Below are 57671 nucleotides of genomic sequence, written 5' to 3' on the forward strand. Positions count from 1 at the left end.
GTCACTTCGTCATCATTGTCAGGGTGTAGTTCTGACTGGCTGGAGTTCTTGCGTTCCTTTATCCCTGGGACTTTAACTGATGATGAGTCCGCACTGAAACGCGTAACAGTCCTGGGTTGATTCGACATGGATATCGTCGCTGACTGGGAACATCCAAAATTGGCATCACCTGTGCCTTTGATACCAGTCGGCTCTCTTTGGCTCAAATTCATGGGCAATCCTTTATCGATAGATTTACGTGAATCAGGACGGCCCAACGGGTTATGCAGGGTGATAACCTATTACTGTTAATTACGTATAATTATATAACAGATCTACAAGAATTGAATATTTTTTTCCTGAGAACACCAGGTTCTCAAGGGATGCGATTTTTTTATCAATCCAGCCAGATTTAGTGTACAGAGATGGCCCGCCAACTTATATCTGGGCTAAAATGGTTTTTAAATCTATCTGTTTTGACCAGAGCGTCTGTTCAAACAAGAACACGATGTAATTCCTGGACAGTCGTGATTCCCTCCAGAACCTTGGCTTTCCCGGATTCTTCCATGGTAGTCATACCATTTTCAGAGGCCAGTTTCAGAATATCTGATTGCGTCATTCCGCGGAGTATCGCTTCTCTCAACTCTCCCCGGATACCGAGGGTTTCAAATATTCCGGTACGACCAAGGTAACCAGTTTGAAAACAATGCTCACAACCTGTTCCCCTGGCTATTTTTGAATCAGTAAATTGATCCGCATTAATGCCCAGATATTCACAGGCACCTGTATCAGGTTGATAGGAGGTCCGACATTTGTCACAAATACATCTTACCAGGCGTTGTGAAATAATGCCTTGTAGACTGTCAGTAATAAACATGGATGGAATTCCAAATTCACGGAAGACGTCTATGGCAGCCACAGCATCATTAGAATGCAAAGTAGAAAGTACTCGTATACCGGTCAGTCCAGCTCTCACTGCAATATGTGCTGTTTCAGAATCACGGATTTCTCCGACCATGATCACATTCGGGTCCTGACGGAGAACCCCTCGCAGTGCTTCAGCAAAGCTGAAACCGATTTTGGGGTCAATCTGGATCTGGTTCACACCTTCAATTCGACGTTCCACAGGATCTTCAATGGTAGCCAGACTCATTTCGGGCTGATTCAGGTGGTCCAGACAACTGTAGATCGTGGTACTTTTACCAGAGCCAACAGGGCCTACGCTCAGAATCATCCCATACGGAGCCTGGCAGTAATTTGTGATCTCGGTAGTCTGTTTTTCACTAAGTCCCAGTTCACTGAAATGGGTAAAGCGGTTATGGTCAGGCATAAGTCTCAGCACAAGTCGTTCACCATGAATCGTAGGGCCCGATCCCACACGAATATCTCGACGATTCTGTAGAGTCTGGTTGTTGATATGGCCATCTTGTGCCAGTCGCCTCTCAGTGATATCCATATTAGCCGCTAATTTGAGCCGGGAAATCACAGAAGCAGCTGCCTCTTTGGGTAATTGAATGATGTCATGAAGCATACCATCGACACGTAGCCGGAGACGCAACCCGTCCTCCAGAGGGTCCAGGTGGATATCCGTTGCCTGTAACTGAAATGCTCTTTCCATCAGTAAATCAACAAGAGGTCCAGGACCTACAACATCAACCAGTTCTCTCAGTTCTGCCTGGAGTGCCTGCTGTCTTCCTTCATTTTTATTTTCGGGTTTTGCTGTTGAATCTGACATGGCTCAACTCTTTCTGTCCTGACATATGATATTCAATAGGGTGTCTGATAAGCCTCTTTTGTGACACTTCTGGGGTCAAATCAACTTGAATAGACCAAGTCCGCCTACGATGAGACTGCAGATAAGAACGATTACGCCCAATATCCGTAAATTTTTTCTTCGATCAGTGAGTGCAGTTGCTCCCAAAAGGATACCCGCGACTGAAAACGAAATGGTGGCCGCTAAAGCCACTTTGGGATCAAGATTGAGTGAATCACTCACATATAATGCAAAACAGGTAGCAGCAGAGAGGACTGCCACAATACCCAGGAGAATTGGCATGGAGAACGTTCGCCTGCGCTCGATACGTTCCTGTTTCATGGCCTGATTTAAGTGATCAATGGCTTCCGCTTCGGTCGGGACAATGCACCAGACTTTTTTCAATCCGGAGATGTTAAGTACTTCCTCAACCATTTCATTTTGATTGAGAATGGCGGTGTTCCCACCCTGTTCATCAACCAGCTTCCAGACTTGAATGACAACAGCGACCAGGGAACTGCTGATATAGCTCAATTTTGACAAGTCGATAATTACAGTAGGATTTTTCTCCTGTTTCAATACAGTCAGCAGGGAATCACCCAGCGATTCCAACTCGTTCCAGGCTGAATCATTGAGATCGGGCATTAACTGGATTTTGAGATGCTTGTTAACGTGTGTAATATTGTAGGGGACTTCTTGGGTAGCCATATAAACCAATCTCCAACTAATCTCGATACATAATGCATCTGAGGGCCCAGCATTAGATTTAAGTCTTATTCAGTGAGCACTGGTTTGGTCGTACTTAAGGAATTTCGGCAAAGATTCATCGACTTTATTTCAAAATACCAATGCAGCTTGAATTTACCTATCGAAATTTGGACCAAAGTGCAGGATTTACTAAGTATTTTAATAGAAACAAGTTCGCTTCATCACTTGTTAATACAATCAAATAATAATTTTTATAGTCACCAGATCAGATAGTGGTTAAAAGAACATGCCTTGGTGTGTCAATTCACCCTTTCACAACATGACCTGATTCGTGATAACAAAATGAACTTGGCACCGGGAACTAAAATGGAATTTTAGAAGTTGCTGTTGTGTCAAGTATTCTGAACGTAGGGGTTGTGTCTGCAGGCCATGTTAGAAAGGTCAAACAGTTAAATACCAGACAGTTAGCTAAAATTCAGTTTGACTCTGCTTTTTATGCGTATTTATAATTAGGAAATAACCGATTTCACAAAATAGGTTGTTTTTGCGCACAGATTACCTGTAGTATTTAATCAATCATTTCGTCTCAATAAAAACTTTTCAGCGCGTATCCATATTCTGATTTTTGGCTCTCTTAAATCAGGCATATTACACTGGATATTCCCTGAAATGATTCAATGGTTTCCAGTCTTATTCCGCAATAGGAATAAAGTGAATAGCTTAAGCTTAAAAGATAACACATAATAATTATAGAGAAATTAGAGCAGTTCAGCGTCTCTACCAAGACTCAGGAAAGTATCAATGACCCTTTTAAGTAAAATCCTGTTAGTACTGGTGCTTTTTGCCAGTATCGCATTTATGGGATTTGCCGCAGTCAGTGCTGTTGGAGGTCCCAACTGGTCCACAGAAAAGGACGCCTTAACTGACTATGTTTTTGAATACCAGCCAGGTGAGAACCCGACCTGGACTGTGAAGACCAGAAGAGGAGGTGAGCAACTTTCTACTTCTCCAATTTTGGCTAAAGTCATTGTTGCTGCTCAGAAGCATAAGCTTCAACAACAGAATGAAAAGCTGGATCAGGTCACAAAAACAATTGAACCTCTCAAAAAGACGATCGCAAACTGGAAAGCGATCAATAAAGTCGATGTAATTGCGATGGAAGATAAAGCAACTGAGCTGCAGCAGAAAATTAATCAAGTTGAACAGCAGATTAACCAGCTCGCGAATGAAGGTATTAATATCAGTCAGCAGACTGTAGATGTGAATCAGGAAGCTTCAGAACGCAGAGCAGATGTATTTCGGCTGCGAGATCAGATTGATGAAATTCGAAATGAAAGATTTCTAGCAGAACAACAACAGAAAACGCTTCAAGATTATATTGATCGAATTCAGGGAAAAGTGCAGCGACTGCAGAGACAGAAAGAGTCGTTGGAGAAGGTCGTGCTGGCACCGGGAATTAATGTCGAAGATAAAAAAGAACTTTCTCAAAAGTAAACACTCAGATTCTGATCTCAGAATAAAAAATAAACTCGTTATTAAAAACAAATATCAGGAGCGATTAGATGTCGTTTGTCGGCAAAGTACTGGTCGTCGTTCAAGTTGTACTCAGTATCTGTTTCATGGGATTCGCAGGTGCTGTATTTACAGCTCAAAACAATTGGCGCAATGAAAGTCTTAAACTTAAGGAAAATGTTGCCAGTCTGCAGAAAAGTAAAGACGAATTAGAATCAGAGCTTAATAATCAGTTGACTGAAAAGACTAAGGAACTGAATCAGGCTAAGAGTGAAGCAGATAGTGCAACGGCTCTTAACAAAGGATTGCAGGCACAGGCAAAGACAAAACAGGCAGAGCTTGAGACTGTTCGAAAAGAGCGAGACACTTCTGTTGCTCAAGCGGAAACAACTGGTGAAGAAGCAAAATTCCGGCGACAGGAATCTGATCGCCAACGAGTAGTGAATAAAACACTTCACGATACAGTCAATGAATTGCGTGCAAAAATTAAAAGCCTCGAAGATACGATTTTCACACAATCGATTCGTGAGAAAAACCTGGTTGCGAAACACAAAAAAGTTGTTGATGAACTTAACTACTTAAACAAGATCGTAGCCAACCTGGGGGTTGATCCGAAAGATCCTGCTATTGCCGGGATGCAGTCTCCGCCTCCTGCTGTAGAAGGCCTGATCATCAACACGAAGAAAGACAAACGAAATGGAACCCGGTTTGTCGAAGTTTCACTGGGTAGTGATGATGGTCTCAGTAAAGGACATCAGTTGTTTGTGTATCGTTTCGGGAATGAAGCGAATGGGAATCGACCCAAATATCTGGGTAAGATTGAACTGGTATATGTTGATCCTGATAAAGCTGTCGGGACAGTGATAGACGCCGCTAAGAATGGTGTGATTGAGAAAGGTGACCATGTCAACTCGAAACTCTAAATCTAAAGGAAAAGCCGGTAGCGGTGAAGCGGCCGGTCCCAATATCTATGTAGGATTGCTGTTTGTTTCACTTTCAGCATTAATTACTGGTATTGTATTTCTCGTGCTGGAACTTAAGAAATACAATTGGGAACTGGGGGGGTAAGTTAAGGCCTTCCTGCCACGCTTTATGTAATGAAAGAGCACCGCATCAGACATAGATACGGTGCTCTTTGGTTTTTACCAGTAGAGTCGGAGTTATTCCGTCTCAATTTCGTAGCCAGCGGATTTCCAGCCACTGAAACCACCGTCCATTGAGATTACATTGGTGTAACCCATGGTTTGCAAATTATCAGCTGCTAAAGCCGAACGAAAGCCTCCACCACAGTAAAGAATTAACAGTGTGGATGTATCAGGAATTAGTTGTTCTATATCTCGTTCGATGATTCCCTTGCCCAGGTGAACCGCTCCGGGAATTCTTCCCTTATTAAATTCATTATCTTCCCTGACATCGATCAGAATGAATTCTTCTCCTTTATCACGGCGTGATTTCACATCTGGTACGGTACATTCAGGCACTCGTGACTTGGCAGAATTCACAATTTCCAGAAATCGAGGTGAGTGGTTTTTGGCCATATCAGTTCCTTGTGATGGTTTGTGCGTTGGTAGAATATGTACATAATTTAATCATAAAAATTCAAATATTCGAGCAGGCGGAAAGAAATTCAGACATAGCCTGATTCACAGCTGCCGGCGCTTCCATTGGAGCCATGTGGCCAACATCTCTCACTTCGAAATATTTTGAATCTGGCACTAGAGTGCTCATCCCTTTCATTACCTCAGGGGGAGTTAAACGGTCTTCACCCCCTACGATGAATAAAGTTGGGGTACGAATATTTTTAATTTGATTCGAGAAATCGGAACGGGCTGCCATGCCTTTCTGGCTTGCAGCAATTCCTTCGCTGCTGGTCGCTTCAATCATGGAAATCAGGTTTTCAGAAAGCTGTGCTTGTTTTTGTTGGCTGGATTCACTGAGCAGGTTTGGGATCATCGCTGTTGAAATCGCTTCAGGGCCATGTCTGAGAACGAGGTCTGCCATCTTTAGACGATTATTGACTCCTTCCTCTGAATCAGAATCCGCTCGAGTATCACACAAAATTAAGGCGTGTAATCGATCTGCGAAATGTTTCCAGAACTCCCAGGCGATATAGCCTCCCATGGAGAGCCCACAATAAGAAACTGGATCTTCAACTTTTAAAGCCTGCAAGAGCGAATTCAGATCCTGAGCATGTTGTTCCATCGTTACGATCCCGTTAGAGATATCTGAATCGCCGAATCCGCGTAAGTCGGGGGCAATTACAGTATAACGGGATTGAAAATACTCAATTTGTGGAAGCCACATCTGATGACTCAAGGGGAAGCCATGTACAAAGAGCAACGGAGGACCGGATCCAGCGACCAGTGCCCGCATTCGAATTCCATTTACGTTCTGCTCCACAAGTTTCTGATTCATGTTCCAGTCTTTCGGTTCGATCAATACAGTACAGTATCGAGATGCATTGCTTTATAGGAAGATGCCACTTATGATTATTGAGACAGCATCAATGCTCGCTGGATACCTTCTTCCAGAGATTCGTTTGATCGTGAATCTTCATTCCAGGCAATTTTTCCATCAGTGCCAATCACCCATACTTGCGGAATGAACTCAGCCTTGAATGCGAATAGAGATTCATCGGCTCCATATCCATTAGGCCAGGTGATTCCTGTGTCAGATAACCATTCCTTGATCTCGGGAAGCAATTCTTCACTGTCGGAAGTGAGGCCGATAAAAGCTACATTCTGATCCTTGAATTTATTATAGACTTCGACCATATGGGGCGCTTCCATTCGGCATGGTCCACACCAGGTAGCCCATGCATCAACGACGATGACTTTTCCTTCAAGAAAATTATCCTGATGGGGATTACCATTTACCCATCCCTGGGCCATCAGGGGAGGGGCTGTTTCTCCCACATTTAGCAGTGGCAGATTTTGAGTGGTTTGTCGATAGCCATTTAACCTGTAGTTTAACAAGACAGTGAATAGAATCATTCCGGTAAAAACCAGGAGAAGTGCAATGGTGAAATCTTTTTTCAGACTCTGATTAGACATAGTATGGTTTTCCAGCACAATCTTTTAATCGATTACAGGTTATAGAGCTCACTATATTTCTGTTTTAGTTGTTTCATTAAGGGCAAATGAGAAAGTGTATTACCTGTGACAACTTCGACTAGTCGATTGGCTCGATACCGCTTACCTTGTCTATGAATATTCTGGTTAAGCCAGTTTTTGAGAGAAGAAAAATCGCCAGCTTCAATCAACTGATTCAGATCTCCCAGTTCATTTTCTGCTGCCTGATAGAATTGAGCCGCATACATGTTTCCCAATGCGTAAGTAGGAAAATAACCAATCAGTCCGGCACTCCAGTGGACATCTTGCAGGCATCCATGTGCAGGTGTGTCTGGAGTAAGATCAAAGTACACCTTGAATTTTTCATTCCAGGCTGACTCTAAATCAACGGGTTTTAAATCACCCGAAATCAGAGCTTTTTCCAATTCGAAACGTAACATTATATGCAGATTGTAAGTGACCTCATCTGCTTCGACGCGTATAAACGACGGACGGACATCATTGATCGCGCGATAAAAATCTTCGATTGCAACAGAGGATAATGCTTCAGGAAACATTTCCTGCGCCGGAAGATAGAATACATTCCAGAACGCTCGACTACGTCCAACCAGATTTTCCCACATCCGCGACTGTGATTCATGAATACCCAGTGATGTTGAGTTTCCGGCAGGAGTTCCAAAAAATTCTTTTCTCAAGCCCTGCTCATAAATTCCATGTCCTGCTTCATGGAGTGTTCCAAAAAAGGCACCAGGAAAGTGATGTTCATCATAGCGTGTTGTCAGGCGACAATCTCCAGGACCGATTCCACTACAAAAGGGGTGAGCCGCGATATCCAGCCGACCAGCTTCAAAATTAAATCCAATTCTTTCTGCAGCATTGAGACTGAACTCGCGTTGTTTATCGACAGGGTAACTTCTGGTCAGGATTGAAATGTCAGGATTTACTCCGGAATTTTGTATCTCTGCGACCAGTTTGACAAGTTCATTTCTTAAGGGGAGAAAAGCCTGTTCGATCAGCTCAGAAGTCGCTCCGGGTTCATATTCGTCAAGCAAGGCGTCATAAGCCTGATGGCCTTCAAATCCGATTGCTGCAGCCTGTTCGCGTTTCAGTTCAATCATCTGTTCCAGCCAGGGCAGGAAATCGTCGAATTTGTTTTGCTTCCGTGCCGACACCCAGGCGTGGTGAGATAGTGTGCCAACTCTGGAAAGTTCTTCCACCAGGCGACGAGGGAGTTTAGTCAAGCGGTCATATTCATGACGCGATTCTCTGATATTTGCCTGTTCGTATGAGTCTTCATCCCACGCAGAATTTGACTCCAGTTCTTCCAGCAGATCTCCAATTTCTGTATTTGTTGACTGTTCATGAACCAGACCTGCCATTAAAGCAAGCTGATTGGCACGGTGTTCAGCACCCTCGGGCGGCAAACACGTCTGCTCATCCCACTCTAGTACAGCCGAGCAGGATGCCAGTAATGAAGCTTGTTTGAGTCTGTTAAGAAGTTGCTCGTATGCTTTAGTAGGAGTATTCATTGAGTTTTTATTTTCTGCTGATATGTGTTTCAATTTGGTGTTATATTTGAATTTGTGGATGACAACTCGTGAATAAGGCTTTCCAAAATGGATCTACTATACAATCAGACGATTTAGCAGTTCAATCAGGGGAGCTGTCATCATAGCGTCCACCCATCTGGTAGAGTGGTAAAAACCGATAGTAAACTTCCAGACAAAGTGTGCTCAAGGTTGTAGAATAAAGGCGTCCTCCATAGGGGCCCCAGGGTGGGCGGGGATCCCAGCTTCCCGCATTTTCGCCTTGAGTGATTTGCTCTGAAATTAAGAGTTCTCTCAAGTCTTCATTCCACTCCCGCCATGGATTTCCGCCATACTGATACATGGCTAGAGTTCCGTAGTACCAGTAGTAAAGGTTGTGTTCTGAACGACGCGGTGGCCGTTCAGAAATAAACTGCACGGCTTCACGGCATGCAGGATTATCTCTACGGATACCCAGCATCTGCTTACAGAACAGGGATTCTGCTGTCATCGCCGGAGTAGGGAGAGTAGCTGGTTCAACCAGACGGTAGGTGGCTAAACCATCATTCTTGCCCATACTGCGATCTTTGAGAAATTTAACCATCAGCTGTTTGGTGTCAGACGGAATCGGAATACCCGCAATTTCAGCACTCTTCAAAGCCATGAGTTGCCAGCCAAACATACTCATGTCACTTTTCTGACCTTTGACATATCGCCAGCCACCATCATATGGGTTTTGATTTTCAACAATATATGCAACTGCCCGTGCGACGCTTTCGCGCAACTGCGGATTTGATTTTGGATCGTTTTGTAAGCCATATGCTTCTGCCAGCGCATATGTCGCCATTGCATGTGAGTACATACGGGCATAATGAGTCGCCTCTCCGCCCAGAAAACCATTGGAATTTTGCTGTTTTATCATCCACTGAATCGCACGATTCAAATTGTCTGCATAAAGGCCTTCTTCCTGTGTGTACCCTGCACCTAAAAAAGCCAGTATTGAGAGGGCTGTCAGGCCTGCATCTGCCTGCACTCCTGCATTACGTCGATCAATTCCCTGTTCATCAATTTTAACTTTACCAGCACCAAACCGATCTGCATCCCAGTAGCCTGCCCGTTCCTGATGATTGGCTAACCACTTCAAACTCGATTCAACCGCTCGTTCCGATTCTTCAGTGCCTCCAAACTTTTGAGCAATTTCTTTTCTCTTTGAGAGATTTCTTAGCCTGTACGTCGCTGGAATATTTGCTTTGGTCCGATTGGAAACAGCATCAAAGTTTGGACGAAATGCATTGGGTTGAGGTCCATTCCGATTCATACTGAGAGGTAACGAACTTCTTTCTGCAAGTAAGCGATCAGAGTCAGGATTCGCTTTACCTGATGGTGTTTCTGGTGCAGAACGTTGAACTGTCCCATCAGATACAGATCGCATCGTCCGCGATTTTCTCCTGGCAAAACGAGGTTCTGTTGGTGCTACGTTAGAACTTGTTTCACTGGGTTCTGTGGTTTCCACACCAGTTGTATTTAATTTGAGATTTGAGGGTGCAGGACCAGTTCTCTTCGACAGCATCGAATCGGCTGCATTTCGTTCTAAAGCAGATTGTGGATCTGTTTGGGCATTCAAGGCCAATGTTTTTTTCTGATCACTAAATGAGGGTTGGATGCGATCAACGGCACCTGGACTTGATTGACGTTCCAGTTGCTGATTGAACTGTCCACTTCGAACCATTTTACTACGACTGTTTGATGTCGAAGGTACTGAGACTTCTGAGCGTGATTCAGCAGTTGTATCTGTAATTTCCAGAGGGGCTTGAGACTGAATGCGTTTCTGACTGACGCTTTCAATGTTTACTTTCGATGGAGTGACTGGTAAGTCAGACTTCGAAACAACATCCGGCATGGGCATTTCTGAAATTTCCTGTGGCTGCTCTTTTTCTGGTGGAGCGGAAAGAGGAGTGAATTCAGGCCGACTCAGATCAATACGAGATAATTCCTGTTTTTGGGGAGGAGTCAGTTTTTCCCAGACAGGCGAATTACCTGATTGCTCATGTTTTATAGTTTCTGTACTCTCTGCAAGATTGACTGTGATATCATCTTTTTCCTGAATCGGTTCTGTTTTAGCGAGTGATTTTGGAGCCTGCTCCGGCCAGAAGGTTACGACTCCGAGAGATAATGACAAATGAACGATGATTGAGAATAACAGCGCTTTCGATGATGCATTTCGATCACCCCAGCGCGTAACGAGCATCGAGAGTAGATGAATTGATGCGAAGACCGCGGCTACTATCAAAAATCCCCACAGAATCTGATCGAAGGTGATGTCTCGACCAGCCAGGATCTTTTCGATCAAATTATGAATGCGATTATTCATGTTATGAATCGTCTCTTAATCGATTTGCTAAAGAGACAGATCGAATTTTGACTCGATGGCAGATCTCCAGAATATTCATCACATTTTGATAAGGTCCTGTCGAGTCTCCCCGGATGACTACAGATTGTCCCGGGAAATTTTGTACCGATGTTTTCAGTAGCGATTCCAGTTCAGTCAGACTTTTATTTTCACCATTAATCGAAATAGCACCATCCTGTTGTACATTTACTATGATGTCATCAGGTAGATTTGTTAAGGGCTTCGCATCAGTGACAGTAGGGAGCTTGATATCGTATTGGCGCTCCATCTCTGTAAACTGTGTACCAACCATAAAAAAAATGATCAGCAAGAAAACGATATCAATCATTGGAGTCAAATCGAGCTTCGGCTCTTCGACGGTTCCCGTTTTTAAGGGCATTCTTTAATATCCTGAATCTGATCTCAGAGACTGCAAATAAAATATTTCCGGATTTCAATTGGGGTGGTGAGCTTCAAAGATACTTCGAATCATTTTATGTGTAACTATAAGTGCGAAGTTTTATAGAACGCTGCAGATGCTTTCATCCTGAAGGGACGATTTATACTCTATTCGAAGTTTCGTATCAGTTTCAATATCTGATATCATTCCGACGCTCATTCACACTTGGTACATTTTATCACTATGGAGAAAACTACCTGTTGTCTTTAATAATATTACTACGAAGTGTCACCAGCGAGCAGTAAATAAATTGTGAGGTGTTCCTGATGTCACGTTTCGATCAAAAAATAATCAGAAGTTATTATCTTGTCAGATGTTAAGTAAAATATTGCACAGGTCAATTGAACAACTTTCAGCCGAGTGGTTACCTTATTCGAGGTCAGACTCTGTCAGCTTGAGTCAATTTCCAGGCAAAATCCTCTTACTCTTCAATTCACTTAGCCTGGATGCGCCGTTTGTAGCTATCACCTGGTTATGGTGCTTTTCAGCATTGTACTCCACGAAAGTTGACGTTCTGCAATATTTTATACTATTCAGTGTTACATGGTTAGCCTATCTGGGAGACCGGTTATTGGACACATTGCGGATCCCCAATGTTCCTGATCAAACACCGAGGCATCGGTTTACTACGAAATTCTTCCAGCCATTACTTTTCTGTTGGGTGTTGCTGGCAATCATCTCGACGATCTGCTTATTTTATTCAGTGACAAGCACTGAACTGATTTGGGGTTTTAGTTTACTTACAGTTCTATCTGCTTACTTCTTGAGTTGTTTTTATCTTCCCAGATTCGGCAGAGGGGTTCTGCCCAGAGAACTGCTCGTAGGCATTTTCTTTTCAGTTGCAACTCACTTCTTCATATGGACACAGATTCATTACTGGGATTATGAATTTATCTGGACATTTTTGGGCTTTCTCATGTTATGTACCTTCAACTGTCTAAGTATATCCCGTTGGGAATATCAATCTGATAAACAGGCCGGTGAAGTATCGTTTTTTACGAAGTATCCTGAAAGACTGGATCAATTTCCATTTTTACTGGCTGGCTTTCTCATATTTCAAGCGGCCATGTGTTGCTATGCAATACCAATGAGTCCCCTGCCAGTTTTTGAATTATCGATGCTCTCAAGCAGTTTGCTTTTAGTACTACTTGATCGAAGTTCGATAAATTCTCGGCTCAAACCAGTGCTAGCTGATTGTGCATTACTCACACCGTGTATTCTTTTGAGTTTCGGGACATGAATTTTAATCGCGTTGCTCCCTGGTTTGAGCGATTGGAAAAAATTGTTTTCCGAGATCAGATGCAGTCCTGTAGAACCTCGCACCTCTCTGACTTACCCGCAATTAAAAAAGCAGCTCTGATTGGAGAAGGAAATGGAGCTTTTCTGGTCCAGTTTCTCAAGCATTGCAACTGTGAAGAAATTCATTACATCGATTCCAGTAAGACAATGTTAGAACTTGCTCAAGTACGAATGCAAAAGCACGTAGTTCCAGAATTAAAGAGAATTGAATTTTACAATCTTGATATATCACTCGAGTGCATGCCGGATCAAAATTATGATCTGGTAGTGACCAATTTCTTCCTGGATGTCTTTAATGAAGCAACGTTGTTTGATGTTGTATCGAAGATTACGAATGCCTGTGCAAAGGATGCTCACTGGTTATATGCTGATTTTCAGATTGCTGGAAATCGATATCAACGTTGGCGCGCAATCACGTGGGTGAAAACAATGTATCTTTTCTTCAAATTCGCATCTAATATTCAAACAACGAGTTTGGCTGATCCTTCAACATTGCTTGATCGTAATGGCTTTCAGGTAAAAGAGGTCACTGAATTTAATAATGGATTGATGCGAGCGGAATTAAGACAGCGACAATAATCATTGTCAGAGATGCGGGTTTATTGTGATATTTTAGTTAGAAATGAATAATCGATGCTGCTTATCAGAAGAAAAATAATCTGAAACAGCGAAGAGATGCCTTCGATGTGCACATCAGAAATCTCAATATGATTATCTTCTAACTTTCGAATGATCCAGTAAATCAAGAGCGCGGCTACGAACAAACCTGGTGCAAAACTTCCTGGAGAAAAGTAGATTCCTGCCAGAAGCAATGGAATTATAATTAAACTGGCATAACTTAGCTGTTTAACTGTTAGGGGATATTTTGGATTTGCCCATCTCGCTGATTCATCATTTGCTTCCACAAAACAGATAGAAAAGGGGATAAACCAGATCCCCAATGCAATTGAGATTGCAATCAAAATGCAGGGGGCCAGAAGGGTAACTGAACTATCTAACAGATGATAGAGAAGGCTCATCCTCAGCAGCGTCAGTGTAATAGTCAATATGAAAATATTGCTTGAGGAACCTGTAGTGGACGCAGGAAAAATTAACTCGCGACATTGCGGGATAGCTTCAGGAGAGAATGTACGCAGGCAGAGCAGTTCCAAGGAGCCAACGATGAGAACGGCTATGTATAATGTCCAGAAAAACTGGACAATTATTAACAGAACTGTCAAAAGTACTGCTAAGGTGATACCGGCAACTGGTAGAAAAAGTGTACTCCGTTTTCGAATTATATGTTGGCGGTCTGGTTGTAGATAAACGAGCGGTATGCGAATCAGACGTTGCAAGGCTTCGAAATAGGCGAAAAGATAATCGATCCAGTCAGTTTCGTTCAAACGTTTGGAATCTGACTGTTGATCGTCGAAGGGTGAGTCTCCCGAAGAATTGGTGGCATTCATACTTTCGTTGAGTTTTCTTGAATGAGTTTGTCCTGACAGAAGAGGATTATAATATTAAATACAATACGATTTTAAAGAACATTCTCAATCAGTAAAGCACTGCGCATACACAAGGCCCTTCTGAAAGAAGGGCCTTGGTGAGTGCATAGTTTATCAGATGTTATTTGGTTGCATAACGCAGATCCATCAGCATCTGTGTAATACGAACGGCTGTTTCCTGAAGTTGGTATTTTTCACGTGTTTCACAGCGTGAAATTTTTTCATGTACCTGGAACCAGCTTTCAAATAATTCTGAACTTTTTGCTCGAACGAGAGCTGACGATGCAGGCTGCATCAGGATGATTCGATGCAGTTCATGTGCAGTGTTAGAGAAGTCTCGAATGGAATTCTGAGTCGATTGTCTGAAGGAAGGAGATTCGGTTGCCAGCCACTGTTCCGCAATGACAGAAAGCTGAGTACTCTGGGTTTCCAGAGAAACAACCAGTTTCGCCAGATCAATACTTTCGGAAGGCTGCTCGATTCGCAGGGAAACCCGTAATGCACTGATAGAATTGTCAACCTTGTCCAACAGTTGAAGCGCTGCAGGGCTCTCAACCGTGTGGAACATCGCTGAGAAATCTTTCCAGGATTGTTCGATGTAAGTGAAAGAGGTGATCAGATTATTCGTGGATTCATTATGATTGACAGTGTCGATCAGGTTTTCAACAGTTCCATAGAATTCATCGGAGGTAGCAATATAATTTGCCGGTGGCAGGCTGATTAACAATCGCAGGGTTGCTCTGCGATAAAACTCATCAACATCACGTTTAAGTGCTTCTGTTAAGTGAGCAATTTCCTGCATATTCGCGCCATCTTGAGGTAACCACAGTAGTTCCTGAATGGAGCGATCCTGCTGTACGACTCTTTGAATTCCACGGCTGATAATTCGATTGTGATAGGGGCGTAGTCGAGTGGCAAAAGAATTCCATGAGTCACGGAAAGCCAGGTACTCGCGTTTGATGGCATCGTAACTTTGGCGATCTATGATCAGATTGGAAACCTGAATCATTCTTTGCTCAACTTCTTGTCCGGTTCTAACAAGCTCAAATTTCTGAGGCTCACGAGAAAGTTCGATTTCAATATCTTCAACTAGAATTCCTAAAGCATTTGAAAGTGCAGAAGTTTGAGTCAGAAGTTCTGTTCGTTTCAGCTGAGGTCCAGTCTGAAGTAAATCTCCCAGCTTTCGATCGGCCTGATTCATTCTCGCAATCAGGTTCTGGGACTCACGATCGAGACCACGTACGTTTTCCAGTTGCAGAGAGACCACTCTCCAGAGTTGATCAATTTCACCATATTCAGTTGCAATTTGATTTAAATCGCTGCTGCGGTTCACTCGATCTGAGAGGATTGAAGCACGTGCTCTTACTTTGAGTACATCAGCAATGTACTCTCTGACTCCAGGAACCTGATACATGACTCGGTTCAAGCTGAGTGCAAGAGCGGAACTGTCCTTGGCAAAATCATTCAGTGCCTGGCGGACTTCATGAATATTGACCCGTGATGCATTCAATTGTGGGGCAGGGGGGAGATCCAGACCGGAAGGTTTGTATTCCCGATCACGAGTTGCCAGCTCAGATTTCTCTAAAAGACGAAGCAAATCATTGACTAATTTACTGTTTCCATCATTGGGAGATTGTGCACGTGCGTTTGTGTTTAAACAGGTTAGTGTGAGTCCAGATACTAGAAGCAGAGCCATAATCTGGGGACCAAAGGACTTAAGGTCCTTCCGAAGCTTGTGATTACAAATAGTGTGGCGGAAGCGGGAATACATTCACACAATCCTTTCTCGTGAATTCTACGGCTTGACCAACAAGTGCCTTCCTTGACGATCACTTAGTCGATGATGTGTAAAGACCGAGCATGAAAAAACGCTCGAAACAATGGGCCCTATCAAACAAACACATTTGAATTGATGTGTCAGTCGCTGCTGGGGAAATCACTCTTCCGAAAAAGAGAATCCAATCGCAAAGTCCCAGCGTATCAGGCGGCGAAGTTTACTGGTTTTGGAAATTACGTCAAGACCATGCTCTTCTGTAATGATTCGATGGCTTTACTGATTCTCTAAAAGGAAGTTTAAAGGCAGGTTGGCGTCAACTGCCGTTTCAGTGAGTGGTAGACCAGGGGGGCGCGGCAACGTATGCGGAATACGGTCTGTTTTCGGATTATTTCGCGCCGGAATCCAAATTTAGTGTAATCATAAAATGGACGAAGAATGGTTTGATCCATTGTAATTATGGCGGCGTTTAGTTCTATGTTGTCAATGTTACACTTCCAGGTTTAATCTCAATTCATGGGCTTTAAATTAGAAAACAATATAAGTGTATAATATGTAGTAGGATATGTGTTTTCGCGAAGGTGTAGAAATAATTTGGCACGATGAATGCTATAACTTCTAAACAGCCACTTTAACAACAATAGAATGACGTCAAAATGATTCTTTTATGAGATGGGTTTTGATGCTCTTCAATAACAGGAGGAATTGAAATGTTAGTATTAACTCGAAAACGTGATGAAGTGATTCAAATTGGTGACAATATCACGATCAAGATTTTAAAAACAGGAAAAGGGGCAATCAAAATTGGTGTTGATGCTCCTGGCGATATCCGTGTTATTCGAGGTGAATTACTGGAAACTGAAACGCAAACAGAAGTTGTAGAGTCTCCCGGCTCGGCTCAATGCAAACAGGGACTGAATGCACAATGTGCATAAAAAGCTGAATTGTTGGAACGGGGCATATTATGTGAGCCGTTAATTTTTCTATCTAAGAATTCCGTTAAGCCATCATAGAGGAAGTTGATAGGCCGGACTTAATAACCGCATCGCGGTTGATATCGGAGGGGATCATGAAGCGATCACAATTTAATTCTACACAGACTGAAACCGTCAATTCTGCTCGACTTTTTGTCTGGAGTATGGTGATTCTACTGACTGCTGTTTTTCTGTCAGGATGCACGACTCTGTCACATGCTGCAGATTATGACCCATATCAGAGTAATTTCAATCAGAATGATTATGGCCATTCATTTGAACGAGACCGACTTCAATATGGTCAAGATTCAATTGCACCTTCTTATCCAAACAATCGACGCCATCAACGGTTCCGTCCAGTTTCAGACGAAACCCGATTTGATGAATATGAGCTCAAACTGAAGCAGTTATTATCTGAAGAAGCTCAATATAATGAACGTCCTCGCAATCAAAACAACTCGTTCTCCAGAGATCGATTTGATGCTGGTCAGAGACGTCAGAGTCGTGATTATTTCGATAATAATATCGACAATCAGAAATTACGTGAGCTGATTCGAGAGCTGCAGCAGAGGAGTATGCCTCAGTATGATCGAGATCGATATGAGACAGATTTTCCAAACCAGTATCCTGTTGACCCAAATCAGGAACTTAGGAATAAAATTTCACAACGATACTCCAGTTCCTCAGTGGTAGGAACGTTGCAGAATCTGGATCCACAAAGAGCTTATTCATTTTATCTGGAGGTGAACCGCATGATCGATTCTCGTCATGTACAACCACCTTCATACGATGTCAGGACAAGAAAATCACTGCAAAATCTGATTCTTGCAGTGGAAAACCAGAATTTCATCAATGCCAATCGAGTTGCAGCATCACCGGAACAGATCCGTATGGCTCAGCAAAGCTGGCAGCAACTCATGAATCAGAATCCTGCTCGAAATGCACAGGACTCAGTGACGGTAATGCGTCAAGCCGCTGACATTGCCGGAAGTCAATTAAGAATGCAGGCAACAGGTGTGATTTATGAATTTGCATATGGATCCCTGGAAGCGCTTGATAAACACTCTCGTTTTGAATTCACTCCCAGTTACTCAGGTCCTCGCGTTGACGCGGGGGATAACAGTGTAGTAGGTGTAGGGGTTCAACTGAAAACGCACCGCGACGGTGCTGTCATCCTGCGAACTTTGAATGGAGGGGCGGCACAAAAAGCAGGACTGCAGAGAGGAGATGTGATTGTTGGAGTCAATCAGAGAAACTTAGCTGGTCTTTCACTGGATGAGGTTGCAAATCTGATTACCGGTCCCGCAGGTTCCTCAGTTGCCCTTGACGTCCGCAGAGAAGATAGAAATGCCAGAGTAAACCTGAGTCGTCAGGCAATTCAAATTACAAATATCAGTGAAGTCAAAATGGTTGATTCACAGCAGAAGATAGGCCTCATCCGTCTTGAAAAATTTGGAGAGGGTGCGGTTCAGGAATTAGATAGAGCTTTATGGAGCCTGCATCAACAGGGAATGAAGTCTCTGGTATTCGATTTGAGAGGTAATCCGGGTGGGCTTCTGACAGAGGCAATTGCGATCTCAAATCGATTTGTCCCGTCTGGTAAAATTGTTTCAACGCGGGGACGTAATCAGAGTGATAATACGATTGAGACAGCTACACATGATCAAACATGGAAAATGCCTCTGGTCGTTTTAGTCGATGGTGATAGTGCAAGTGCCAGCGAAATATTCGCCGCTGCTGTCCAGGAAAATCGACGAGGTTTGATTATTGGTAGAAAAACTTATGGTAAGGGTACTGTACAGACTCATTTTCCGTTGCAGTCTGTTTCTGGTACCTTCTGGTTAACAACTGCCAAGTTTTATTCTCCGACAGGTAGAGAGATGGCTGGCGTCGGAGTGAACCCGGATGTGACTGTAAATATGAGCGAACGTGAGCTTGAAGAGGTTGGACCGGTCGACCGGGACCTGAAGGCAGGTGTCAGTGCTATTTTAAGTCATAGACCAGGTGAACTGGTAAACAACATGTCCGGGAGACAACAGACCAGACCGGCACAATTTCAGTTTTCGGGTTAAATTGAAGTCTCCGGATTATCAAGTTTTTCCCAGTTCCTGATAAAATAAAGACTCTCGTATTCTACTTGATTCGATACAAAGCAATTTGCATTTCCGGTTGCCCCGGGTATCGAGCCTTGAGAAATACGAGAGTTTTTTTCTTAGTATGGGGATCCTCGGAATCCTTAGTTCAAGTAATTGATTTGAGAATAATGATGAAGTGTGAAATAACTCGGGATATCCAGGCTGCTGCAAACCTGATTCAGGAGGGAGAACTGGTTGCATTTGCTACTGAAACAGTCTACGGGCTCGGAGCGAATGCACTTAATCCCGAAGCAGTTGCACAGATATTTGCTGTTAAACAAAGACCACACTTTGATCCGTTAATTGTGCATATTTACAGCACGCATCAACTGGCCGAACTTACTTCTGAAATTTCATCTACAGCGGCAAGACTGGCAGATGTTTTTTGGCCAGGGCCATTAACATTGGTGTTACCGAAAAAAAAAGTCGTTCCCGATCTGGTGACTTCCGGTTTGGATTCCGTTGCCATTCGAATTCCTGCTCATCCAGTAGCCAGAAAGCTACTGGAGTCAACTCAACTGCCAATTGCGGCACCCAGCGCGAATAAATTTGGACGACTTAGCCCTACTTGCGCTAACGATGTGGCTGAACAACTCGGTGATGAAATCAAACTGATTCTAGATGGTGGACCTTGTACCGTCGGTGTAGAATCTACAGTCATCCAGTGTGTGGGTGACCTACCTGTACTACTCAGGCCAGGGGGGATTTCACTAGAAGAAATCCAAGATTGTGTCGGAGAGGTTCGGTTAGCAGAAATAGAAGATTACGCTGAAAGTAATTCACCAGTCAGTCCAGGTATGTTACCAAAGCATTATGCACCAAGTACTCGATTAATGATTGTCGATCATCCAGATCAACTGCCTGAAACAGGGGCAATCGGCGTCTTGAGTCTTTTTCCCCTCGAAGTAACTGAATTTCGTGACTGCCATTTTTCGGCCCAGCAAATTCTATCTCCCACAGGCGACTTGAAAATAGCTGCTGCCAATTTTTTTGCGGCACTTAGAAAATTAGATGCATCAGGCATTGATCAGATAGTTGCATTACGGTTACCAGAAAAAGGCCTGGGTAGGACGATTAATAATCGTCTCGAACGAGCAGCTGCATCTTAATCAGCAGTTTGTAATCGCTTGTTTTCGATAGTCCAGAATGCACTGATTCAGTGTTGCAAAAAATTGATCCTTTTGAATAGGTTTGGTTGCATAACTGTCACACCCTGCAGCCAGACATTCTTCACGAGCACCACTCATCGAGTGAGCGGTCAAAGCGATCACAGGATAAGAATAGCCCTGTGACCGGAGTTGTTTGGTGGCTGCATATCCATCCAGTTCCGGCATCTGCATGTCCATCAGTATTACATCGAATGGCGATCCTGCCTCCACAGCCTCTTGGGCTTTCTTGATGGCAATCAAGCCATTTTCGGCTAGTGTGACAGTATTCCCTGACTTTTTTAACAAGAAACTGATTAGTTTCTGATTATCGATTCCATCTTCTGCCAGCAGAATATTGTAATTCAATTCAGAGAAGTTAGATTCAGGTTTTTGATTAAACGTATGTTGGCATTCATCTTCAAATGTCCTTTGGTCGACAAGTTCCTGTTCCAGGCATCGTCTCGTTTTTACAGTTACTGTGAATGTTGTTCCGTTACCGTACTCACTTTTAACTGATATTTCACCACCTAAAATATGAGTCAGACGTTTGCAGATTGTCAGACCAAGACCTGTTCCTCCGTATTGCCGTGTTGTAGAGGAATCTGCCTGCATAAAAGGCTGGAATAGACGCGAGATCTGTTCTGCCGTCATTCCGATACCTGAGTCAATCACATCAAATTTGATTACAGGTTCGTCTGTATCAATTGATGATGCAGAGACAAGCAGTTGCACATGACCTTGTCTCGTAAATTTAATTGCGTTACTCAGAAGATTGATCAGAATTTGACGAAGTCTGACAGGATCGCTTTGAATCCAGCGGGGAATTGACCCATCGATTATGACCGAGAGCTCAAGTCCCCGGTCGATTGCACGAATATCCATCAATGTTTTGACATCATCCAGTAACTCAATCAGGGAGCAATGGATGTCTTCGACATCCAGTTTATCCGCTTCAATTTTAGAAACGTCCAGAATGTCATTGATCAACTCCAGCAGGTACTCACCGTTTTTCTTAATTGTATCAATGTGCCGGTTCATTTCCGGATCATCGTTGCGCTGTTTCATGATCTCCGCAAAACCCAGAATTGCTGTCATTGGTGTGCGAATTTCGTGGCTCATATTTGCCAGAAATGAACTTTTAATATGGCTGGCCTTTTCAGCATCCTGCTGCGCAATGACGAGATCTTTAACCATATGGTTAAAAGCTTCAGCAAGTCTGCCAATTTCATCTTTTGAATCAATTGAGATTCGGTGGTCCACATTACCTGCTGCAATAAGCTCTGCACTATTTGATAGTTCCAGAATTGGAGAGACAATTCCACGAGAGATCATCCAGGCTAATAATAATCCAAAAAATGTTCCCAAACATGCTAATGTTCCAATTACTAGCTTAGCTGATTGGATAGATGAGTCTGCATGATGAGTTGTATTAACAGTTTTTAAATGTATCAGTGGGTGAGCCTGATTCTGAAGAAAAGCATCTATCGAGTCCAGATTCTGTTCAAATAAGCTTAATAATCCTTCAATTTCATCTGTGATTGCGACGACTTGGTTCCCGTAAGCAGTTGCCTTTGCAAATTTATCATCAATGATTTTTATCTTCTGAAATTCTGTGTGATTCGAAATAACATCCAGATACCTGGCTTCAAACATTTTAAATTTTTGTTCCGCGTCTAATATACGCGAAAGCAAAGTATGATTCCGTTTGGCTATGTATTCTTCAATCGAACCAAAAGCGATATTCAGGTACTTTTCCATGTTATAGCTCGCTTCTGCTTTCTTAAGACCATCATCAGACTGATCGTCGATTGAAACCAGTTGTGCGCGATCAATCAATTGGTTGATTTGACTGACGTGGTTAATAAAAACAGTTAGAGCGGCATCTCGTCTATCAGTCAGATCGATTATCTGAGAGGCCTGTTGATTATATTTTTCATACATCGCTGAGATGTTATGGCTCAAAAACTTTTCTTCACTCGATTTTGCCAGTGTCTTATAACGTGAAAGATTATCAGTGAATCCATCGCGAGAATTGATCAACTTTGTCAGGTGTTTCTGGTCTTTATCACGAACGTAATCTAATACAGCGCGGGCGATCTCGCCCGCTTTGATCTCCATCTCTAGAATGGATTCTTCAAGAGGTTCGTCTACGTTAACCAGTTGAGATATGTCTTGATTAATGAGGGAAATCTGGAACCAGGTTACAATTCCACTGAGAACCTGAATGAGTACCAGCAAGCCAAATGCAAATTTGAGACGATCAGAGATCGACAATTTTCGCAATTTGGAAGCTATTCTGGGAAATGATTTAGAGGTGTTCATTCGCTTGCTGGCAAAAGAAAGGCTTTGACTTGGAAATAGAATTTTATTTAATCAGGCACATAGTTAACGAGATAGGATAAGTTCCTACACGCCGGAATCGAGGCAAAACCCTCCTCACAACTTTATGCTCTAAAAAAACGTGATGATTTAAGAAAATAGAATCGTCACAAAAAAAGAAAATAAGATTTGAGAAAGTATGATGCTTGCAGGTTGAAGTGATCGTAACAGCCAGAAGGTGGATTAAATACGATACTGAAAGGAGGGTTTGTTGAATTATTTTCAATGGAAATAAAAAACGCCAGCACCGTTCAGAGGGGGGTGAACGATACTGGCGGTCAACAAAAATCTGGTTTTCTAATTGAAATACTGGAGTGATCTGAGACCCGATATTAAATTCGGCAAAATAAAATAAAGGAAACAGACCAGATCGGCCTCAATTTCAACCAGATAGATTCAAAGTTGCTTGCTCTTGAGAGGTAACTTAGTCGTGAATCTGATAATACCAGCTAGCACTACACTAGATATTGTTGTTATCAGGTCAGTATTAGTTATCGTATTGTTCTTGAGGTAAACCCTAGAAGAAATAGAAAATCGACGTTTGAATCGATTGTCGATGATTCCCGGATCATTTCTGGAATGTCGATTATGACGATAGAATCGCTGGTGACAAAACGTGCGACTCGAACTCAGGCTCGTACAAGACAATGGGATTTAATTTCAGCTGCTATTTCACTGAGAGGTAGAACTTTATCGGCGAGTCCAGCGCCTGCGACTGCAGCAGGCATTCCCCAGACTACACTCGAAGCTTCGTCCTGAGCGATGATTGTGCCTCCAGATCGCGCGATATCAAAACTGCCCTCAATACCGTCTTCTCCCATTCCAGTTAACATAACAGCGAGTGTCGCATTTCCAAAATGCTCTGCAGCTGACCTGAATAAGGGGTTCACAGAAGGTCTACAGAAATGCTCAGGTGGATCTTGACTTAATAGTGTAACTTTTTGACCATTCTCTTCGCCGATGAGCAGATGACTTCCACCAGGAGCAACATAAGTTTTATGTGAATCAAGTGGTTCATTATGTTTGGCTTCGACAGTAGTTCGACCGCTGTCTTTCTGGATATGTGCTGCCAGGATTTCTGTAAATCCAGGGGGCATATGTTGTACTATGAGAATCGGGATAGGTAAGTCGATTGGAATCTGCGGTAAGAGTTCGGCTAGTGCTTTAGGGCCACCAGTGCTGGTTCCAATTACAAGGACTTCTGGTTGCTTATAGAATTTAATATTTTTATTGAATAAAGTCTTTTGTTCTGTATGGGGTTGCTTTGTTGTATTCTGTGTTATGTCATTCTTTTTAGATGCAGGTATGGTTTTTGTGAGCGCTGTTTTCTTTGAACCAACGGCTTTGATCATCATGACCAGCTCTTGGGAGAGCACACGAATACTTTCTGCAGCACTGGAAGTTTGTGGCTTTGCTACGCACCCGATCGCACCCAGGGAAAGTGCTTTAACTGTCGTTTCTGCACCTTTCGAAGTTAAGCCACTCGCCATTATGACGGGGATATCAGTAAATCGATGTTGAATTTCCTTCAATGCAGTTAATCCATCCATCACAGGCATTTCAACATCTAAGATCACGACGTCTACGGGGTGCGACTTCATCCAGCTTAACGCACATTCCCCATTCATTGCTGTACCAGCAATTAAAATATCAGGATCTTGTTCAAGAGCCCTGGAAATCAATCCACGAATGACCGCAGAATCATCAACTACAAGAACGCGAATAGGGTTAGATGACATGCTAACTTCCTTGTGATTCACAAACTCAGACAGGTTTAGTGCATATGGGTAGCGGGTAGAGTAAATAGCTTTGTATCAAGTGGTTTACTCTTTAAAATGATAGGTCAGATAAATTACACTCGTGGTGCTGTCATACATTTTTTGAAAACTATTTGAGGACACGTGCTGGAAGAATTTCTTTATTCGCTATAATCGGAAGGTTGAAAAGTGATCTTTATAAAACTGGATTCTCTTGTTCACTGGTTTGCTTAGCTTAGCCAGCATATTTTATTTAGGAACGCCCATGCCGGTTCACCCTCAAGTAGCTCAATACCTGGAAGAAGTTTCAAAAGTAGATTTACCTCCATTTGAGGAAATGACTCCAGAATTCATACGGAGCACGCTTACGCCGTCACCAGAGCCACATCTACCGTCCAGCAGTATTGAAAATCGATCAATTCCAGTGAACGGTACGGAAATACCAATTCGAATCTATACGCCACCCGAAGCTCCAGAAATCAATCAAGAGGAATTGCCAGCCCTTGTTTTCTTCCATGGCGGAGGTTGGGTGATGGGGACGTTAGATGCTTATGATGGAGTATGCCAGGATCTAGCCGGTACCGCGGGCTGTAAAGTAATATCTGTGGATTATCGTATGGCACCAGAATTTACCTACCCGATTCCATTTGACGATTCTTATTCAGCAACGGAATGGATTTCGGCTCATGCCAATGAGCTAGGCATTGATCGAAATCAAATTGCGGTCGGCGGTGATAGCGCGGGTGGAAATCTTGCAACTGCAGTTGCTCTCAAAGCCAGACAGTCGGAAACTTTGAAACTGGTTTATCAGTTATTGATTTACCCTGTGACAAATTACCAGTTTGATACTGAATCATATCAGAGTTTTGGCACTAACTACTTTCTTACAAAACGAGCGATGGAATGGTTTTGGGATCAGTATCTGCCTGACGAATCTGCTGGCAGGGAAATTTATGCGTCTCCTCTCCGCTGTAAAGACTTGACTGGAATGCCAGATGCTCTCGTGATTACCGCCGGGTATGATCCACTCTACACTGAAGCAGTTCAATATATCGAATTGTTGCGAAAATCTGATGTGAATGTGGAGCATTTAAACTATGCAGATATGATCCATGGTTTTTTCAGACGATCCGACCTATACGACCGTGCTTTTGAAGCAGTACAGGCAGCGGGGCAGAAATTGAAACAGAGATACTCCCGTATCTAAGCTTGTAATGGAGTATTTCATTCTTCTGCTGCAATCTGATAGAAACGACCAGCTATCAAGATTTGCAGAATAAAACAGCTGATCAGACTTAGGTAAAATGCAGGCAGCAATACACCTGCTTCACCGGTAGTATCCTGGAACATGAGATAGAAAAGATGTAATAGTGGTGTTGCGCAAGATTCCACAAGAATAAATGTGCCAATCGCAAATGCCAGTGCTCCCCAACGAACCACAAGTGAGTAATATGCTAATAAATGCAGAAATATACAAAACTGAATGATCGTCAGGGGAACCAGTGAGTAAAAACCAGAACTTGTAAGATACATAATGCTTTCTGGCACAATTAATATGATCAGAATTATGGTGAAGCTAACTGGTATCAGGGAAAGGATGATTCCTCCCACTTTCTCATAGGAGATGCGCAACAGTGAACATGGTAGAATCGACATGAGTGGAATCATTTTTTGTATTCGCTCTTCTCGAAAGATACGTGAAGTATAGATCGTGCATTCCACAACAAAAATTACGAACAATAACAATAGTGATGCACTCACCAGCTCTTGCCAGGTGAAGGTCTGTGTTGAACTGGAACTGGTATATTGATCGAGTAATATTCCTCCAGCTATCACGATGATACTCATAGTCGGATACAGAATCAGTTTCAGGAGACTCGCTCTCATACCACCACCTGAGAACTGAAATTCCTTCCAGGCAAATGGATATGTTCCAGGCCGGGAATTCATTAATCGCTTAGACGATTGTCTTTTTCGACTACTTGGCTCTTTTGCTGTTCTTTTATCAGTACAAAGATCAAAGATAAACCAGGCTATAATAAAGAACAAAATCCCTACTGAAACATTGCTGATTACTTGCGAGTTCAGAATAGAACCCGAGTAACCGGTTGTCAAAATCTGCCTGATTTGTTCAATGACAGAGTGTTCCTGGCTGAGTTCAAATAGATACTTGCTGCTACTGGAGATAGAGTCAGTTGAGGAGAGATATCCACGATTTTGAAGATTGACAATAAGGTGATATTGAAGAGCTGGAAATAAGAAATAGAAAAAAAGTGCAATAATCACCAGGGCAATTGCTTCGCCAGATCTTTTAGCATAGACCGAACAAAGTAAAGCAAAGTTTGAGATCAGTATTATATATCCGATCAATGACGTTAGTGTTGCATAAATTTGTAGTGGAGTGATCCCTCCTAATGAAACTGAGAGCAGTAAAAAAGGAAGTTGACCCATCAAAAGCAAAATTATGCGAAATGCTCGTACGCTGGATTTTCCAGTTAACAGGGCGAGAGTATTGATCCCGGCCAGCTTTAATAAAGGTAGTGTTTCTTCTTCTTTTTCCTCAGTGATTGCAGTAGAGAAAAATCCAATTCCAGCTAATGTTACCAACCAGAAATTTAACCAGATAATTTTAGTAAAAAAATCCAGACCGGGTGAACCAATTCGAGAGCTGGTTATCCAGGATGAGAAGAGAATACAGAACACGACTCCAATGCAGGCAAAGCGAAGCACGTGTGTCTTTTTATCTCTCGTATCTTTTTTCAGCGCAAAGCTGGCAAAAATGAATGACCCTCTCAAGCCGCACCTGTTTCCTCAAGTTAGTGTTTAGCCGCCGTGTTCAGACAGTGGAAGATCAATCGAATAGATAATCAAACCTTCTTTTTTGAAGATTTCAGGTGTCTCAGGAAATAAAGAGTCTGGAACTTTAGCAACAACGAGTAGTTTTCCTCGATGCTCTGGCCAGCTGATATTCTGATTTATCTTGTCTGATGACACATTTAATGATTTTTGTACAAGGATTGGGAAAAACTGTTCAGAGGAAAACTCTTGTTTCTTGTCGGTTGGTCTGACAAAAGGCAGAAATCGGTTTGTTTTAATATAACGTGTATCGAGAAGTGGGTTTTCTATCAGTAAAGGGAACAGCTTTCTGGATTTTCCAGCATAGATCAATTGATTATTTTCCTCACTCAATTCATAAATTTTTGTACCAAATACAAAATGTGCCTGTTCAATCTGCTGGGGAAATTCTTTACGGATATCAATTGAAAGCGCTTCTAGCTGTGATTCATTTGCAAGAAATGATGCTAAATTTGTTTCGAGTAACGATTTTGAAATTCTTGCACTATGGAAATAAGTTCGGAAAGAATTCGGGGGAATATCAACCTGTATATGTCCATTGTTTCCACTGGTGGAAAATCCATTTACTTTGGAATAGGGCTGACATGTTGAATAGATATGTGATTCTCCAGCATGGCTAATTTTAAAATTTCCGCCAGATACGATTCCCAAACTGGACCATTCAGAAATGTTTGTTTTTTGATCAGGTAGAATTTCAGCAACGATCAGAGAATGAATTTGGGAAGTCTGGTTTGTGCTATATTGTCCTACGAAGAGAAATATGAAACAAAACAGAAGTGTGCTGAGGCCATAGATAATATAAAAAGTTCGATATTGTTTTGAATATTTTGTAATCAGGTAATAAACAGGTCCGACAATGATCAAATAAATAAATGAAAGAAGAAATATCAGATACCAGATTTGTTGTGGCTTACTGATTTCAGTCAAGGTTGCCAGCAATACTTCATCGAAGTTTTGATAATACGTATTTCTGTATGTAGAAGAGGGATATGTGAGATCTGTTTCTGATATTTGATTATTCCTATTTATTTCGATTTTCGGATTCACTGAATTATGTGTGTCTATATTGATTAACTGTTTTAACTCTATTGGTGAAAGATCGCTCAATTTATGTTGATGGAAATAAATGACTCCATTTCCATAATATGCAGGAGAAGTCTGTCGTTTTAGTGGACCAAATGAATCGGGAAATAACAGAGGATCGCCATTCGAATTATTAAATAGATGCAGGATTCCTCCTGAATGGATCCAGTCTAAAAAGGCTTCGCGTCGAGTTTTTTCCCATCTGGGAATGTGATCTAAAATCATAATCTGTAAAACATCGGTAGCACCTGAAAGGGGGGGGAAAATATCTTCCGGGAACTGTTTCACGCCTGATATCACCGTATTCAAATTTTCGGGAGTGACCAGTTGAATGATTGATTTTTCAGGTACGGGGCGGGGAGCAAGGAAAGTTTGAGAATGCTTCATCTCATTTTGAGTCCAGCTTAGACGCCAGTTACCATTAAAGTCAGTGAAATAGGGATAATACTGGATCCATTTTTTTTCGAATGGTGCAATATAGATGCTTGTTGCAAGGGCAATATCAATCTGCTGTCCCCGAAATGATTCCTGGTGAAATTGAATTTTTCCTTCAAATGGCTCGGGATCTGGATTTTCGATCAATACCGTCACAGGGTTAATGTGATAAGCTGTCAGACGATCATTGAATCCCCATCGCATACCATGAATCTCTATTGCTTCGGCCACTCGTCCGTTTGCAGCAACAAAAATCAATAGAGAAAATAACCATTTCAAATATGCGTCAGCTGGATCCATTGTTTGAACTCTAAAGTGTGATACACATAACACAACTCAGGCTAATAGTCTCCAATCAGATTAGAGTCGTGCCGGTTGGCAAGGTTTTTGAGAATCATGTCATCAGTCAACTGGCTGATATACTTAACAGAACCATCTCCAAGACAAAAATGGGCACCTTCAGAATGAGAGCTTGAAAATCCACCTACTTTCATTAGGGATAATCGATCTTCTGGGGTTAATTCGTTTTTATCATTCAATGGTTCTTCTGATAAATCTGGAATAGTTTGCATTTCAAAATCACCCATTCCATCCAGTTCAGGATTTTCTTCAAATGAATATTCACCTCTTCTTCCATATTGAGATCTCGAACCAAAGCTATTCAAGGTAGATGTATTGGAATTAATTGGGTGTCCCATGTTTCTGAGAGTGGAAGAAGTTCCGGATGCCCAGCTTAATAATCCACCATCACTGGCTTCACCAATGAATATTGTATGTGAGCGACCATCTTTCAAATCTTTCTCTCGAATGCTACTGTTTAAAAACAGGACACCATTATTGTTGAAATCGATTGGTGATTCCGAGTCATTATGGCAGCCAACATAGTTCCAGGTATCGTTGGGATTAGACGGACAATAAAATCCCGGTATGAAATGATTGATGATTTTGCGATTTGTGAGATCGTAAACTCCATATTGGAAGTCATAACCAATGAATGCTGCTTTTTCATCCAGGTGCGGCAATATCTGAATCAACCAGCCGACATGATATCCAACAGGTTGATTCAGAATCGGGCCGGTAGAATTTACAGATCCGGACGGAAGAACACGATGTGCCATCTGGTAATTTTGCATCGCCAGACCGATTTGCTGTAGATTATTTTTACAGGTTGCAACGCGTGCAGCTTCTCGGGCCTGCTGTACTGCCGGCAATAGAAGTGCAATCAGAATTGCTATGACGAGAATGACTGTGAGCAATTCGATCATGACGAAACCGGATCGACGTACCGAACTATTACTGCATAAATTCATGATTCAGCAACTGTTTTCTGAAGTAATAAAAAACAGATAATATATTAAAATTCCGAGAGGAGCTGGCCATCGTGTCGATTTGCCAGCGCTTCATAAACAGACTGATTAATGTTTTCGCTTAGAAAACGAACAGAGCCATCACCGATGCCGAAATGGCCACCTCCCGTATGGTAGCTCGAAAAACCTCCTACAAAAGATTTGTTATTGACCTTGGGGTTCGAACTATCAGGATTAATTCTTTCCTCTTCTGGTGAGAAGCGTTTTTCATATGCTGTTTTACTGGTAAATATTTTTCCATCGTCTGAATTGATAAAGGTACCTGCATTGCGGAGGGTAGAACGAGTTCCTGAGACCCATCCCAGTTGATTTCCTTCGATAAATTCACCTACGAACAGGGTTTTGGAACAACCATCCAGAATTTCGTCGTAGCTGACACTGCTGTTTAGAAAAAGAACCCCATTGTTATCTTCACTGATCGGTGCTTCGACATCGTTTTGAACTCCTGCATAGCAATGGCCCTTATTGGGATTAGATGGACAATGTAATGTGGCAATTCGATAACTGGCGACTTCTTTATTAGCAGGATCATAAACACTTTTGTTAAAATCAAATTTATTGAAGGCAATTCGTTCATCCAGATAGGGTAAAATCTGCAAAATCCAACTGACATGATAGCCTTTCGGTTCATTCTCAATCGGACCGGTGGGGTTGATAGAACCTGGGGGAAAAACATTGTGTGCCATTTCATAATTTTGTAATGCCACATTGAGTTGTAACAGCTTGTTCTTACAGGATGACCTACGTGCAGCTTCCCGTGCCTGTTGAACGGCTGGTAACAGCAGCGCGATCAATATGGCAATAATTGCGATCACGACCAGTAATTCGATCAGCGTAAAACCCCGACGATCTTTTTGATCACAGCTTGCATCAACTGTTGAAATGTATTTCATAGCGGTTCCTTCATTTCGATTTTTTAGAGAAGGAGAATTAATTCTCAATATCTGTATTTGAAAGTTGAACAGGCCATTCCCGAATAACGCGAACCCGCTCGCTTGCCTGGGCCGGATAACTTGCTTTGGTGTGAATCAGAATGATGTTTTGATTCTGTTTTGATTCTCTATCAATCTCGATAATCACCTCTCCAGGGAAGGTACTTCCTATTTCCTGAGGTGATATCAGCCAGGTTTCACCGGAATAAGACACATTATCCCGGAGTTTTCTAATTGTGCGTTGCACCGCAGCGTCAGCCAGCCAGGTCGCCTGTAAATGGTGTTGGGATTTTTTTAGTTGATTGAGTTCTATCTTAGTTTGCTTTAATAACTCACCAATGATAGCCAATGCGAGAATCAGACAGACGAGCGGGATAACGACAACCGCACCCTTCCGATCGTGAAATCCGGATTGGTGATCCCGGTCGAATGACGATTTGTGAACCATTGATTTCATCTCTCACCTCAAGTTCATTGCACTGCTTGTAATACGTAAGCATTTTTCTGATTGATTACGGCATCAAAATCGAGTTCTTTGACTGGCATTTTGACCGTACTATTTTCATGAGAATCATCCGGTAAAACTTTTAATTGAAGGGAAACAATCTGGCGTTGGTTAATGTTATCAATGCGAAAATGGAGTCGAAAATCTGAGATCTGGTATTCGTTTCGTATGACTGGCTGATCAGAACTGTTTGTTTCGCGGATGATGAAATTTCGATGTTTGTTTTTACCGATTGAGTACACAATGAAAGTGTTGTCATCCAGTTCCAGTTTCAATTTATGCTGCTTTGGATTCTCTTCTGCCATTAAAATAGCTTTACCCGCTGCAGCTGCATCTTCACGAAATTGATTCGATAATTTCTGCAGGTTAAATGTATGCTGAATTCGGTTTGTTCCTTGCAGTTCTACTCGCATCAGAAATGCCAGCATTGTAACTCCGACTGTGAAGATGACCGATATCAGAGAAATCATAACCAGCATTTCAATCAGGGAAACACCATGTGGGGATGATTTATTAAGCCGGCGATTACAGTGTTTTCTTCGTAGATATTTCATTTCATTCTCTCCAGTTGATAAAACCAGAGCGAAAGTGAAACTGGATCCACAGATTCTCCGTATGGATTTTGCCACGAAAGCTTGATAAGAATTTGTTTTATCGCTGGCGAATTGGGATTTTCTATTAGTGTGAGATTTAGGTCTGGTTCTTTAAGAGAAAGTTTTTTTGAGGCCTCTTTCCGGTATGCATCCAGTTTTTGTGAGGTAAGACTGTTCCATGTTTCTGCCGCATTCAATCGTTCTGCCAGATTAGCCAATGTAGTCGTTGCGAGAACTCGCTCATTGATGGACTTTCTCTGAAGATTTACAACACGTAAAGTAGGAACTGCGATGGAAACAGCTGTGCTCACCAAAATCAGTGATATGAAAGCTTCAAAGATGGTAAAGCCTGATCGCTTCTTCCATTTCGAATTTTTATTGTGCTTGAATGTCATAAGAGCAGAATTTCAACTGAGGTCATAAATTAATTGGATGATGGGGACAAACAATGCAATTACAAACAATCCCACCACTACTCCCAGACTACAGACGATGACTGGTTTTAAAAAATCAGCGAGCACTCTCAATTTACGATTTCTGCGTTGCTCGATAGAGAATGCCAGTGACCTTAACACTTCAGGCAGGTTCCCAAGGCGCTCTGCTGTGTTACAAAGTGCTGCCTCGGAACTGGAAATGAATTTAGCATTTTGAAGTGACTTCCAGAGGTTTTCACCTTGATTGATTCTGGTTTCTACTGAGTTCGATCTTATTTTTACATCTGACCATAAATGGTATTGGGAGTTTGAATTTAGTGCGATCTGAGGTGATTGCTGTGCCGTAATTGATTGGGCAATTTGTCTCAGGCATTCAGGTGTATTAATACGAGGGAACCAGGCTGTGAAGAATGGTACTCGTAAGTTAGACCAACCGTAATAATTGCCAATGTGGATCAGAATTAATAAGGTAAAAGGAATAGAAAAAACTGGTAGGAACAGGAAAAAATTGGCAATAACAAAATCACTAAGATTGATCACCGTGAGTGTCATGGGGGGAAGGTCAACTTCAAAATCCATAAAGATCTTTTTGAACTTCGGGATGATCCAGTACATGATATAGCCTGCGATTGTAAACAGGAGCGTTCCGATTACCGTTACATAAACAGCGAGGTATGTGCCACTGGAATCTTTCGATTCATTCTTTAAACTTTTCGAAGTTTGTACGGCAGCATCACGGAGCGCTATACCCAATGTATTACTCAACTCCCCGATACGAATTGATACGATTGTAGATTGAGGAACCAGCCCCGGAGTTTCAGATAATGCAGTTGAAAGTGAAACACCAGAATAGAGTCGACTGCTGAATAATTCGAGTTTGGTTCGATATTTATGTGGTTGAGTTTCCGCATAGGCATCAATTTCAGGGCCCAATGGTAAGTGTTTTTCAACACAGACTGTTAAGAGCCAGAGTAACTCAGATTCATTTGCCCGTTTATTTAAGGAGAAGATATTAATAAGAGAGCTGAGCAGTATGAATGCCAATAGTAAAGGTAAAAATGAGATAACTATTGGTAAGAAGACCAGCAATGGGAGCCCCAATAAAATCCACCCGAGTATTCGAATGGATTGAATTTTCATTTGCAGAGGCTCTGGTAATTCGTATTCATTTCCCTGATTAAGAGCAGAGGCGATCTGAAAACACTGGTATTCCTGATAGATCGTCACAGCATAAAGAATTAGGCTGGGTAAAATCAGAATTAATGCACCCAGCGAAGATTGCTGGTTGAATAATACGACAAGAAAACTGAGTCCAATTAATCCAAAGCCACAGAACGTCATGAAAAGAGTGAAGAGTTTCCACCAGATTCGGATGAGAGGGTTTACGCCTTGATGGCCGAAATCTTTTATTCTCCGAGCAAGCAGAATCGAGGAAATTCCAGCAATCGGAAAATAGGCAAAAAATGCCAGACAGAATATGAAGCCGAGCAATTCCACTAACGAATACTCTTTCTAATAATGAAGTAATTACGTGAGATCATTGAGAAGCTTAATGAGAGGTAAGTAAATTGCTCCAATCGGGAATGTAACCATGATCAAAATGCCAGCTAATATGATTGGCTGAAGGGCAAAAACCAGTGATCCGGTTTTCATATTTGCTTTGGCCTGGAAAATATTGCTGCTGGCACGTAATGAATCGATAAAAATGTCCGGACGGTCTTGCCAACGAAATATATGAACGAAGTTTTTTGAGAATTGAGGTATTCCTGAGGACGCTTCTGAAAGGCTCAAACCAGCTTTCGATCTGTTATTCAATAAATGACAACCCGCGATCAGATTTGGGTCTTTTGTTGTTTTGGCAGACAGTTCGATGGCATCGGGAAGATTGATTCTCGCTTCTGTCATCGTTGCCAGCATGCGACAGAACTGAGCATTTGATGTATTGCTGAGAATACCTCCGAAAATGGGAATCTTATTAATCAAGCTTCGGCGAACAGACTGCAATCTGAATAGATCAAAACTGAACCAGGATAGAATCGAAATCAGCAGAAACCAACCCAGCATCTGCAAACCATATTCTGAAAGTACATCTGAGATATGAATTGCCAGAACCGTCAGTCTGGGTAATTCAGTTCCAAATCCTTCAAAAACTGATTTGAAATTTGCGACTACAGTCACCATTAAAAAATAAAACAGAAGAAAAGAAACGGAAATTAAAACGCCAGAATAAAAAAGAGAGATCAGAATTTTGTGATTGGATTGTCTGAGGTATCTCTGGCTTTCGATATAATCTTCGATGATCGATTCCAGGTGATTTGTTTGTGCTCCCACAAGGATCAGTGATTCCAGATGATGTGGAATCGAATTCAAATGCCTGTCAAAACTGTCTTTAGGTGTAAGCCCTTGTTCCAGGTCATTGGCGATATTTTGGAATATACGAGATAACCGTCGGGAGTTCGTCTCCTCTGCCAGTGTCAGCAGGCTGGCTGAGAGAGGAATACCATCTATTTCAGGTTGCGGGACTTTTGGCAAAAGATTGACAAACTCTGATTCCTCACTCCAGGCTGCTTTTCCAAAGTCAGATAGTTGTTCACCAGTAAAATCTTCGATTTCCAAAGGTTCTGATTTCATTGAATCGAGTTCATTTTCTGATGATAACAGATCAACTCGCAGGATTTTTAACCCTTGCTCCATCAGTTTGATACGTGCAGATTCATCGCTCTCTGCATCAATCACTCCTTGCAGTTTCTGTCCCTCTTTGTCCAGGCAGGTATATGAGTAGCGATTCATTAAAGTGTGGGACTCCCTAGCATTTTTAATAACTCAACGAATGGTAGGAATACAATCACTGCGTAACTGGCGGTGATACCACCTGCAACTAGAACGAGTAGTGTGACCGGAATAATTCGCTTCGCCCAATCAATACGATTTGATACTCGTGTTTGATAGACTCGTGAAATCTCAGAAAAAATTCTGACAAGATGATTTTGATGGACGTCCTTTATCAGCATTTTTTTTATAAAGGATGGGTAATATTTACTGCCTCGAATTACATCTGGTAGTGAAGATCCCCGTTTCAATTTATCAGAAAGTAATTGTGATTCGGTAATCAGTTTCGAATTTCCGGTAGATTCAGCAGCGAGTATAAGTGATTCATGGAGAGGGACATGGTATGAGAGCAAGATGCTGACCATTTTACTGAAGGTTGAATAATTCATCTCCAGAATTAAATTTCGATAACCGGGTATCCAACCGTATGCAATAATCGAAAAAATACTCCCGAGGTAAGAATGATTTTGTTCTCTTGTACCAAGAAAAGAGAATCGACTTGCTTTCCAGCTGATAATAAAGATCAACAAAATTAAAGGTACGAGTAGAAACCAGTTTCGGTAGTATTCAAAGAGCTTCGATACAAAATTCATTAAAGGTGTGTTTGACAGATCGAACATCTGGTGAATGACAAGTAGTTCTGGAAAGATGATGAAGCAGGCAAATAGTGAAAGTAAAAAAGCCATGACCAGAACAATGCCCGGGTATAGTAAGGCCACACCAATTTCCTGGCGGAGCTCCATCCTCGACCTTGTAAATGATGTATAGGCAGAAAGAGCCTCAGGCAGTTTTCCCATTCGTATGGCTGATTTCAGCAAAGAGATATATGAAGGGGGGAGTTCACTTGTGCTCATTTGGATGGCTTCTTCAAGAGACGAACCTTCATCAATTCTAAGAGCCAGTTGTTCCACAAATTCTTTTGAATCTCTGTTTAAATGTTTTGCTGCATTTCTCAGACCTTGATCCAATGGTATTCCCGCACGAATCATCGCGATTAGTTCGTCGTTTAAATCCACCAGACTGGCGATCGAAATTTTCTGAGTTCCTGTTGTATCAGACTTCAACATAGGGGTTGTTCTTAACATTCGGGCTGGACTGTGGTCAGGTGTCCATTTTGGTCTGGCTGACAGTTTTTTGCTATCGAATTCCCTCAAAAATATCTAAATGAGAGCTTGATAAGGAATGGCTCTCTGAATATCAGCATTTCCTATTAGATCCTGGCAGGAGAATATTTTGTTCAAAAGATTCCTCTCGTCCCTTGATTCTGTCAGAGTCGACCAGGTGAAACAATCCACCAGTATGTCAGAATTCCCACTCCCATGCCACGATCTCTTCTGGATTACAGTTTACAGAAACCAGAATGCAAATTAAAAAGGTATGCATAAAGTAGGGTGAGTACTGGGTATGCTTAAGCTCTTTGTGTAAAAGCAATGTTAAAGATATAAATTCAATTCTGGAAAGTATCACTTCAATGATTCGAACAAAAATAAAGTCGGCGTTGCATACATCTCAACCGGGAGAAACGGTTAAGGTTTGTGGCTGGGTCCGTACGCGACGAGATTCCAAAAGTGGTTTTTCTTTTGTTGAATTGAATGATGGCAGTTGTATGGCCAATCTACAGATCGTGATTGACCAAAATGTTCCGAACTATGAAAAACTGATAAAAGATGTTACCACAGGCAGTAGTCTCTCGGTGACAGGTAAGGTGATTGAGTCACCAGGTAAAAACCAGAGAATTGAACTACATGCAGAGTCCTTTGATCTCTATGGTTCTGCAGATGTTGAGACTTATCCCCTGCAGAAAAAGCGTCATAGTTTTGAGTTTTTGAGAGAAATTGCCCATTTACGTCCACGCACGAATACGTTTGGAGCAATTACGAGAGTCAGAAATGAGGCAGCAACTGCCATCCACCGGTTCTTCCAGTCGCGGGGTTTCGTCTACATCCAAACTCCAATCATCACTACCAGTGATTGTGAAGGAGCTGGCGAGATGTTTCAGGTGACAACTCTTAATTTAGACCGGCTGGCTCAAGTCCAGACAGAGATCGATTTTTCACAGGACTTTTTTGGAAAACCAGCGTCTTTGACTGTCTCTGGACAACTGGAAGCAGAAATATTTGCCACATCCATAGGTGAATGTTACACGTTTGGTCCTACTTTTCGCGCTGAGAATTCGAATACAACCCGTCATCTGGCTGAATTCTGGATGATTGAGCCCGAAATGCCCTTCTACGATCTGCAGGACAATATGGCACTTGCAGAGAGTTTTGTAAGAACCGTTATTGGTGATGTTCTGGAAAATTGCGCAGAGGATATGGAATTCTTTAATCAAAGGATCGACAAGACCACTCTTGAGACCTTGCGAAATATTACTGAGAATGATTTTATTCGCATTTCATATACAGAAGCGATTGAGATTGTGAAGTCCAGTGGAAAAGAATTCGATTTTCCAATTGAATGGGGTAGTGATATGCAGTCTGAGCATGAACGCTTCCTGACGGAAGAACATTTTAAGCAGCCGGTTATCGTGTATAACTATCCCAGGACTATAAAACCATTTTATATGCGCTGCAATGACGATGGCAAAACGGTATGTGCAATGGATGTGCTCGTACCGGGAGTGGGAGAAATAATCGGCGGTAGTCAACGGGAAGAACGCTATGATGTCCTGGTAGACAGAATGAAAGAAGGTGGCTTGAATCCGGAAGATTACTGGTGGTATACAGATCTACGAAAGTATGGAACAGTACCGCATTCAGGCTTCGGGCTGGGATTTGAGCGACTCATTCAGCTGATTACGTCAATGACAAACATCAGAGACTGCATACCCTTTCCCAGGACTCCTAAAAATGCAGAGTTTTAAGATTATCCAATGCTCAGAATTCGTTAAGGACTCAATAAATACTTCTTAAACCAGTTTACAACTGCCTGACTGGCACGGTTTTGATCTTCACCTTTAAATCCATGCGCGGCATCTTTAATCACGATGAGTTCGGCTGGGACTTTTTGTTTCTCAAATTGCTTCATAATATTATTACTGTGGCTGATAGGAACCAGTTTATCCTGGTCTCCATGTATTAACAGTGTGGGAGCATCATCGGGAGTCACGTGAAGCAGAGGAGAAAAATCATCTGACAGATCTGCTTCGAATTGCAGTGCTGGGAATCGATGATAATAGGTTGAATTTTCGTCCACAAATTCGCGTATATCGGTTGGTGGATAATAAGCGGCGACTGCTGCAACCTGATCAGTGTTCTTTAAGATCGGGTCTTTCGCATCAGGGTTGCCTTGATCAGATGTTGTTCCGAGCATTAAAGAAAGATGACCACCCGCGCTTCCTCCCCAGACGCCGAGTCGGTTCGGATTAACGCCGTATTCCTGTGCGTGTAGTCGGATAAAACGCACACTACGTCGAACGTCTTCCACTACTTCCGGGATCTTAAATTTCGGGCTGCTGCCATGCCTGACACAAAATACGGTGAAACCTTCTTCTAATAGTGGATTAAACCTGCCAAGCATGTTTTGAGGTTCGGTCCAACGAGAGTACCAGCCCCCGCTTACCATAAATAATACACCTGCTCCATTGGGCTTCTCTGGTTGGAAAACATCAAATGTGAGTGCCATGCCAAATTTGTGACCATAAACAACATCAGGAATGACTTTAACTGTTTCATCTGCACAAGCCGCGTCTCTTGGTAGCAGCATCAGAGCCAGAAATGCACAACACACAATTATTTTCATGTTATCTCTCCAGAATTTGTATCTTTTGGGAATGACATTTTTCAAGAGCTGTTTAGAAAAACAAACTATCTACTCGACAGTGTTGAATAGGAACAGAGTGTTCACTCGGTATCAAAATAGATTCCATAGATTATCTTGACCACACCGTGCCAATAGCAAGTATATGAATTCAAAATCGATTGAAACTGGAAGATATTGAATCGGAATCCTTTAATATCAAATTCTAAAAGACTCAATAAAAATCCTGAATATGAGGGATGATCTACGGAGTAGCTACTTCTGCGATCTTGCAATTCAAACGTGAATGATCCGGAAACAATTCTAGTAGAACTACTGATTGAGCTTGAACGATCTCAACGTTTCCATGGGCTACAGCGAGATGATTCAGAAATTGAAATCGCAATCCATCAAGCTCGATCTGGACAGATTCGACCTTATATTGAGTTACAATGGCCTGAAGCAGTTCTTGATGCCTGGCAATGGGATATTCTCGAGTCCTTGTTTGATCCAACGATTCGCCGAGTATTTGTTAAAGGAAATACAGGTTGTGGAAAAGGTGCCGCGGCAGGAATCGCCTGCTGTGTCTACTTTCATATCTGGGATGATGCAAAAATCATTATTACACGCGATTCTGTAAGAACAGCTCAAAAAATTGCATTTGGTGAAGTTGATAAATGGTGGCGAAAAATGCGATTCAAACCACCGGGAAAGCTTTTGACTTCAGGTGTGTTTGATACCAATCAGCACTCGATTTCTCTGGCAAACCCTCAGCATATAGAAGGCTTTCGGGGGGCACATTCGCCACATGTACTTTTCTGGTTTGACGAGGCAACCGCGCCTAATCTGGAAGATAAATACAAACTGGCAAACACGCAGGCTAAGAAATTTCTTGCACTATCAAATCCGTCGACATTGTCCGGCACATTCAGAGATTCTTTTCCTGCAGTCGATCCAGATAAAACGCAGACAATAATTGATCAATATGGCAATACACGTTGTATCACAGTCAGTGGCTGGGAATGCACGAATGTGAAAGAGAAGTGTCTTGAGCAACCTGTTGCGCCAATTGGTGGAATCAAAATAGCAGGAAATTATTACCTACATGGAAGCCCCATTGCTGCAGAAGACTTCGAACGAGTTCAACCTCGAATTCCCGGGCAAACCTGCTACGACGAATTTATGGCACTGCTCAATGACGCGGATCCTCTCGTTCGGAATGTCTATGCCCTGGGTAAATTCCCGGACCAGGACCCTGATAAACAGGTTATTTTGCCAGACTGGTTGATTGCGCCCGTAAAATTCTGGACTCGATGGAATCAACTCTATCTAAGAGCACGGGAACAATCTCACAACTTTGCCCTGAAATTGTTAGAGCAGATATTGCCTGTAGAAAGTTTCGGGCTGGATGTGGCAGCTTCTCGGTTTGGTGATACTTCGGTTTTAGCAGTAGGGGGGCGTTATGGAATTCGAGCGATACATGAGTGCCAGTTTTCAGATACCCAGCAGACGATGAGTTGGGTGCTGGAGACGGCGATTTCTTATAGAGTCGATTTAAAACAGGGGGTTGTTCCAATTGCAATTGACTGGGGAGGGGGGTATGGAAATGCGGTAGGCGACCCCTTGAAAAAAAGAAATGTGAATGTCATTGAAATTCATGGAAATGCCACCAGTAGTCTGGATTCAAAAAAATATGCAAATAAGAGAGCTGAATTATATGGTGAGGCGGCAAGACGCCTTGACCCTGCGGGGGACTTCCGCATGATGCCATTTGCGCTGCCAGATAATCAAAGGTTAAAAGCGGAACTTGTTGCGCCTGAAAAAATATACGCTGGCCATGATGGTGAAAAATTCTATATCACACCGAAAGGGCGGCGAGGCTCTGATGAGAATTACAACGGAAAAACACTGCATGAAATTCTGGGAAGGTCACCCGACCGTGCTGATGCGCTCGTCTACTGCCTGTATGCATTGAGAAATCAGCGCCGCCGCCGGTTGATTGTTGCCTGAATTACAAAATTCAACCCATCAAACAGGTATCTTTTATTGGGAACAACTTCGTATGTGGAATCCATTGAAACAGCTTAAAGCACGCTTTAAATCAAATCGATTTGCTGTTGCCTTACGTGCGGTTTTGGGAGCAGGGCAGCCTGGAGCCTGGAGTAGTGATCATAGAAGGGAATCCGATCAATTTTCTGGATGGACCTTTGTTGCGATCCGAGCCATATGTCTGCAGGCGATGCAGGCATCAGTTTTGGTTTATGATGATTCAATAAATGGTTCTAAACAGAAAAGAATAAAAGAAAAAGTTCAAAGCAAAAATAGATATACCCAGGTCAAAAGTCTGTATGCCGGGGAATTTGGAGTTGCCGAACCTCTCTCTAACGAACACCCGATCTGTAAAATATTAAAACATCCCAACCCGACTCAATCTGGTGCTTCGTTTCGCTACGAACGTGTATTACAGCTTCAGCTGACAGGAACGAGTATTGTCTGGAATGTACCGAACCAATTTGGAAAAACAGTTCAGAGATACGTGATTCCAACTGCAATCGCAACCCCTGTTCCTCCGAGTCATGAATTTCCGGAAGGTGGATACAAAATCCAGACTCCCTCGCTCAGATATTTTAGTGAGCCGTATAGCGGTACATTTGCAGAAACGAACATGTTTCATCAAGTCGTAGGGAATGTGATTCCAATTTCTCAACTACAAATATCACGTTGGCCTCACCCCGTTTATAAAGATGACGGCCAGTCTCCGGTAAGTGCCGGGGCACGATGGGTAGATTCTGCCAATCAAATAGATTCTGCTCGCTGGGCGCAAATGAATAATGGGGCTGATCCTTCGATTGTCGTGACCTGCGGAAAAGATATGAATCCGACCAGAGAAGAACTCGAAGCAGCGGCAACGATGTTCGAACAGAAGTATGGAGGAACTGAAAATACAGGCGAGGCTATTTTTACGACGGGAGAACAGGTCGTTTCTCTGACAGCGACTCCCCGGGAAATGGATTATAATTCTTCTTTTACACAATTCAGGGATGCAATTCTTGCTTTGCATGGCGTTCCGGGAATTGCAGCTGGTATTTCGGACGGAGGAAGTTACGCGGCTTTTTATGCCAGCCTTAAACAGTTTATCTGTCTCACAGTTCAACCAATACTGGATTTGTTAGCAGAAGATGATACCGAACATCTGGCACCACAATTTGGAAAAAACCTGACTGTAGAAATTGAGGCAACTCACATTGATGATCCGGACCTGCTTGAAAAACGTTTGGCAACAGATATTCGCGCTAAGGTGATCACAGTTGATGAATTACGAGCGATCAGAGGGCTGCCTCCTCTGGGACCAGAGCGGGGAGGCGATAATCTGGTCAGCCAGGATGGGGCAAAAATCCAGCCGACAGAAGAAGCTGACAAACATGACTATGATACAAGAACTCCCCATTTTCAAAACGATAATCTTTCAGAAAATAATGGGAAGACTGTCTAGAGATTCTGAATGAGTCAGGTTTCCAATCAGCTGCCGGTGAGCTTGTTTCTCCCTTGAACAGTTGCGATCAGATAACTGACCAGGCACCCGCTGGCGATATTAACTGTGACAGCTGCAGGAGCAATCCACTGAAAACTGATTGGATCAGGTTCGTTCGGGCCCATGAAGATGGGGCCAGAAAATGCAATTAACACTGCAGTTGTTGTTCCCAGGATTGCCCCAACAATGACTCCTGCTGGTTTGGAATAAGGTATGAACAAGGCAAAGAAAAACAGGCAGAAGATCGGAGTCGTCAATAAATTTGCAGTTTTGTTCGTTACAGCCGTGATATTTCCCGGAATGCTTCCCATCACAGAGCTGGATAATACTACGATGGTACCAATTCCAAATGCCAGCAGACGTGCAGTAAAAACATGCCCCTTTTCTGTCTTTGGAGATTTATCAAACCGATCCAGAAAGTCTGTCATGACAACTGCTGTGATAGAGTTTACCCCGGAATCAATGCTGGACATGGCGGCTGCAAACATGGCAGAGACCACACACCCAGATATGCCGACTGGAAGATGATAAGCGATATAGTGTGGAAAGAATATGTCAGCATCTTTTTTAAGATCAATTCCTGAGGGGATTTCATTAGGAAATTCTTTGAAATAACCCAGTAACGCAAAGCCAACCATGGCCAAAGTTAGTGAGACTACAACAGAGACGGTTAACTGAACTGCCAGGGACTTTCTGGCAGCACTTGCATCTTTGGTAGACATAAAACGTTGTACGGAAACCTGATCTCCACACGCTGTAGCGACATACCAGACTATAATAGAAAGAAAAGTTCCAACATAGGTCACACGCGTAGCTGGATCGAAGCTGAAAAACGGTTGAGTGTCCCAGTTTTGATCCCATTGAGTTGGAAACCAACCAAATCCACCCAGATGATATGTAATTGTCGCTATGACCAGTAACGCGCCTCCAAACAAAAGAATCGTCTGAATTAAATCTGTAATCACAACTGCACGCAATCCACCCAACGAAGTATAAATGATTGCAACGAGACCAGTTCCCAAAACGATATAGGGAATCCATTCTTCGCCAACATTGAGCATCGTGGTAATCGCTTTTGCTGTCAGGTATACCAGCAACGACATCCAGATCAGTCGCAAACTGACAAACATGATTGCTCCGAGCAGTCGAATGCCCAGTCCCAGCTTATCTTCCAGTAGTTCATAGGCACTGGTGACTCGCTGTCTCATATAGACTGGGATCATTACAAATCCTACGATGAGAAAGATGAAAGGCATCGCGAGGTCTTTAATGAGATAAACCGGCCCTTTTCCTAGAATTTCACCAGGTGTTGAGAGATAAGTGATTGTGCTGAGCAGAGTGGCGAATAATGAGACACCAATTAAAATGGGATTCATTTGCCCACTTCCGACAAAGTATTCCGACGTATCTTCCTGCCCTCGACTAAAGTACCATCCTAAAAAGATGGTTGAAATGGCATAGATTGCAATAATCACCCAGTCGATAGGGTGAAGCCCAGCGTTTACTGAAAGAGGTTCAGGGGATATTTCAGCAGCATAGAGAGGGTTCTCAAGCAAACAAAATACAAACAGTGGCAATATGAAAAAAAATGGTTTCAAAAGTCTGTTTCCTACTGAGTGAATGGAGATTCAGGAGCTGCATCTGTCGACAAATATTTGACTTCAAAAACATTAATATCGATATTTTTTATCCAGTATGCTGATTGAGACTCCTGATTTCAATTCTGTTTGATTGAAGTTCATAGTAAATCAACTAGCCCTCAATTATCCTAGTTAGATATTAAATTCATTCGGTTATTTAGTCGTAGCCGGACTCGTATCTTCCAGTACCACAAGATGAACTACATAATGGCTGATTCAAAAAATATTCAGTTTAGCAGAAAAAGAACTTGGAGCCATGATTTACCGATTAGTTATCTGATGCAACAGGGGGTGGAAAATCCGGGCGTACTTTCTCTGGCGGCTGGGCTGGTTGATCAGAACAGTTTGCCTGTCTCGATCACTCAGAGTGCGTTTCAGTCTCTATTTTCAGATCCTGGATCTGCCAAAGAAGCACTCCAATACGGAACAACTGCAGGTTCATTATCGTTAAGAAAATTACTCCTGGCTCACTTGACCAATCTGGAGCAGAAGTCAGCGGAAGAACTGGGAATGACAGCAGACAATATCATCGTCACAACCGGTTCACAGCAATACCTGTCATTATTAGGCGAAGTATTACTCGATCCGGGGGATATTTGCCTGGTGGCCGCTCCAACATATTTCGTGTTTCTTGGTGTATTACAGGGTTTAGGAGCCCGAATCATTTCTGTTGAAACAAATGAATCCGGGATGCGGATGGATTCTCTGGATGCAACGCTGGAAATGTTAGAGTCTCAAGGCCAGTTAAACAGAGTGAAAATGATCTATCTGGTCAGTGATTTTGAGAATCCTTCAGGAATATCACTATCGGTTGATCGACGAATGCAAGTCATCGATATTGCCCAAAAATGGTCAAAGCAACATCGGATTCATATATTAGAAGATCTTGCATATCGAGAACTATGTTATGATGGCCCTGTTCTGCCCAGTATACGGAGTTTTGACCACACGGGTGAAACTGTCATACTTACACAAACATTCTCAAAAAGCTTTGCTCCCGGGTTGAGAGTCGGATTTGGAGTTGCGTCGAATCAAGTCTGTGCGGCAATTTCAGATAAAAAGGGAAACGATGACTTTGGCTCTACGAACATGAGTCAGCATATCCTGGCGAATGCACTTCGTGAAAATTTATATTATGACCACGTGGAATATTTGAGATCAATATATCGGGAAAAACGAGATTGCATGCTGGAAGCTGCAGAGATGTATTTTTCAAAAATGAAGGATGTGAATTGGGTTCATCCGGGAGGCGGGCTCTATGTCTGGATGACTTTGCCTGATTCGATAGAAACAGGGTTTCAAAGTTCGCTTTTTCAGAAAGCGATTCATGAAGATAAAGTGATGTATGTACCGGGTGAATTATGCTATGCGTACGACCATGGACTTGGATGCGATGAGCAGCCTGCCATACAAAAAAATCACATGCGGCTCACTTTTGGTGTGCAGAACACTCAGGGTATCAAGGAAGGAATGAAGAGGCTCGCAAATGCGGTCAAGTCATTCATATGAAATGGGTTACGGATTATATTATACATCGGTCCCCGCAGATGTATTTCCTGAATTCTGGAATGGGTTCAAGCGACTTTAGCGATTGTGACGATAAGTTGGGCAGGGTTGTATGGTTTGATTCGTGATCGAGTTCTTCCGATGTAAAACGCATCTTAAGTGACAGATTCAAATCATGTCTCATTCTCTCACGGAGTTCCTGTCAGAATAAGAAGTCAAATGGGTATTTGTGATTCCTGCCATTCCGGATGTTGTCGCTCTTTTGCAGTTCCCATCTCTGGCGCAGACATTCATCAATTTACTCAATACCAAAATAAAAATTTTTGGGACTTCGCTTGTCGATGGGAGGACTCGGAGGGACTGATATCCCGGAATTTAGCTCCCCATTTCTTTTTTGAAGATGCCCCAGACGTACCTTTCGTCATTTGCCTGAAGCATATCCCAAGTGCTTCATTTCCTGGGACTACGAAGTGTCGTTTTCTGATGGAGTGTTTGCCTGATGAAGACCATCCAAAAGGCTTAGGGCGATGTAGCATCTATCATACGCGTCCGCATACCTGCCGCAGTTTCCCTGCTAAACTGAATGATGACAGTGAACTGGCAATTTTATATGAGCTTCCTGCAAATGGCAGGAATGGTGAACCTGCATATGACCTCTGCGCGCGACAATGGACTCCGGCAGATTTAGAGCCAAACGAAACGATTCAAAGCCTGGTCGTGGCAAAGTATGAAATGACTTTTTTTAAGAAAATCGCGGTTGTATGGAACCAGAATCCTGGTCCATGGAACTCTTTTCCAGAGTTTATCGATATCATTTATTCAAACCGCATTACTCCAGGTCAATTCGGTGACATAAATCAGGGTCAGTCGCCTGATGATGCCGAACCGCTATCTAAAGCAGCGTAGTTCATCAGTCAATTGAACTGATAAGACGATTCATCGTGCATTAGATCTTTAGATAAAAGTCTACTCCGGATTCCAGCAGAGTGTCTGTCTCTCGGTAGGATTCGTAATTGAGTAGATCGAGCGCTTCAATACCCCTCGAGCAGAAATCAGTTTCTCCAGGCACACATTAGAGAATTCGAGTCATCAGCACTCAAATTGCATACTGTATATAGCGCAGTATATCAAACACCGAAAAGACAAGATTTATTCTTTCGTGTCTTGACCCGTGTATGCCGAATCTTAAAACACTGCCCTGTCGCAAACATGATATGTTTCTCAATGGGGCAAACAGTGAATACAAATCAGACTTCAAGTTCTTTAGAGTCTCTTCTTGAATATCGGCAGCCTTCTTTTGGAGCTTTCTGCAAAATTGCTGGTAAAGCTTCAGAGCTATCGCTGGCTTGTCAGACTCAGCCAATGATCGATGAGAGACTGATGTCTGCTCGAGCAATCATTAACACACCTCGGGAGGATCGTGAAGGTGATGTTATTAAACCTGCCGGGGTACAGCTTGAGAATTTCCGAAATAATCCAGTTGTGCTTTGGGAACATGGTTTAGGTGAAATTACACGACCGATCGCAAAATGTCAGCATCCAGATGGCCGTCTGGCAATCGAAGTCGACAACGAAAAAATTTCTGCCACATCGTACTTCACTGCCAAATCACTGGAGTCATTGCAGATTTTCCACCTGATTGCGGAGGGGTTAGTCAGAGCAACTTCAGTACGTGCTTTACCAATTAAAACATCTACCAGGAAAACAGCAAATTCTGGAATCGGAATTGTGTTAGAGCAATGGGAACTGATTGAATGGTCCTGGGGCGCATTAGGTGTCAATCCAGATGCTATAGCAAGGACCCTTGATCGAGGAACGATTGAAGGCCACAAAATCGTAGAGCCGCTGTTAAAATCGCTAAGAACGGTGCTTCCAAAGAAAAAACATCTGATTCCTGGCTGGACACTGGAGAAAGAAAATAAAAATAGTGAAAAGCTAGTTCAACCTAAGTCAATTTTGAACAAAGCACAGAAACCAGCAAACCCGTCTGAAAAGTCAGGCAACAATCAGGTTATGGATACCAGCCTTAGTGAGAGTATCAAAGTTCAATCGCGAAAGATCTCAGCTTCAACTCTCGAGAACGGCCACGACCTGGATATGCCGGTTCCTCTAGGGGCTCAGATTCTAAAATCGATTTCGAGCTGTTTCTTAGATTTGAAACATCATTTGAAAACTTCTTCAAAAGTACTCGAAAATGAACACATTAAATCATTTCTTGAAAAACTGCTCCTGACATTGGAGAGTGAACAGGCGAAATTGGAGCGGGCCTTTGCGGACAACTATGCCCGGCTAAATCTTAAGGACGAATATACAGAGCCGTCCAACAAGTTTGTCAAATCGGATCCAATGCTTCATTCGATCAGATCTCTGAGAACGGGTGAGCCTGCTTATCGAGTGGAACGAATCAATTCAGAAATTAATTCTGATTCAACTTCACAGGTTCAGAAGTTTTCTGACCATCAATGCCAGCAATTCGCAGACCTATTAAAACAAACAAGTCTGTTGTCTCAACAGAATATACAAAACGATGAAGGTCTGTTGTTGGATGCTGTGGAAGATCTTTCGCAGTTAGTAGGTGATTTACAGCAGAAGGTATCCAATCTTCTGCCTCAAATCTGATGCTGATGCAATTGAAATCAACGGGAAGTTGCTTTTATGTGCCGTTGGAAAAACTTAGTCAAAAAATAGTTACAGAAAGGGCATTTTATGTCTGAAACACTCGAAGAAAAAGTGAAATCTCTCTCATCTAATATCGAAAAACTCACTAAAAGCGTAGATCAGTTGAATGGTCCCGATGTGAGCGGCGTTCATCGAGATGAACAGGGACGTCTGGCGGGGTATTGGGAAACGGAGAATAATCGAACTGATCGACAAGCATTTCAAAAATCGTACTCTGGTCAACGGGGACGAGAATTTCCCAGTGGATACAAACCATATTCGGAATTCCAATCGTTTGGAGATTTTATTCGCTGCGGATTTAAAGATCGAAGTGAAGTAATTGCCAAAACGAAGAAATCCTGGGGCATGTGCAAATCAATTCAGGGAATGTCTGAAATTGTAGGCGCCGATGGTGGAATTGCGGTTTTACCGGAGTTTCATCAGGAAATTCTGACAAGAATTTATGCGAACGATATTTTCAGCCGGACAGACCATTATCGCGTAGCTGGGAATAATATGACGTTTCCTACAGACTCAGAAACGAGCCGGGTAGACGGCTCTCGTTCAGGTGGATTACGCGCGTACTGGGTTGGGGAAGGTGACCCGTTAACTGGTTCAACACCGAAGCTGGGCGAAACGACGTTGAAACTTAATAAACTGGCAGTGCTGGTTTATCTGACAGAAGAGTTAATTAATGATAATGGAATGGCTCTTGAGTCATATGTTAACAAAAAAGTGACCGAGGAAATGGAATTTATGTTAGGTGAGTCCATTTTCAATGGAAATGGTGTCGGAAAACCACTGGGAGTGATGCAATCTTCTGCAAGAGTGACAGTCCCGAAAGAATCTGGTCAGACTGCAAATACCATTTTGGCAGAAAATATTCTGCAGATGTGGAGTCGACTGAAAGCATCTTCCCGTATGAATTCTGCCTGGTTTATTAATCAGGATACGGAACCTCAACTGCATCAGATGAGTCTGGGAGTTTCAACCGCTGGCGGGCAGCTGGTCTATATGCCTCCAACGGGGCTTTCTGGAGCTTCTTACGCGACTTTGATGGGACGTCCTGTGATTCCAACAGAGTTCAATGAAACTCTGGGTACAGAGGGAGATATTCTTCTTGCCAGCCTCGACGACTACATCACAATCAGCAAAGGTGGCATTGAGCAGGCAGAATCCATGCATGTTGAGTTCCTAACGGATCAACTGGCACTGCGATTTATTATGCGAATTGATGGAAAGCCCTGGGAGACTCAGCCATTAACTCCCTATAAGGGAACTGCCACTCAATCTAGTTTTGTCACACTGGCGACTCGTGCATAGTACTGCTATTGCGGAGAGCTGTTACTCTTCTCTCTACAAATCTTTTTAATGCAATTCGGATCAGCAAGGAATTCAAAAATGTTCAATAAAGAATTTTTGGAATGTCACGATATTATTCCCGCTTTTATGCCAGTCGACTTGTCAGCGGATGTGAATACAGGAGACAGGGTCAATCTCCAGAATTATGAACGTTGCCTCTTTGTTTTACTGGCATCGACAGGTACCGCAGGAGACGATCCAGTGATTTCAGCACAACAGCACACAGCTGCGTCTTCAGGTTCATCCAAATCACTAAACTTCAAGCGAATTCGACACAAAGTTGGTGCTACCGATATTGATACCACCGGTCAGTTTGCACTTATTGAGCAATCAGACTCATCCAGTTTTGATACGGATTCTATCGATGGAGCAGAGAATCAGGCATTGATTGCTATTGAAGTGATGGCCACGGACCTGGACTCAGAAAATGGATACACCTTTGTTTCATTTGATGTGGATGACGTAGGTTCTAATGCACAGCTGGGCGCTGGTTTCTACATTCTGCAAGGGGCAGGCTATGGAAATGAAATTCTACAGTCTTCTATTGGTTAACTAATAGAACGCGATATTGCGAAGAGTTACCGGGCTACGGATAAGGTCTCAATCAATCGCGATCATCCAGTGCTGGTGTTTGATCTCAAAAAAATGTTTCGGAGTTATGATTTTCAATGTCACTTACAACAAAAGACATTCTTAAAACGCTGCTTGGTATTAGTGATACTTCACTGGATGATGTGATCGATTTGTTAATCCTTCAGGCAGATGCGATGATCAAAGGATTTCTGCAACGGGAGATTGAGGAAACGATTTATACAGAGTACTACAGTGGTACTGGTGCTCATGTACTTCAGTTGAACCAGACACCCGTCCAATCCATCGCTTCAGTTCATGAAGACCGAAATGGGTATTATGGGGAAGGCGAAGACGCATTCAGCGACTCTTCCGCATTAGTCAGTGGGATTGATTTCGTTCTCCGGAAGGATGATGCCACCACTACGGAAGTAAGTAGTAGCGGCATACTCTATCGAATCGGGAAAGTATGGCCCCGACCTGATTCGCGCCTCAGGGGACAATTAGCGAGTTCACCCGGGCTAGGGATGGGGAATATAAAAGTGGTCTACACAGCAGGCTGGGAGTCTGTCCCTGCAGACATTCAGTTCGCAGCCAATAAGCTGGTGACATCCATGCTTCAATCGAAAGAAGTGGCGGGACGTTTAATGTCCGAATCGATCGAAGATTATTCTTATACACTCGCAGGTGCCGAAGATGAATCCCGAATGTTGGATTCTGTCAAAGGCTCACTGGCACGTTACAAAAAAGTGGTGATCTGATGGTGACGACTCAACAACTGGATCATCTTTATCTGAAAATGCCTGGTACAGAGCCGATTACTCTGACAACGCGACGCGGGGTAAATAATGACATTACAGCTACACAGACGATATCACATGCCTGGCTGCGGAATATTTCACGGGATGATATCACGAAAGGCCTGGTGAATTCTGCTCATGAAGGAGCCGTCTGGAATATTCCCAATATCTTGTTAGCCGGATCTGTAATCGAAACAGGTGACACCGTTACTGATTCCAGCAGTGTCATATGGACCGTGATGTCAGTTTCGCGCGAGAGGCTACGTACGCATTGGCGATGTATTTGCCGGAGACAAAAATGACAGCCATTCTGGAAGACATTCTAACAACGGTGAAAACACAGATTGAAGATCTGGATCTGACAGATATTCCCGATGAATCGGTCTACATTCAGAAGGTACCGTCAACTCGCAACTTCGATTCCACTCATTTCCCTGCAGTTCTGATTGCTCCGTTGGGGCAACCGAAACTGAATCCATTGAAGGGAACGAACGTGAGAGACCAGGTGGAGTATCCGATTGGTATCTTCATTCTCGATAATGACAATCAGAATCAGACGTCAGATCGTGACAAGTACTTCACCTGGTACGAAACGATTCTGAAAAAATTCCGTACTCCCCGTCTGGCGGGAGTGGATTCGATTGTGAACAGTTACGTTTCGCCCGGAGCCGTGGTGGATCCGAACTGGTTTGAAACGGGAGAATATCTAGCAGGCATGACCTTGTGGTTTATCAGTTGGGAAGCACGATTATGAAATTTGAAGTCAAAAGAGAAACAACGGATGTATTTTCAGTTCATACAACACATGGTCGGTTGAAGTTCAAAAATGTCGATAAGACAGGTGCTCTGGCTTTGTATGCAGAAGCGATGGGTCTTACGGCGGATCAACTGATAGAACTTAAACCGACAATTAAATCAGACAGGGTGGTGCGGCCATGCCTCGTGAAATTGGAATCGACGAACTCAGAAACTTCCTCGATCAAACAGTAGAAATAACAAACAGGCCCGAATGTGAAGAAGTTATGAAAAATGTCCTTGAGTTGACGAAAGAACAACTCTATCTGGGCTTCCAGGCGGAATCTTCGCCGGACGGAAAAAGGTGGCCTGCTTTGAAGAACCCCAGACGTCCGCCGAGGAACCAGAACAATAAACCGCTGCTAGATACTTACAAGCTGCAAAAGAGTGTGACAGAAGATGCTGAAGATCATGTCGAGGGTGTCAGCAACCAGGGATTGACTCTTGGGACATATGTTGAATATGCGGGTGTGCATCAGGACGGATCTACTAAGAAAAATATACCGCAACGGAAATTTCTAGGTTTCAGTGAAATAGTACAAGAGCTGGCGACAGATGACGTAGCCAGTTCTGTTATCAAGCAAATCGATAATTTATGAGGATTTAATTATGTCATTAGCCACACCAGAAGTCGGTACTTTTGGCCTCATCGCGTTCGATACGACACTGCCGTTCGATACCAGTTCGATTCCGATCGAGATCATTCTGCCAGAATCATTGCATGAAGAAGCTCAGATTCTCGAAACCAACGGAATGCGAGGGACTGTCGAACACAATAAGGAACGCACTCGAGAAGGTTTGAAACGTTCTTCGGGTTCTATCAAAATTGCCTGTTCACGTATCGTGTTGGATGCCCTGCTCCCTTACATCTGCGGAACAGCAGAGAGTTCGAATATGTTTGCCCTGGCTGACACCATTCCAGAATTTATGCTGATGATTGATCGTGGAGCTAAGGTCTACACATACTCAGGGTGTCGAATTGCGAAAGCAAATTTCAATGGATCCAAGGGTGATTTTCTCTATTTGGATCTCGATATTGAGGCGGAAACGGAAACGACTGGTGACGCTGGTTCTTTCCCGGTCTTGACGATGCCGTTGGAAAAACCGTATTTGATGTCCGATGGAGTTCTGACTCTGGTTTCTGATACCCGAGCATTTGAGAAATTCAGTCTGACGATCGAAAATAAGTTGAACACGGAACAGTTCGAAAACAACCTCACTCGATATGACATTTCAATGATTGATCGTGTGATTACATTAGCAACAGATCACCCCTGGTCTACCGATAACACAGACCTGCTGAAACAGGCCTTGGATGGAGCAGCCGGAACTGCCGTGTTTACAAACGGCGCCGCATCGGGGGATGTGCTGACGTTCGACATGGCGGCAATTCAGTATGCAAATGTGACTCCGACCCATAATGCAAAAGATGTTACCCGTTTACCACTGACGGGCATGGTTCGCAGTTCTGGCTCAACAAAGCCGTTGATCATTACGAATGCGCACTCTGCTTGATCGTTGCGCATATAAAAACGCTTCACTTGTTCATTCTATGTGAGACCTTCTCGCGCATAGATTTGGTTTGATCATTTGGACACACGTTTCAGAATCTTCTCCAATTGGATTATTTACAACTAAATTTCTCTAAGGAAAACACAATGGCGACACAGGCTTATATCGACGATGGGTACACGGAAGATGGGTATATGAAAGAGGTGCCAGGTATCCACCAGGCATTGAAGTTTCAGTATCGTCCTCCTCTCGCAAATGAAGTGCGGGAGATATTGCATCATTGGGGAGACATCAGCTCAGTGGAGCGATCTCAACGGATCAACGATGCGATTGTTAAACATATTTCGAAGTGGGACTACGAGTACAAGAAAAAGATTCTGCCGATTGAAGTGGCGGTGCTCGAGAAGTCAAAACAGCCGTTTGTCGATCGCATTTTTAATATTATCACGGGCTCTGATGTCAGTGATAAGGACTTATCTCAAAAGCAGGTCTCAATTGAGGAAGATGCAAAAAACTAGCGGAGGGGTTGGAAACATTGCTGTTCCACCCCGAAGTCGCATTCCGTGACTGTGATCATTGTCAGGATTATCTGTATGACGAAACAACCGGCAAAGTCAAAATGTTTCATGGCGAACCGGTTGAGAGGTTGCCTTCAGTGCCGGCTCCCTGCCGTTGCAAAGGTTGCCCGAAAGGAACTCCGGAGAGACAGAAAGTTCTCAGCCCAAAAAACTACCGAACTTATCAACACTGGAAAGAGTGTAAGGCAGTGGGGCAGTTTCCTGATGATGCGATCGTCAGAAATCACGCGGCAATCATTCAGGAGCTGCATGATCTGGCAGAGGAGATTCGCCGTAACAAATTCCTCGCTGCGATGATGGGAGTCAGGTAAGTAACCAGGCAATGAATAAGCCAGTCAGAATTGAACTGGAAGTGAAAAAAAGAACCACCAGCAACAATGCTAAATTTTCTTTCGGTGTTGAGAGTCTGGCACTATCCAGTTCTTGCCTGGCACGTTTGATGGATGCTCAGTGAGTGGGTGCGATGGGGCGGATCACTTTAGAAAGGCCAATAACAAAAGACGAGATAACCGATGGCTCCACCCAAGATCATGGCCGCTATGGCTCTGGTATTGGCTTCGGTCTGAGTTTGTTTTTCAGTCATTTTATGAAGCAGCTTACCCTCAGGCGAAAGAGACTGGTATTCGTCATGGGTAAGTGGAGAGGATTTGGTTTTTTCCAGTTCTTTCCGCTCACGTGTTTGTTCGGGTGATTCAACTAAGCCAGACCAAATTGCAAATTTGATACACCCCCAAAGAAATAAAACCAAAAAAACCAGGCAGAACACAGCCAGTATTATTTTGATTAATATGCCCATGCCATAGGTCCGATCATTTCAGGAACCAGTAAATGAGAGAAAATGAAACGATAGTGGTCAACACCCAGATGGTAGCTGAGAATTTGAAATCCGCCATTTTGCGATCGGCCTCCATATGGAGTTGCCTGACATCGGCAGGCATGTTGGCCAGAGCGTCGGCTTCCATCTGTTACTGCTGTTTACGGCGTTTTGTTTTCAATCTATCCACCCGGAAGAAAACTGCACCGACTGCGATCAAGACCCCGAAAAAAATCAGTTCACGCATCGGGTTGTATTGTGACATAGTTTGTTTCGCGGAGGTGGTTTGATGGTAACAGCAGCCGAACGTAGTGTAATCATCACATTGAAACTGCAGCCAGATTCAAATAATCAGGCTATCGCAGCCCTCACGGCAAGTCAAGCACAATCGGTCGCTCTCGCGGGGAGTGAAGCCTATGAGATGCTCCAGTCCGTGTCCGATGAGACCATGAAACAGATAACCGAGGTCCAGAAGGTTCAGGCCGGTCTGCGCAACGACATCGACAAACACGAGCAGAATGAGCGTATCGGGTTGATGGAGCAGGTGATAGACAGAGTCGTCTCGCTCGAAGAAAAGCGTACTGCAAACACTGAAACCGAGGCGGATAAGCGGGAAAAGATCCGGAACAAAGAAGCCAAGAAGGCGGAGAAAGAAGCCAAGAAGGCGGAGAAAGAAGCCAAAGAGCTGGCGAAAAAACTTCAGGAAGCAGAGAATGCCCGGGTCGAAGGACACAAGAAAGCACATGAGTCAGCTGTCATCGTGATTCAGGGACTTGCTGACATGGCCGAAGGGGCTGCTAAACTGGGTCTCGTTTCGGAAGAGAACTTCGAAAAGTTCGCAAAAAATTTCAACATGGTTAAAGAAGGCATCCGTGTTTTCAAGGGCATCACTGACGTGATTTGGAAAACCCGCGAGGCATTGGTTGCTTTGTCTGCTGCCTCAAATGCTCAGGCAGCTGCGAATGAACTTGCAGCGGCGAGTAACTTGAAGGCGAGTACATCAGCAGCATTAGCTGGAGGTGCACAAGCAGCCGGAAGAGCGGCTGCGGGATCTGGTGCCAAAGTTGCAGCAGGCGCAGCTGCAGGAACCGGTGGTGGATCTGTTCTCGCTGGTACCGTAATTTTTGCCAAGCTGATCACAATAGTAGCCGCGGTTGCAACAGTGTTTCTTGCATTAACAGAAGGTGTTAAATGGCTTGGTCGGGCACTCGGTGACACATCTGATTCTGCCGAGAGTAATATCGGTGCATTCTTCAGTTGGAGAGATGCTGTTGCTGAGAATGAAAAATCGCAGGAAAAGTTGACCAAAGCGGAGGAGGCAAGGCAGCGAATACTCGATGCACGGACACGGTTCGAAAATCAGGAAGCCCTAAAGTCGAATCTTGAACGGGATCTCAGGGGAGCACAGAACGCCGTCACTGAGGCCAGATCGATTGCAGCGGGTAATGGCGAGGATGATTCACAGCGAACTCGCCTGACGGCTCTGGAAGATGTCAGAGCGGCTGAACAGGCTATCCTCGACGATCGTAAGAAACAGGAAGACCGCATTGCCCATGGTCACTATGAGAGCCTGAATAACCGCGAACGCGTGATGAAGGACCTGGAAGATGCTCAGGGTCGTTTACTGGAAGCGGAGAAGAGCCGCCTCAAAGTAATCGAGGACCAGAAAAAACAGATCAACGAACAGTTGAAAGCAGAAAAGGAAAAAGTTCAGGTCGCTAAAGATGCTCTGAAGTCTGAGAAGCAGCGACTGCTGGAACGCTACGGGCGATTGGATAAAGCTCAGCAGTATCGGGTTAATGAGATTTCTAAAAAACCAGCTGCACAACGCACCAGGCAGGATATTAAGGACCTCGAAGATGCGGGATTGGCTGGAAACATTGGGGCGAATTACTACGCCAACGCCGGGGCGGCGGCGGGCGGAAATCAGATCATCAACAACCTGGGACTTCTGGATGAGAAGAACCAAGAAGTCGCCATAATACGCACCAGGCAACAGGAGAAAGAGCGGGAGCTGTTGCGTAAGCAGGCCGAAGAAGATCAGACTCAGGCCGCATTGCTCAGGTCTGCTGAACAACGTCAGCGGACGGTAAATGCTCGCGTCGGCATCAATGCTGATCAGGCTCAGATCAACGCAACGGACATCGTGGGATACAGCCCGCAAAAGGATCAGTTCGTCAAAGAGTTACAGAAAGTCGCACAAGATGCCAAAGATGCCAGCGACAACATCACCCAACGTTCCATCGAGTTAGCACAAGCGATGGACGGAACGCTTGGTTCTTATCTTGAAGCCCTTGAAGAATTAAAACGAACGATTGACAAGAAACGATCTAAAGAAAAGGCGTACAATAAATAATGCAGCTTTCTTACAACGGTTATACACACCCAGAGAATGAGGCCAATTGCGGAATCATCCGGCAGGGACTGATTGCCGAAGATGGCTTTGTCTGGGGTTACACCGAACGGTGGTCGATCACTGGGATTCTGCATGGTGACACGTCAGCCGAGTTGAACGCAGCGATGGCAGATCTCGAAGCCGCCTATGCTGTTCAGGGAGGTAACCTTACCTGGGTCAAAGGTGGTACCACAATGCATGCACTGATCAGCCTTTCTACGCTGAGCGGTACTCGCGTTGTTACACCCCCACAGTTTACTGCTAACGGCGATGGAGAGTTGACCACATTTCGTTCTTATACAATCGTGGTTGAAGCAGATGTTGCCCTCAGTGGGATGACATACACAGCTGCTGATGGAGCATTCCCTGTTTCTAATGTCGATATCATC

The 57671-nt window shown here is 43.2% G+C and carries 51 protein-coding genes (2 of these 51 only partly in view); 24 read left to right on the forward strand and 27 right to left on the reverse strand.

The genetic code is table 11. The features are described 5' to 3' along the window. The 3 genes from ACN0YN_RS20535 to ACN0YN_RS20545 all read right to left on the reverse strand — a co-directional run. A protein-coding gene (locus ACN0YN_RS20535) for a hypothetical protein (RefSeq protein ID WP_417386884.1) crosses the window boundary here: on the reverse strand, positions 1-212 show its 5' portion. It extends 787 nt beyond the left edge of the window; 212 of the gene's 999 nt are visible here — the first part of the coding sequence; it begins with the start codon at positions 210-212; its stop codon lies beyond the left edge, outside the window. 260 nt (positions 213-472) lie between these two features. Further along, on the reverse strand, positions 473-1714 hold the full coding sequence (locus tag ACN0YN_RS20540; protein ID WP_417386885.1) for a GspE/PulE family protein: 1242 nt from the start codon (positions 1712-1714) through the stop codon (positions 473-475). A gap of 75 nt (positions 1715-1789) precedes the next feature. Then, entirely contained in the window at positions 1790-2440 is a 651-nt protein-coding gene (locus tag ACN0YN_RS20545) for an STAS domain-containing protein (RefSeq protein WP_417386886.1), read from the reverse strand. 801 nt (positions 2441-3241) lie between these two features. Here ACN0YN_RS20545 and ACN0YN_RS20550 point away from each other — a divergent pair. From ACN0YN_RS20550 to ACN0YN_RS20560, 3 genes are all read left to right on the forward strand, one after another. After that, on the forward strand, positions 3242-3934 hold the full coding sequence (locus ACN0YN_RS20550; protein ID WP_417386887.1) for a hypothetical protein: 693 nt from the start codon (positions 3242-3244) through the stop codon (positions 3932-3934). 125 nt (positions 3935-4059) lie between these two features. Next, positions 4060-4875: a hypothetical protein gene (locus ACN0YN_RS20555; protein WP_417386888.1), complete on the forward strand. Its 816-nt coding sequence runs from the start codon at positions 4060-4062 to the stop codon at positions 4873-4875. Further along, on the forward strand, positions 4856-5020 hold the full coding sequence (locus ACN0YN_RS20560) for a hypothetical protein (RefSeq protein WP_417386889.1): 165 nt from the start codon (positions 4856-4858) through the stop codon (positions 5018-5020). Before ACN0YN_RS20555 ends, ACN0YN_RS20560 begins: the two co-directional genes overlap by 20 nt. A 92-nt stretch (positions 5021-5112) precedes the next feature. On the opposite strand, the gene ACN0YN_RS20565 is transcribed toward ACN0YN_RS20560, so the two are convergent. The 6 genes from ACN0YN_RS20565 to ACN0YN_RS20590 all read right to left on the reverse strand — a co-directional run bounded on the left by ACN0YN_RS20565 (position 5113) and on the right by ACN0YN_RS20590 (position 11338). Further along, entirely contained in the window at positions 5113-5490 is a 378-nt protein-coding gene (locus ACN0YN_RS20565; RefSeq protein ID WP_417386890.1) for a rhodanese-like domain-containing protein, read from the reverse strand. 61 nt (positions 5491-5551) lie between these two features. Continuing rightward, positions 5552-6325, reverse strand: coding sequence for an alpha/beta fold hydrolase (locus ACN0YN_RS20570; protein WP_417386891.1), 774 nt, complete (start codon positions 6323-6325; stop codon positions 5552-5554). A gap of 116 nt (positions 6326-6441) precedes the next feature. After that, complete coding sequence (locus tag ACN0YN_RS20575) at positions 6442-7005, reverse strand: TlpA family protein disulfide reductase (RefSeq protein ID WP_417386892.1); 564 nt, start codon at positions 7003-7005, stop codon at positions 6442-6444. A gap of 32 nt (positions 7006-7037) precedes the next feature. Beyond that, on the reverse strand, positions 7038-8552 hold the full coding sequence (locus ACN0YN_RS20580; RefSeq protein ID WP_417386943.1) for a carboxypeptidase M32: 1515 nt from the start codon (positions 8550-8552) through the stop codon (positions 7038-7040). Between the two features lie 121 nt (positions 8553-8673). After that, on the reverse strand, positions 8674-10920 hold the full coding sequence (locus ACN0YN_RS20585) for a prenyltransferase/squalene oxidase repeat-containing protein (RefSeq protein ID WP_417386893.1): 2247 nt from the start codon (positions 10918-10920) through the stop codon (positions 8674-8676). Position 10921: 1 nt separating this feature from the next. Then, positions 10922-11338 carry an ExbD/TolR family protein gene (locus ACN0YN_RS20590; protein WP_417386894.1) on the reverse strand — a complete coding sequence of 139 codons (417 nt, stop codon included), beginning with the start codon at positions 11336-11338 and terminating at the stop codon, positions 10922-10924. Positions 11339-12634: 1296 nt separating this feature from the next. On the opposite strand from ACN0YN_RS20590, the gene ACN0YN_RS20595 reads away from it, so the two are divergent. Next, the gene (locus tag ACN0YN_RS20595) at positions 12635-13276 is read left to right on the forward strand and encodes a class I SAM-dependent methyltransferase (protein ID WP_417386895.1); all 642 of its coding nucleotides are present in this window, start codon (positions 12635-12637) and stop codon (positions 13274-13276) included. A gap of 20 nt (positions 13277-13296) precedes the next feature. Here ACN0YN_RS20595 and ACN0YN_RS20600 read toward each other — a convergent pair whose 3' ends face one another. Together ACN0YN_RS20600 and ACN0YN_RS20605 are read right to left on the reverse strand one after the other, a co-directional pair. Continuing rightward, complete coding sequence (locus ACN0YN_RS20600; protein WP_417386896.1) at positions 13297-14142, reverse strand: hypothetical protein; 846 nt, start codon at positions 14140-14142, stop codon at positions 13297-13299. Between the two features lie 160 nt (positions 14143-14302). After that, positions 14303-15778 (reverse strand): hypothetical protein, encoded by a 1476-nt coding sequence (locus tag ACN0YN_RS20605; protein ID WP_417386897.1) that lies wholly within the window; start codon positions 15776-15778, stop codon positions 14303-14305. Between the two features lie 887 nt (positions 15779-16665). On the opposite strand from ACN0YN_RS20605, the gene ACN0YN_RS20610 reads away from it, so the two are divergent. From ACN0YN_RS20610 to ACN0YN_RS20620, 3 genes are all read left to right on the forward strand, one after another. After that, the gene (locus ACN0YN_RS20610) at positions 16666-16890 is read left to right on the forward strand and encodes a carbon storage regulator (protein ID WP_417386898.1); all 225 of its coding nucleotides are present in this window, start codon (positions 16666-16668) and stop codon (positions 16888-16890) included. 614 nt (positions 16891-17504) lie between these two features. Further along, positions 17505-19001, forward strand: coding sequence for a S41 family peptidase (locus ACN0YN_RS20615; RefSeq protein WP_417386899.1), 1497 nt, complete (start codon positions 17505-17507; stop codon positions 18999-19001). A gap of 116 nt (positions 19002-19117) precedes the next feature. Then, positions 19118-20173, forward strand: a complete 1056-nt coding sequence (locus ACN0YN_RS20620; protein WP_417386900.1) for an L-threonylcarbamoyladenylate synthase — start codon at positions 19118-19120, stop codon at positions 20171-20173. Here the strand turns inward: ACN0YN_RS20620 and ACN0YN_RS20625 are convergent, their stop codons facing one another. Both ACN0YN_RS20625 and ACN0YN_RS20630 read right to left on the reverse strand, forming a co-directional pair. Further along, the gene (locus ACN0YN_RS20625; RefSeq protein WP_417386901.1) at positions 20174-22534 is read right to left on the reverse strand and encodes an ATP-binding protein; all 2361 of its coding nucleotides are present in this window, start codon (positions 22532-22534) and stop codon (positions 20174-20176) included. It lies immediately after the preceding gene. A 686-nt stretch (positions 22535-23220) separates the two neighbouring features. Further along, positions 23221-24330 (reverse strand): protein-glutamate methylesterase/protein-glutamine glutaminase, encoded by a 1110-nt coding sequence (locus ACN0YN_RS20630; protein WP_417386902.1) that lies wholly within the window; start codon positions 24328-24330, stop codon positions 23221-23223. 283 nt (positions 24331-24613) lie between these two features. Between ACN0YN_RS20630 and ACN0YN_RS20635 the strand changes: the two genes are divergently transcribed. After that, positions 24614-25555 (forward strand): alpha/beta hydrolase, encoded by a 942-nt coding sequence (locus ACN0YN_RS20635; RefSeq protein ID WP_417386903.1) that lies wholly within the window; start codon positions 24614-24616, stop codon positions 25553-25555. Between the two features lie 17 nt (positions 25556-25572). Here the strand turns inward: ACN0YN_RS20635 and ACN0YN_RS20640 are convergent, their stop codons facing one another. The 10 genes from ACN0YN_RS20640 to ACN0YN_RS20685 all read right to left on the reverse strand — a co-directional run bounded on the left by ACN0YN_RS20640 (position 25573) and on the right by ACN0YN_RS20685 (position 36449). Then, entirely contained in the window at positions 25573-27144 is a 1572-nt protein-coding gene (locus ACN0YN_RS20640; RefSeq protein WP_417386904.1) for a hypothetical protein, read from the reverse strand. A 27-nt stretch (positions 27145-27171) separates the two neighbouring features. Continuing rightward, on the reverse strand, positions 27172-29022 hold the full coding sequence (locus ACN0YN_RS20645; RefSeq protein WP_417386905.1) for a hypothetical protein: 1851 nt from the start codon (positions 29020-29022) through the stop codon (positions 27172-27174). 41 nt (positions 29023-29063) lie between these two features. Continuing rightward, complete coding sequence (locus ACN0YN_RS20650) at positions 29064-29987, reverse strand: DUF1559 domain-containing protein (RefSeq protein ID WP_417386906.1); 924 nt, start codon at positions 29985-29987, stop codon at positions 29064-29066. Between the two features lie 89 nt (positions 29988-30076). After that, positions 30077-30982, reverse strand: a complete 906-nt coding sequence (locus ACN0YN_RS20655; protein ID WP_417386907.1) for a DUF1559 domain-containing protein — start codon at positions 30980-30982, stop codon at positions 30077-30079. A 37-nt stretch (positions 30983-31019) separates the two neighbouring features. Next, on the reverse strand, positions 31020-31478 hold the full coding sequence (locus ACN0YN_RS20660; protein ID WP_417386908.1) for a hypothetical protein: 459 nt from the start codon (positions 31476-31478) through the stop codon (positions 31020-31022). Positions 31479-31492: 14 nt separating this feature from the next. Continuing rightward, complete coding sequence (locus tag ACN0YN_RS20665) at positions 31493-32080, reverse strand: PulJ/GspJ family protein (RefSeq protein WP_417386909.1); 588 nt, start codon at positions 32078-32080, stop codon at positions 31493-31495. Continuing rightward, on the reverse strand, positions 32077-32514 hold the full coding sequence (locus ACN0YN_RS20670; protein WP_417386910.1) for a hypothetical protein: 438 nt from the start codon (positions 32512-32514) through the stop codon (positions 32077-32079). The genes ACN0YN_RS20665 and ACN0YN_RS20670 overlap by 4 nt, the downstream gene beginning before the upstream one ends. A gap of 12 nt (positions 32515-32526) precedes the next feature. Then, positions 32527-34050, reverse strand: a complete 1524-nt coding sequence (locus tag ACN0YN_RS20675; RefSeq protein WP_417386911.1) for a type II secretion system F family protein — start codon at positions 34048-34050, stop codon at positions 32527-32529. A gap of 30 nt (positions 34051-34080) precedes the next feature. Next, a complete protein-coding gene (locus ACN0YN_RS20680; protein WP_417386912.1) occupies positions 34081-35343 on the reverse strand; it encodes a type II secretion system F family protein in 1263 nt (420 codons plus the stop codon). Further along, positions 35343-36449 carry a type II secretion system F family protein gene (locus ACN0YN_RS20685; RefSeq protein ID WP_417386913.1) on the reverse strand — a complete coding sequence of 369 codons (1107 nt, stop codon included), beginning with the start codon at positions 36447-36449 and terminating at the stop codon, positions 35343-35345. The genes ACN0YN_RS20680 and ACN0YN_RS20685 overlap by 1 nt, the downstream gene beginning before the upstream one ends. A gap of 404 nt (positions 36450-36853) precedes the next feature. On the opposite strand from ACN0YN_RS20685, the gene asnS reads away from it, so the two are divergent. Then, the gene (asnS, locus tag ACN0YN_RS20690; protein WP_417386914.1) at positions 36854-38245 is read left to right on the forward strand and encodes an asparagine--tRNA ligase; all 1392 of its coding nucleotides are present in this window, start codon (positions 36854-36856) and stop codon (positions 38243-38245) included. 23 nt (positions 38246-38268) lie between these two features. Here the strand turns inward: asnS and ACN0YN_RS20695 are convergent, their stop codons facing one another. Next, on the reverse strand, positions 38269-39123 hold the full coding sequence (locus ACN0YN_RS20695; RefSeq protein WP_417386915.1) for an alpha/beta hydrolase family protein: 855 nt from the start codon (positions 39121-39123) through the stop codon (positions 38269-38271). A gap of 300 nt (positions 39124-39423) precedes the next feature. Here ACN0YN_RS20695 and ACN0YN_RS20700 point away from each other — a divergent pair, with 300 nt between their 5' ends. Next, positions 39424-41130, forward strand: a complete 1707-nt coding sequence (locus ACN0YN_RS20700; protein ID WP_417386916.1) for a hypothetical protein — start codon at positions 39424-39426, stop codon at positions 41128-41130. Next, positions 41123-42613 carry a phage portal protein gene (locus ACN0YN_RS20705; protein ID WP_417386917.1) on the forward strand — a complete coding sequence of 497 codons (1491 nt, stop codon included), beginning with the start codon at positions 41123-41125 and terminating at the stop codon, positions 42611-42613. The genes ACN0YN_RS20700 and ACN0YN_RS20705 overlap by 8 nt, the downstream gene beginning before the upstream one ends. A gap of 26 nt (positions 42614-42639) precedes the next feature. Here the strand turns inward: ACN0YN_RS20705 and ACN0YN_RS20710 are convergent, their stop codons facing one another. After that, positions 42640-44250, reverse strand: a complete 1611-nt coding sequence (locus tag ACN0YN_RS20710) for a sodium:solute symporter family transporter (protein ID WP_417386918.1) — start codon at positions 44248-44250, stop codon at positions 42640-42642. Positions 44251-44499: 249 nt separating this feature from the next. On the opposite strand from ACN0YN_RS20710, the gene ACN0YN_RS20715 reads away from it, so the two are divergent. From ACN0YN_RS20715 to ACN0YN_RS20765, 11 genes are all read left to right on the forward strand, one after another. Continuing rightward, positions 44500-45801 (forward strand): PLP-dependent aminotransferase family protein, encoded by a 1302-nt coding sequence (locus ACN0YN_RS20715; RefSeq protein WP_417386919.1) that lies wholly within the window; start codon positions 44500-44502, stop codon positions 45799-45801. A gap of 216 nt (positions 45802-46017) precedes the next feature. Next, positions 46018-46704 carry a YkgJ family cysteine cluster protein gene (locus ACN0YN_RS20720; RefSeq protein ID WP_417386920.1) on the forward strand — a complete coding sequence of 229 codons (687 nt, stop codon included), beginning with the start codon at positions 46018-46020 and terminating at the stop codon, positions 46702-46704. A gap of 330 nt (positions 46705-47034) precedes the next feature. Continuing rightward, positions 47035-48417, forward strand: coding sequence for a hypothetical protein (locus ACN0YN_RS20725; protein ID WP_417386921.1), 1383 nt, complete (start codon positions 47035-47037; stop codon positions 48415-48417). A gap of 87 nt (positions 48418-48504) precedes the next feature. After that, the gene (locus ACN0YN_RS20730; protein ID WP_417386922.1) at positions 48505-49779 is read left to right on the forward strand and encodes a phage major capsid protein; all 1275 of its coding nucleotides are present in this window, start codon (positions 48505-48507) and stop codon (positions 49777-49779) included. Positions 49780-49857: 78 nt separating this feature from the next. Next, the gene (locus ACN0YN_RS20735) at positions 49858-50370 is read left to right on the forward strand and encodes a hypothetical protein (protein ID WP_417386923.1); all 513 of its coding nucleotides are present in this window, start codon (positions 49858-49860) and stop codon (positions 50368-50370) included. 116 nt (positions 50371-50486) lie between these two features. Then, entirely contained in the window at positions 50487-51149 is a 663-nt protein-coding gene (locus tag ACN0YN_RS20740) for a hypothetical protein (RefSeq protein ID WP_417386924.1), read from the forward strand. 337 nt (positions 51150-51486) lie between these two features. Then, complete coding sequence (locus tag ACN0YN_RS20745) at positions 51487-51942, forward strand: hypothetical protein (RefSeq protein ID WP_417386925.1); 456 nt, start codon at positions 51487-51489, stop codon at positions 51940-51942. 181 nt (positions 51943-52123) lie between these two features. Continuing rightward, positions 52124-52582, forward strand: coding sequence for a phage virion morphogenesis protein (locus ACN0YN_RS20750; protein ID WP_417386926.1), 459 nt, complete (start codon positions 52124-52126; stop codon positions 52580-52582). 10 nt (positions 52583-52592) lie between these two features. Further along, entirely contained in the window at positions 52593-53498 is a 906-nt protein-coding gene (locus ACN0YN_RS20755; RefSeq protein ID WP_417386927.1) for a phage tail tube protein, read from the forward strand. A 143-nt stretch (positions 53499-53641) separates the two neighbouring features. Next, the gene (locus ACN0YN_RS20760) at positions 53642-54013 is read left to right on the forward strand and encodes a hypothetical protein (protein ID WP_417386928.1); all 372 of its coding nucleotides are present in this window, start codon (positions 53642-53644) and stop codon (positions 54011-54013) included. Between the two features lie 17 nt (positions 54014-54030). Beyond that, positions 54031-54384, forward strand: a complete 354-nt coding sequence (locus tag ACN0YN_RS20765) for a hypothetical protein (protein ID WP_417386929.1) — start codon at positions 54031-54033, stop codon at positions 54382-54384. 167 nt (positions 54385-54551) lie between these two features. On the opposite strand, the gene ACN0YN_RS20770 is transcribed toward ACN0YN_RS20765, so the two are convergent. Together ACN0YN_RS20770 and ACN0YN_RS20775 are read right to left on the reverse strand one after the other, a co-directional pair. Next, positions 54552-54869: a hypothetical protein gene (locus tag ACN0YN_RS20770; protein ID WP_417386930.1), complete on the reverse strand. Its 318-nt coding sequence runs from the start codon at positions 54867-54869 to the stop codon at positions 54552-54554. Between the two features lie 13 nt (positions 54870-54882). Next, complete coding sequence (locus ACN0YN_RS20775) at positions 54883-55035, reverse strand: hypothetical protein (RefSeq protein WP_417386931.1); 153 nt, start codon at positions 55033-55035, stop codon at positions 54883-54885. A 177-nt stretch (positions 55036-55212) separates the two neighbouring features. On the opposite strand from ACN0YN_RS20775, the gene ACN0YN_RS20780 reads away from it, so the two are divergent. Next, positions 55213-57243, forward strand: a complete 2031-nt coding sequence (locus ACN0YN_RS20780; protein ID WP_417386932.1) for a hypothetical protein — start codon at positions 55213-55215, stop codon at positions 57241-57243. Then, positions 57243-57671: the 5' portion of a hypothetical protein gene (locus ACN0YN_RS20785; RefSeq protein WP_417386933.1), read on the forward strand. It continues 312 nt past the right edge of the window; 429 of the gene's 741 nt are visible here — the first part of the coding sequence; its start codon is at positions 57243-57245; the stop codon falls past the right edge of the window. The genes ACN0YN_RS20780 and ACN0YN_RS20785 overlap by 1 nt, the downstream gene beginning before the upstream one ends.

The sequence above is a fragment of the Gimesia sp. genome, assembly GCF_048260065.1.
In the GTDB taxonomy this organism is placed as follows: Bacteria; Planctomycetota; Planctomycetia; order Planctomycetales; family Planctomycetaceae; genus Gimesia.

Excerpts from the sequence above, each read along its gene's own strand:
- ACN0YN_RS20615 (WP_417386899.1), top strand. The coding sequence starts at position 17,505 with ATGCCTCAGTATGATCGAGATCGATATGAGACAGATTTTCCAAACCAG.
- ACN0YN_RS20750 (WP_417386926.1), top strand. The coding sequence starts at position 52,124 with ATGCCTCGTGAAATTGGAATCGACGAACTCAGAAACTTCCTCGATCAA.
- ACN0YN_RS20540 (WP_417386885.1), bottom strand. The coding sequence starts at position 1,714 with ATGTCAGATTCAACAGCAAAACCCGAAAATAAAAATGAAGGAAGACAG.
- ACN0YN_RS20740 (WP_417386924.1), top strand. The coding sequence starts at position 50,487 with ATGTCACTTACAACAAAAGACATTCTTAAAACGCTGCTTGGTATTAGT.
- ACN0YN_RS20585 (WP_417386893.1), bottom strand. The coding sequence starts at position 10,920 with ATGAATAATCGCATTCATAATTTGATCGAAAAGATCCTGGCTGGTCGA.
- ACN0YN_RS20635 (WP_417386903.1), top strand. The coding sequence starts at position 24,614 with ATGCCGGTTCACCCTCAAGTAGCTCAATACCTGGAAGAAGTTTCAAAA.
- ACN0YN_RS20630 (WP_417386902.1), bottom strand. The coding sequence starts at position 24,330 with ATGTCATCTAACCCTATTCGCGTTCTTGTAGTTGATGATTCTGCGGTC.
- ACN0YN_RS20760 (WP_417386928.1), top strand. The coding sequence starts at position 53,642 with ATGGCGACACAGGCTTATATCGACGATGGGTACACGGAAGATGGGTAT.
- ACN0YN_RS20660 (WP_417386908.1), bottom strand. The coding sequence starts at position 31,478 with ATGAAATCAATGGTTCACAAATCGTCATTCGACCGGGATCACCAATCC.
- ACN0YN_RS20555 (WP_417386888.1), top strand. The coding sequence starts at position 4,060 with ATGGGATTCGCAGGTGCTGTATTTACAGCTCAAAACAATTGGCGCAAT.
- ACN0YN_RS20560 (WP_417386889.1), top strand. The coding sequence starts at position 4,856 with ATGTCAACTCGAAACTCTAAATCTAAAGGAAAAGCCGGTAGCGGTGAA.
- ACN0YN_RS20655 (WP_417386907.1), bottom strand. The coding sequence starts at position 30,982 with ATGAAATACATTTCAACAGTTGATGCAAGCTGTGATCAAAAAGATCGT.
- ACN0YN_RS20650 (WP_417386906.1), bottom strand. The coding sequence starts at position 29,987 with ATGATCGAATTGCTCACAGTCATTCTCGTCATAGCAATTCTGATTGCA.
- ACN0YN_RS20730 (WP_417386922.1), top strand. The coding sequence starts at position 48,505 with ATGTCTGAAACACTCGAAGAAAAAGTGAAATCTCTCTCATCTAATATC.
- ACN0YN_RS20575 (WP_417386892.1), bottom strand. The coding sequence starts at position 7,005 with ATGTCTAATCAGAGTCTGAAAAAAGATTTCACCATTGCACTTCTCCTG.
- ACN0YN_RS20645 (WP_417386905.1), bottom strand. The coding sequence starts at position 29,022 with ATGGATCCAGCTGACGCATATTTGAAATGGTTATTTTCTCTATTGATT.
- ACN0YN_RS20665 (WP_417386909.1), bottom strand. The coding sequence starts at position 32,080 with ATGAAATATCTACGAAGAAAACACTGTAATCGCCGGCTTAATAAATCA.
- ACN0YN_RS20680 (WP_417386912.1), bottom strand. The coding sequence starts at position 35,343 with ATGAATCGCTACTCATATACCTGCCTGGACAAAGAGGGACAGAAACTG.
- ACN0YN_RS20770 (WP_417386930.1), bottom strand. The coding sequence starts at position 54,869 with ATGGGCATATTAATCAAAATAATACTGGCTGTGTTCTGCCTGGTTTTT.
- asnS (WP_417386914.1), top strand. The coding sequence starts at position 36,854 with ATGATTCGAACAAAAATAAAGTCGGCGTTGCATACATCTCAACCGGGA.
- ACN0YN_RS20695 (WP_417386915.1), bottom strand. The coding sequence starts at position 39,123 with ATGAAAATAATTGTGTGTTGTGCATTTCTGGCTCTGATGCTGCTACCA.
- ACN0YN_RS20670 (WP_417386910.1), bottom strand. The coding sequence starts at position 32,514 with ATGACATTCAAGCACAATAAAAATTCGAAATGGAAGAAGCGATCAGGC.
- ACN0YN_RS20755 (WP_417386927.1), top strand. The coding sequence starts at position 52,593 with ATGTCATTAGCCACACCAGAAGTCGGTACTTTTGGCCTCATCGCGTTC.
- ACN0YN_RS20775 (WP_417386931.1), bottom strand. The coding sequence starts at position 55,035 with ATGGAAGCCGACGCTCTGGCCAACATGCCTGCCGATGTCAGGCAACTC.
- ACN0YN_RS20545 (WP_417386886.1), bottom strand. The coding sequence starts at position 2,440 with ATGGCTACCCAAGAAGTCCCCTACAATATTACACACGTTAACAAGCAT.
- ACN0YN_RS20610 (WP_417386898.1), top strand. The coding sequence starts at position 16,666 with ATGTTAGTATTAACTCGAAAACGTGATGAAGTGATTCAAATTGGTGAC.
- ACN0YN_RS20735 (WP_417386923.1), top strand. The coding sequence starts at position 49,858 with ATGTTCAATAAAGAATTTTTGGAATGTCACGATATTATTCCCGCTTTT.
- ACN0YN_RS20580 (WP_417386943.1), bottom strand. The coding sequence starts at position 8,552 with ATGAATACTCCTACTAAAGCATACGAGCAACTTCTTAACAGACTCAAA.
- ACN0YN_RS20570 (WP_417386891.1), bottom strand. The coding sequence starts at position 6,325 with ATGCGGGCACTGGTCGCTGGATCCGGTCCTCCGTTGCTCTTTGTACAT.
- ACN0YN_RS20595 (WP_417386895.1), top strand. The coding sequence starts at position 12,635 with ATGAATTTTAATCGCGTTGCTCCCTGGTTTGAGCGATTGGAAAAAATT.
- ACN0YN_RS20550 (WP_417386887.1), top strand. The coding sequence starts at position 3,242 with ATGACCCTTTTAAGTAAAATCCTGTTAGTACTGGTGCTTTTTGCCAGT.
- ACN0YN_RS20715 (WP_417386919.1), top strand. The coding sequence starts at position 44,500 with ATGGCTGATTCAAAAAATATTCAGTTTAGCAGAAAAAGAACTTGGAGC.
- ACN0YN_RS20590 (WP_417386894.1), bottom strand. The coding sequence starts at position 11,338 with ATGCCCTTAAAAACGGGAACCGTCGAAGAGCCGAAGCTCGATTTGACT.
- ACN0YN_RS20745 (WP_417386925.1), top strand. The coding sequence starts at position 51,487 with ATGACAGCCATTCTGGAAGACATTCTAACAACGGTGAAAACACAGATT.
- ACN0YN_RS20720 (WP_417386920.1), top strand. The coding sequence starts at position 46,018 with ATGGGTATTTGTGATTCCTGCCATTCCGGATGTTGTCGCTCTTTTGCA.
- ACN0YN_RS20685 (WP_417386913.1), bottom strand. The coding sequence starts at position 36,449 with ATGTTGAAGTCTGATACAACAGGAACTCAGAAAATTTCGATCGCCAGT.
- ACN0YN_RS20625 (WP_417386901.1), bottom strand. The coding sequence starts at position 22,534 with ATGAACACCTCTAAATCATTTCCCAGAATAGCTTCCAAATTGCGAAAA.
- ACN0YN_RS20600 (WP_417386896.1), bottom strand. The coding sequence starts at position 14,142 with ATGAATGCCACCAATTCTTCGGGAGACTCACCCTTCGACGATCAACAG.
- ACN0YN_RS20565 (WP_417386890.1), bottom strand. The coding sequence starts at position 5,490 with ATGGCCAAAAACCACTCACCTCGATTTCTGGAAATTGTGAATTCTGCC.